The organism is Lactobacillus sp. UMNPBX12, from assembly GCF_002553955.1.
GTDB lineage: Bacteria > Bacillota > Bacilli > Lactobacillales > Lactobacillaceae > Lactobacillus > Lactobacillus crispatus.
Genome location: NZ_PCYY01000017.1, coordinates 1 through 43,200, shown reverse-complemented (window position 1 = coordinate 43,200; position 43,200 = coordinate 1). Strand labels below are relative to the sequence as shown.

Here is a 43,200-nt window from a genome sequence, read left to right as displayed (position 1 = left end):
GGACTTGAGCTTTTTAATTATTTATTCAACTTACCGCAAAAAATTATACACTTAGTTACAAACGCTTATGAAATATAATTTAACTAAATCTAAATGTAGAAAATTATTTTTATCACACTGCCTATTTCAATTGCATCCTATCATTAAAGTAATTTTTATAAGCCAAATAGCCACTAATCACGGCTCCAAGGCCAGTGGCAGAAAGCAACATAAATGTAATCATAATCTGATACTTAATTGCATAAATGGGATTTACACCAGCAAAAATTAAGCCGGACATCATTCCTGGCAAATTTACTAATCCTACAGTTTTAGCCGAATCTATCGTAGGCTGCATCGCAGTCTTAATGCTCCTTCTTAAAATTGGCATCGATGCAGTTTTAATATCACTACCCAAAGCCAACTTTTCTAAAACTTGTTGATGCAGATCATTAAAGCTATCATTCAACGCTTTATAGCATAAGCCAACTGCCACCATTTCATTTCCAGCAATCATCCCCGTAATGGGAATGACCTGCATAGGGACTGGTTTAATTACGCCAGAAAAAATCAGAATTCCTAATGTCACGTAAGTCCCTACCGCTTCGGCTATTATCGAATTCCAAATATTCCGCCCCGGATTAGGATCACGCTGATTAGCATTCCAAGATGCATTAAAAATTATCACAATAGTTGAAACCAAAGTTAGCCACAAGGCATTAACATGAAAAATAAACTTCAAAACGTAGCCGATTACGACTAACTGAATTATCGCCCTAATCACGCTAATTAAAATATCCTTGGTTAGTCCTAATTTTTCTTTCGCAGAAATTCCAATGGAAACTAACACCAGTGCAAAAGCTAATACTAACGACCAGTTGCTAACTACAACATTTTTCATTCGATTATTCCGCCCTTTTTTACTCTTAAAATATTGCTTGCTTCATCAATTTCACTTTGATCATGTGTAACTTGAATAATTGTCACGCCTTTCTCAGAAACATCTTTAATCAAATTATGTACAATATCTTTACTTTGATTATCAAGCCCGGTAGTTACTTCATCTAATAGCAATATCTTTGGTAAAAATATTATGTTTCGAATTAACGCAACTCTTTGCTTTTCACCACCTGATAAAGCAGTAATCTTTTTATCTAAAAAATCAGCAGAGAGATCAACTTGATTAAGTAAATCAGCTATTTGCTTGTCATTTACATCTACTTTTCTAATTTCATACGGGAAAATCAAATTATCTCTTACTGTTTGCCCAAATAAAGACGGCTGCTGAAAACAATATGAAACTTCTCTACGATATTGAACTGGATTTAAGAAGTTAATGTTTTTTTCTTGATATAGAATATCGCCTGAATTAGCACTAATTAAATTTGCAATCAATCGTAAAATCGTACTTTTTCCTGCACCTGATGGGCCAATTAAGGTTAGAAAATCGCCTTTATTAACCTTAAATGATACATCTTGCAATATTTGTTTTTTATCTGCACTATATTGGATATGTTTTAATTCTAATATTTTCATTCTTTTGCCTAACTAAATAACTCATTTTTCTAATTATACAACTAAAAAAATAAAGGAAATCCAATATTTTCATTGAATTTCCTTTATTTAAATTAATATCGATAATGATTACTTAGTCAACTTTTGTTTACTTTCAAGTAATTCAGCACGTTGAGCTAAGTTCATGTATAACTTGTTGTTGTAGGTTGCGATACCTTCAATTTCACGACCAGTGTGGTATTGGTAAGTATCCTTAACTTCACCATCAGTTGCAATCTTAGCAATTACGTCATTGAATGCAAGGTAGAAGTTATTGTTCTTGGCATCATAAGTAAACCCTTGAGTGTATGTGTTTGCTACAATGCCACCCTTAGTTGCACCTACCATAGTTGGATACCAGTTATCGCCTTTGCGGTTGAATTCCCAGTATTCAGTTTGGTCTTTTTCTTTATTATAAAGAGTTGTGTAAAGCTTGTGATCATTTACAACAACACCATTATTGAAGTAACGACCGTCTGAATCACTACCGTTCCAGCATTTAATAGTCCAAATCTTGTTAATGCACATATCGCTCTTCCGAATTTGGATTAACTCTTCAGACATATTGCTCTTGTATGAAACCTTATTATTGTTATTTAGAACGTAAATGTATTTATCAGTTGAGCCCATTGCTTGACCGTGACCAATTGGAATATATGGACTAACTTTAATGTTCTTAACGTAAGAATTGAACTTCTTTTGGCTCATATCAAGTAAGTATTGTCCGTTAAATGCATTGGTTAAATGGTTAAGATTATATCCTACAATATGACCATTGCTAATCAGGGTACTACTTAATAAACTAGTGTACAACCAGCCATTTGACATGGTAATTCCTTCAGGAATATGACCTACACGGTTAATATAGTCATCATTTTTAATGTCACGGTAAACACTTAATAAAACTGGTTGGAAGAAGCGAGTAGTGAAATCTAATTTTCCGCTTTCACTATCATAAGCATGCTTATTCTTATCAGGAGTAAAATCAGTCTTAGTTACATAGTTAGCAGAACTGCCGTAGTAAGTCTTCCAGGATTTCAAATCGCCGTTAAATGGCTTAGCTTGGACGCTATCAGCATCAGCAATTCCTTCCTTAGTACTCTTTCTGACAGTTACCTTAACAGTTGCCTTTGCTTTACCATAGCTATATTTAACATTATAGGTACCTGGAGTTGAGCAATCGATTGCATCTTCTGAAATCTTAATATCTGCTGTATCAATTACAGTACCCATATAATTGGTTACATAACTTACTGCATCAGTTGGATCAAAATCGTAGTGACTATTTTGTACTAAACTGATAGTCTTTGGTACAGCGATAGCATCTCTTGTAAAGTAGTTTTGGTTAACATAACCAACTTTACGACCATTTACATAAATACGCCAATAAGTTGCATCCTTTGTCTTAATTCTCTGGTCAGATTGAATATGAGCATATTGATAATCGCTAGCATCAGCAATCTTACCACTAGGTTTACCATTACTAATCTTTTTATAAACAGGATAATTCTTATTGCTACCTACTTTAACCATTAAGTCATAAGAAGTACTTGTTTGAGATGGTCCCTTCTTCGCACTGGAATCAGTCTTAGCAGTATCTGTATTACTATCAGTAGTTTTAGAATTATCTGCAAATACTGCATTTGTAGAACCAATTAACAAACCAACACCCAGTGCTACAGCTGAAGTAGCAGTTAAAATTTTATTTGAATACTTCAAACCTATCCTCCGTATCTTATATTTTGCATTTTACTTTTATATTATAATATATAAACACTGTTAGCTAAAATACATTTTTATTACCATTGTTACCATTGAGCTTCTTTATTTGACACTTTCATTACGAAGTGATTTAATTAGCACTGTACTTGAAAGAGTGCTAATTAATACGAAATCAATTAGGAGGCAAATTTATGCTAGTACCTACAGTTATTGAACAAACTGCTCGTGGTGAACGTGCTTATGACATTTACTCACGCTTATTAAAAGACAGAATTATCATGCTTAGCGGTGAAATTAATGACCAAATGGCTAACTCAATCATCGCTCAATTACTCTTCCTTGATGCTCAAGACAATACCAAGGATATTTCACTTTATATCAACTCACCAGGTGGTGTAATCACCTCCGGCTTAGCTATCATGGATACCATGAACTTTATTAAGTCAGACGTATCAACTATTGCAATTGGTATGGCAGCTTCAATGGCTTCTATCCTCTTGACTAGTGGTACTAAGGGTAAGCGTTTTGCACTTCCTAACTCAACTGTTTTAATTCACCAACCATTAGGTGGTGCTCAAGGTCAACAAACTGATATCCAAATTGCAGCTAACGAAATTTTGAAGAGCCGTAAGAAGATCAACGAAATTTTGCACGAAACTACCGGTCAACCTTTGGAAAAGATCCAAAAGGATACTGAACGTGACAACTACTTAACTGCTGAAGAAGCCAAGGAATATGGTTTGATTGACGAAATCATGGTTAATAAGAAGAAGTAATTAATTATTAAAAATTATTCACACTCTAAAAGTGTCTGGGAAAAAACTAACTTTCAGATACCAAAAGACGATCAATCCAACTCTTAATTTGAGTTGCTTGACCGTCTTTTTCTTGTTATTTTTATTTTTGTGTAAAGAAGATTGGTCCTTTGACCATCTTCTGTTCCAATATTTGCTTAAATTCATCATCATGAAGGCTATTCCCACATCAGTTTCAACCTTCTTTTTGCCTCTTAAATGAGTTCGACGCATGCCAAAAACGTTCTTCAAATGTCCAAAAACTGGCTCCACATCATACTTTCTCTTGCTGTAGATGTACCTGCCTTCAGGACTTTGGAGAACTCCTTTAGCTTTTTCTTTTAAGTATTGCCAGTTAGGATTATAGCGAACCTGCCGCTGGCGTCCGCTCTTGGTTTTGGCTAAACGCTCTAATTCTGGCGTTAATTGAAATTTATCCGCTTCGTAAACCTTAAAATCGCGAACCTGACCAGTCGATTTATCTTTACGCCGACTATAACATTTGAAGCTAAACCTAACGTCGTTTTGATCAAGGTAGTAATCGTCTTCTTCATCATAGAACCAGTTGGCTAGCTTAGTTGGATCGTTTTTGTACTTTCTAGTTTGTTCCTTTTCGTACATGGTATAAGGGATATAGTACTGCTTGTCTGAATATTCTTCTTCAAGCATTGAGTAGTTGTACTCGCTGCCGTAGCCAGCATCGGCGACGATCTTATCGAACTTGTCCATTGTCGTCATCTGTTTTAAAAAAGGCTCTAGCGTCTTAAAGTCAGTCGGATTGGGATACAAAGCAAAATCGACTACGTATTGATCCGTTGTAGCGACTTGGATATTATAGCCTGGCTTGAGCTGGCCGTTCTTCATGTGGTCTTCTTTCATATGCATGAACGTCGCATCGTGGTCGGTTTTAGAGTAGCTATTTCGCCCAGCAAAGACTTCTTCTGCCTCTTCATACTTCTTCATTCTAGGCACGTAGTCTTTTCTTAGCTTATGAAGCAGCTTTTTTAGAGCTCGTCTTTTTGCTTTTCTAGCCGAGCCGCCAGGAATGGCTTTAGGCTCTTGGGCAATCTCTTCAGTCAGTTTTTCAATTTCAGCTTCCGTTTCTTGCGCTAGCTCCGTCAACCCCTGACTGGTTTGTACTTGCTCTTTTGCCATTGCTTTGACGACTTCTTTGGCAATCAGTTCATCATATAGTTCAACTGCTTGACCTTTGAGCTTTTCATGATACTTTTCAACTGCCTTGCGCCAGACAAAGCTATAGCGATTGGCATCGGCTTCGATTTTCGTGCCGTCGATGAAGATAGCCCCTTCGTTGATCAAGCCTTCTTGTTCCAGTAGGTTGGTAAAGTAAAGAAAGCATTTCTTGACCAATTCGTTGGCGTGGTCGCTCGATCTAAAATTATTGATGGTATGGTATGAAATCTGCTGGTGCTCAGCCAATACCATCATTGGTAGATTTTCTTCTAACATCAGCGCAATTTTTCTGCCTGAGAATACTCTGCGAGAATAAGCAAAAAGCAAGATCTTAAGCATCATAGCAGGGTGATAGGCAGGACGCCCGGTTTTGGCAGAATCGCCCAATAGGACGTCTTCTGGAATCGAATCGACGAACCAGCCGATCACTGTTGCCAAGTGATTGTTAGGTATAGTAAAGTCTAAATTAAGTGTTAAAGCAGTCTGGCCTGTGGTATAATTTTGATACATTGAGATTGTCTTCTTTCTTTTTATACTGTAGCGATTTAATAATATCAAGGAAGGCAGTTAAAGTATAGAAAAAGAACGATGAAATCGAAAAGGAAATCATCGTTCTTTTTTCATGTCTTAGGAATTAGTTTTTTCCCAGACACTTTTTCTTATTCTCTTAAACTCTCAGCTAACTCATGTAGTTTCTTAAATCGGTGATTAACTCCTGACTTCGAAATCGGACCATCCGGAATTTGATTAGCTACTTCCTTTAAAGTTAATTCTGGATGCGCCAATCTAAAACGCGCTAAAACTTGCAATTTCTCTGGTAGATCATCTAAGCCGTTTTCTTGTTCAATCAGCTGGATGTCTTCTACCTGCTTAGCTGAAGCTGAGGCTGTTTTTTTCATATTCGCGGTATCACAATTAACCAAGCGATTAACCGAATTTCGCATATCTCGCATAATACGCAAATCTTCAAAGTTAAGCATTGCATTAAGTGCACCCACTATATGCAAAAAGTCGCCAATTTTTGCGGCTTCTTTTAAATAAACAATATAGCCTCTTCTACGTTTAGTTGCTTTAGCATTTAAATAAAAATAATTATTCATCAACTTACATAAATCCTCATTATGGTCCTCATAAGTTGAATAAATCTCCAAGTGATAACGACTCGTTTCTGGATTATTGACACTACCTCCGGCTAGAAATGCACCGCGTAAATAGGACATTGCTCCTTCACGTGAAGTCATAATTCTCTGAGGAATTCGCGTTACCAAACCTTTTTCAGGATCCCAGATTTGTAAGTTTTCTAGGATTTCTTGTACCTTCTGATTCAATCGTACCAAATATTGATTATTTTTTTTCAATTTCATCTTGCGCGAGACAATCAGCAATGGCTCAATACCATAAGCAATCTTAATCAGCTTAAAAATTCGTCGAGCAATCGCAGGATTTTCTGTAGTGATATCTAGGCTAAATTGATGATCGTGCAAGTTTAATACACCATTCATTCGCAAAAAAGCAGCTAACTCTGCTTTGGCATGCTCTGGATGCACCTCAAGCGAAGTTAGCTCCTTTTTGACTTCACTAGCATAACTAGCCATCATTTTCCTTCATTCTTTTACGTGACATTGATTCAAATGCCAGATTAATAATTTCTTTTCCTACCTTTTCACCATCATGAAATACCAATCCATGACGTTGATCGATAAAGTCATCAGTAATGACACGGCAGTTTTGCTTTCTTAAGCCTTCAAAGTCATTCTTAACAGGCTCAAGATAAGCATCATAATCTTCTGGGTGAAATTTGCTCATATCAATTTTGGCACCATTAACCAGAGCGGTATTGATATAATTTCCACCTAAGTGATCGTTAATTACCTGTACGTGTTCCGCATCACTAAAGTGATCTGTCTCACCACGCTGAGTCATGATATTGCAAATATAAATAACCTCGGCGTCAGTCTCACGCACTGCTTCACCTAAATTAGAGATCATTAAGTTAGGTAAAATTGAAGTAAATAAACTACCTGGCCCAAGTACGACTGCATCAGCTTGCATAATCGAAGCCAGTACTGGTAAAACAGCTCTAGGCTCTTCATCCGAATCAGTATCGGTCACCCAGACACGCTTAATCCGCTTATCTTTAGATGTGATTTCAGTTTCACCAGACTCCGTAGTTCCATCCACGAATTCTGCGTTTAAAGTCAATGGTTCATTGGAAGCTGGAAAAACATGACCATCAATTTTCATCATTTTTGACAAAGATTGAACTGCATCAAAGATATTGCCATGCATTTCATTCAATGCCGCAATAATTAAATTACCGATTGCATGTCCTGAAAAAAAGGAATCGGATGAATCAAATCGATACTGAAAAATATTCTTTTCTTCCTGAGGTAAGTCACTAAGTGATACCAAAACATTACGGATATCACCAGGTGGAACTACGTTAATAAAGTTACGGATTGAACCAGATGAACCGCCGTCATCTGAAACCGTTACGATTGCAGTAATTTCCGCGTTTTGATCTTTTAAGGCATTCAAAATAACTGGTAAACCCGTACCGCCACCAATTACGACTACACGGGGACGTCTGCCTTTAATCACGCGAACAATCCTTGTTTCTCCATATGGCATAGGTGCGCACCTACTTTCTAATATAACGACTCACTTCACGGTGAGTAATATCGACTGGATATTTTTTAGCTAAATCTCGTGCCAACTGTTGGGCAATTGAAACACTCCGGTGTTGACCCCCAGTACAACCAATTGCAATGGTCAACTTTTCCTTCCCCTCTTTGATATATCCAGGGATAGCTGTTTCAAGCAAATCAAGCAATTTTTTATAAAAGACCTGTGTTTCTTCTTTGTTCATCACATAGTCAAATACACGCTTGTCCAGTCCCGTAAATGGTCTTAATTCTGAAATATAAAATGGGTTAGGCAAAAAACGCACATCCATTACAATATCTGCATCAATTGGCATCCCATACTTAAAGCCAAATGACATCACTTCAATTGAAAATGGTTGCCGCTTGCGATCACTAAATGTATTGATTAATTTTTGCTTTAATTCCTTAGTCGACAAGTTTGACGTATCGATAATATAATTTGATCTATTTTTAATTGGCATTAAAATACGACGTTCTTCTTGAATGCCATCAAGCAAGCGACCTTTGCCATTATTGGCTAAAGGCGGAAGACGCCTTGTTTCTTTATAACGAGCAACCAAGACATCATCGGAAGCATCCAAAAATAGGATAGTAGCTTGCACATTGCCATTATCTTCAAGTGAATTAACTTCATCCAATAAATCGCGATAAAATGTCTTAACTCGTAAATCAATTACTACGGCTACCTTATGAAAGTCATTGGAATTATTAATTAAATCCCAAAAACTACCTAATAAAGTTGGAGGAAGATTATCGACTACAAAGTAGCCCATATCTTCTAAGTCATGAGCGACCACAGTTTTACCTGCTCCGCTCATGCCTGTGACTATTAATAATTGTTTTTTCTCATCAGCCATGCTAAAATCCTCCTCTTTACAAATTATATCATACCGGGTGTGTCATAATTGTGCAAAAAAAAGAAGCCTTTCGGCTTAAATTTTTATCAAATATTAACGGTGCATAAATGCAACCACAATTTCATTAATGCCAAAGACTAATAACCAGAATGCAACTAACCATACTAAGCTTAAGGCTGCGATTACTGGATTAATAATTAAGAAGAAGGCAATAATCAAACTTAAAATATTCAAAATCAAGTTAAATACAAAGTATCCGGTTGAAAATGCACGTAAGTGCCATGACCAAGCAATACCTACAACTGAATCAACAAAGAACCAGATTGCAAATAAGTAAGCGATAGTCAAACCACCAATATCATATGAGCAAATGAACAAGATACCGATAATGATATCTAATACACCTGACACAATTGCTACCCAACTACGTGAGAAAAATTCACGAAAGCGTGAGTAAGCAGCCAACCATACAATACCTTGAACGATTGATACAATAGCAAAAATCAAGACAAATGCATGCAACCCTTTAGCTGGGTGACGTAATAACACGAACGCAACTACGACCATTAAGATACCGGCAATAAATGCGCCCCAGTCAAAGCCGCGATTATCTCTAGAACTAGAAAAAATATCCATTTTTATTCCTCCTTGCAGACTATTTTACACTTATTCAAGGTTAATAAAAACTATTGGCTATTGGCTTCTAGCCTATTTTTTTGCTTCTTTTGTTAGTTTAGTATCGCGTTCTAAGACTGGTTTCAAATACTGACCAGTATAGCTTTCTTTAACTTTCGCTACTTCTTCAGGCGTACCGGTAGCCACAATTTGACCGCCACGTTCCCCTCCTTCAGGACCTAAGTCGATCAGCCAATCTGCATTTTTAATTACATCAAGATTATGCTCAATAATTAAAACCGTATTGCCTTCATCTACCAACCGCTGCAAAACTTCTAATAAACGCTTGATATCATCGGTATGCAAACCGGTAGTTGGTTCATCAAGAATATAGAAATTTTTACCAGTAGAAAGCTTTTGCAATTCAGCAGCTAATTTCATTCTTTGAGCTTCACCACCAGATAAAGTTGTAGCGGATTGACCTAATTTCACATAACCCAAACCTACATCAACGATAGTCTGGAGTTTACGCTGAATCTTAGGAATATTTTCGAAAAACTTAGTTGCTTCATTAATCGTCATATCAAGCACTTGAGCAATATTCTTTCCCCGATAAGTTACTTCCAATGTTTCAGAATTATAACGAGTGCCGTGACAAACCTCACATGGCACATATACATCAGGCAAAAAGTTCATTTCAATCTTGATAATTCCATCACCATGACAGGCTTCACAACGTCCACCTTTGACGTTGAACGAAAATCTTGCTTTAGTATAACCACGCAATTTTGCTTCATTAGTTTGAGCAAATAAGGTTCTGATATCATCAAAAACACTAGTATAAGTTGCAGGATTACTACGTGGTGTTCTACCAATAGGGCTTTGATCGATATCGATGATTTTTTCAATATTCTTGTAACCCTTGATTGACTTATACTTACCTGGCTTAGTTGAATTATTGTTTAATTTTTGGGCTAAAGCGCGTTTCAAGATCATATTAACTAAAGTAGATTTACCAGAACCTGAGACACCACTGACCACAATAAATTTGCCCAACGGAAAATCAACATTAATATTCTTTAAATTATTTTCTTGAGCTCCAGTAATTGTAATCTTTTTACCATTGCCTTTACGACGCTTCAATGGAACCGGCACAAATTTTTTACCAGACAAATATTGCCCCGTTAAAGAATCAGGATTCTGCTCTATTTCTTTAGGAGTTCCTTGTGCCATAACTTTACCACCGTAAACACCGGCACCAGGTCCCATATCAACCAAATAGTCAGCTTGCCGCATTGTTTCGTCATCGTGCTCTACCACAATTAAAGAATTGCCTAAATCACGCATTCTCTTTAAAGAAGCAATCAGCCGATCATTATCGCGTTGATGCAAACCGATAGATGGTTCATCCAAAACATACATAACTCCCGATAAGTTTGAGCCAATTTGAGTTGCCAACCGAATACGCTGAGCTTCACCACCAGACAAGGTATTAGCTGATCGAGAAAGAGTTAAATAATCTAATCCTACACTATCCAAGAATGAAAGACGATCGCGTACTTCCTTTAAAATCGGCTTAGCAATCATAGTCTCTTGCTCGCTTAATTTGACTTCCTTAAAGAAATCAAGTGCTTTATCAATAGAAAGCTCCGAAGCTTCCGCGATATCCTTGCCCATGACTTTCACTGCTAATGCTTTTTCATTCAAACGCTTGCCGTGACAAGTTGAACAAGTAAGTTCAGTCATATATTTGCCCATCACATCACGCATAAACTTGGACATTGGTCGTTTATAACGCCGCTCAACATTGGCCATTACTCCTTCAAATGGTTGAACGGTATCATTAACGCCAAAGTCACCAGTTACATGGAATTTCACCGGCTTAGTTGAGCCATGCAGAATAATGTCGCGTTGACGTTTAGTTAGTTTATTAAAAGGCTTATCCATCGGAATTTTTAATGCCGTGCAAGCTTGTTCCAACATTTCAGTATAGTAATTGGAAGTCTTCCATGGAGCCAGTGCACCTTCAGCTAAAGATTTTGTTTTGTCCGGAACAACCAAATCTTCGTCTACTGCTAACTTCATCCCTAACCCATCACAATCAGGGCAGGCACCAAATGGTGCATTAAAGGAGAACAGTCTTGGTTCCATTTCACCCACAGTAAAGCCACACTTTGGACAAGCATAATACTCAGAAAAGTTAAGCATTTCACCGCCAATTACATCAACATTCATGTAGCCATCTGACAAACGAAGTGCAGCTTCAACAGAATCAAATAAGCGAGACTTAATGCTATCCTTAACAATCAAACGGTCAACGACAATATCGATTGAGTGGCGCTTGTTCTTAGCTAATTCAAAATCCTCACCAATTTCGTGCATCTCACCATCAACAATTACACGAACATATCCTGCACGTTGTACTCGCTTAAATACTTCCTTGTGTTCTCCACGCTTAGCACGAATAACTGGCGCTAAAATTTGAATTTTCGTTCTTTCTGGTAAAGCCATCACTCGGTCAACCATCTGATCAACTGATTGTCGTTGAATCAGCGTCCCATCATTAGGACAAATTGGATGGCCTACTCTGGCCCAAAGCAAACGTAAATAATCATTAATCTCAGTGACGGTCCCAACTGTTGACCGTGGATTATGTGACGTTGTTTTTTGATCAATTGAAATTGCTGGATTTAAACCATCAATTGAATCCACATCTGGTTTATCCATTTGCCCCAAAAACTGTCTAGCATAACTAGAAAGTGATTGCACATAACGTCTACGCCCTTCTGCATAAAGCGTATCAAAGGCTAAAGAACTTTTACCTGAACCAGATAAGCCAGTAATAACTACTAACTTATCCTTAGGAATAGTTAAATTAATGTCTTTTAAATTATGTTCACGTGCTCCGCGAATAACGATCTTATCATTTGCCATTAAAATTCTTTCCTTTTCTTGTCTTCGGTTTTCTTGATGATTTTTGCAATTCCATAATTGCATCCCGCAAGTTAGCAGCTTCTTCAAAGTCAAGCTTCTTAGCTGCTTCTTGCATTTGCTCTTGCAAGTTGCTAATCATTGTCTTCTTTTGCTTAGCTGTCAATTCATCAAAATTAAGATCTGCAAAACTATCAGATTTTTCTTCTTTTTCACTCGACGGTTTAGTAATCGAAATTACGTCTTGAATCGGCTTAATGATTGTCTTAGGCGTTATGCCATGCTCTTTGTTAAATTCCATCTGAATTTTACGCCGACGCTTGGTAGCTTTAATCGCTGCTCTCATGGAATCAGTAATCGTATCAGCATACATGATTACTTCACCATTGGCATTACGGGCGGCCCGTCCCATAGTCTGAACCAGCGGCCGATATGCTCTCAAGAAGCCTTCCTTATCTGCATCCAGAATTGCTACCAGTGAAACTTCCGGTACATCGATTCCTTCCCGCAACAGGTTAATTCCAATTAAGACATCGAACTTACCTAACCGTAAGTCACGCAAAATTTGCATTCTTTCCAGCGTCTTAATATCAGAGTGCAAATAACGTACTTTAATTCCTAAGTCCTTCAAATAATCGGTTAAGTCTTCCGCCATTTTTTTGGTCAAAGTAGTAACAAAGACTCGTTCATGACGGTCAATCCGTTTATTAATTTCGCCAACTAAATCATCAATTTGCCCCTCAATTGGCCTTACTTCAATCTTGGGATCAAGTAATCCGGTTGGTCGAATAATTTGTTCAACCTTATGATCTGTTCGTTCAAGTTCATAATCACCTGGGGTAGCTGAGACATACAAAATTTGATTAACATGCTTTTCAAATTCGGATAGCTTTAATGGACGGTTATCAAGTGCAGATGGCAAACGGAAACCATAGTCAATCAAGGTTTGCTTACGATTACGGTCACCATTGTACATTGCTCTAATTTCAGGCATAGTAGCATGTGATTCGTCAATTAAAATTAAGAAATCATCTGGGAAGAAGTCCAACAAAGTATACGGTGGCTCTCCTGCTTTTCGTCCTTCCATATGCCTTGAATAGTTTTCAATTCCGTTGGTATAGCCAACTTCACCCATCATTTCCATATCATAGGTAGTACGTTGCTTGATTCTTTCAGCTTCAAGCAATTTGCCTTCGCCTTCGAACTTTTTAACCTGCAATTTCATCTCTTTAGAAATTGCTCCCAAAGCTCGCCGCAATTGCTCGTCATTGGTCATAAAGTGCGTAGCTGGGAAAAGCGAAATACTCTCACGCTCACCGATCACCTCACCGGTTAACGAATCAACTTCAACAATGCGATCAATTTCATCACCAAAGAATTCAATTCGATAAGCATGATTAGAATTGCCGGCTGGAAAGACCTCAACTACATCCCCGCGGACCCGAAAACGACCGCGTTGAAAGTCAATATCATTACGATCATATTGAATATTTACCAAATCACGCAACAAGGTATTACGGTCATATTCTTCGCCTTCATGGATCATCAAGACACTGCGCGCATACTCTTTAGGATCACCCAAACCATAGATACAAGAAACCGAAGCAACAACTACTACGTCATTACGCTCCATTAAAGCTGAGGTAGTAGCATGCCGCAACTGATCAATTTCATCATTGATTGCCGAATCCTTTTCAATATAAGTGTCTGATTGTGGAACGTAAGCTTCTGGCTGATAATAATCATAGTATGAAACAAAATATTCAACTGCATTATTAGGAAAGAAACTTTTAAACTCACCATATAGCTGCCCTACTAAGGTCTTATTATGCGTAATAACTAATGTAGGCTTATTCAGCTTAGCAATAATATTGGCCATGGTGAAAGTTTTCCCAGTACCAGTTGCACCTTCCAGAATCTGTTCTTTATATCCTTTTTTAAATCCAGCAGTCAGTTTATCAATAGCTTGCTCTTGATCACCGGCTGGTTTAAACTTTGATACTAATTCAAATTTGCGATTTTTTTGTCGTTTAATCATAAAAAACTCCTCAAGAAAAAAGTTGGACAAGCATAGTCCAACTTTTTAATTAGTATCTATATTTTACTACCGCGAACGTGTTTTCGCACGAAAAATGCTTAATTATTTAAGTAAATCTGCTAAAGCCTTTTGATAATCTTCAGCTGCCTTTTCTGCAGTAGCAATGTCTTTTTTGTTTACACCAACATAGGCCTTAATTACTGGTTCAGTACCTGATGGGCGAAGTGCTACCCAGGTTTCATCATCTAAAAAGTACTTCAACACATTAGATTCTGGGAACCCTTCTAATGGTGTCTTCTTGCCATTTTCAATAGTTTCTTTTTGCAAGAAATCTTGAATCTTAAGCACTTTACTACCGCCGATTTCGGTTAAGTGCTCATTACGCAACTTGCTCATTAATTCGGCCATCTTCTTTTGACCACCAATACCTGGCATTTCAATTGCACGGGTAATTTCATAAGCAACGCCATACTTTTGCCAAATTTCTTGCAAACCATCAAAGACAGTCATCCCACGTGAAGCATAGTATGAAGCAACTTCGGCAAACATCAATGCACCCTGCATGGCATCCTTATCACGAGCAAATGGTTTAAACAAATAGCCATAGCTTTCTTCAAAGCCCATCAAGAACTTAGCATCACCAGCTTTATTCATCCGGTCAACTTCTTCACCAATGTACTTAAAGCCCGTCAAAACATGCTTAGTCTTAATACCAAAGTCCTCTGCAATCTTAAATGGCAAAGCACTAGAAACAACTGAAGTAACGATCTCATAATCAGGGGTTAATTGACCATTTTCCTTCATATGAGCCAATAGGTAGTAAGCCATCAAAGTAGCAATTTGGTTACCAGTCAAAACTTGGAAATCACCATCAGTTTTTCTAACTGCTGCACCCATTCTATCAGCATCCGGGTCAGTAGCAATAATGACATTAGCATTTACCTTATTTGCCAACTTAAAACCAGGTTCAAAAACATCACGGTATTCTGGATTAGGCTTAATTGTGGTTGGAAATTCTGGATCAATGATTGATTGACTTGGCACAGGAATCACATTATCAAAGCCGCCTTGTCTGAAAGCACGATCATAAAGCATCTTGCCTGTACCATGAAGTGGAGTATAAATGATCTTTAACTTGTCAGCGTTGGCCTTAACCATCTCTGGATCAACAGTTACTTGCTTCAATTCATTCAAGTAATCTTCATCAACATCTTCACCTATTAACTGCAAGGTGCCATTAGCACGCAATTCTTTTACTGGTGCAGCCTTGACAGCAAAAATATCAGTTACTTTTTGAGCATAAGCAAAAAGTCGATCTGCATTATCTGGTGCCATTTGTGCACCATCTTCACCGTAAACTTTATAGCCATTGTATTGCTTAGCATTGTGTGAAGCAGTGATATTAATTCCAGCGAAAGTATGCAAATGACGTACTGCATATGAAAGTTCTGGTGTCGGTCTTAAATCATCAAATAAGTAAACATAAATTCCGTGTGCACCTAAAACTCTGGCAGCATGTTCTGCAAACTCTCTTGAGTGATATCTTGAATCAAAGGAAATAGCTACCCCACGCTTTTTAGCATCAGCACCATTTTCTTCAATTAAACGAGCTAAGCCTTCAGTTACTCGACCTACAGTAAACAAGTTAATCCGGTTGGTACCGGGTTCAAGACGACCACGCATCCCCGCAGTACCAAAATTAATATCCTGTCCAAAGGCATCTTCGATCCATTTTTCATCCTTACCCAAAGTATTTAATTGATCTTTTAAATAATCTGGTAAATTAGTAGCTTTTTGCCATTCTGTATAAATTTCTTTAGCGTCCATCAATGTCCTCTATTCATTAAAAATTGGATTTCTAAAGCGCTTTCAAACTGTTAACAATTTTCTATTATCTGCTATTAATTATAAAACTTATTAGTCATTAATTTAAGCTTTAGACAAAAAAAGACATGTCCAATACGAACATGTCTTAATGAAAAAACGAATAAATTTAATTTTTCTTGTCTTGTAAGTCTTGGTAGTAATTATATGCAGCTTGACCAGCTACACTACCTTCACCAACTGCATTAGCAATTTGGCGTAAATCTTTTTGACGAACATCACCTAAAGCAAAGATACCAGGCACCTTAGTTTCCATATGATCATCAGTTACAATCCAACCATGGTCATCCAAGATACCAAGATCCTTAAAAGGTTCAGTTTGTGGTAAAACACCCACGTAAATAAAGACACCAGCAACTGGAATTTCTTTTTCGGCACCAGTTTCCTTATCGCGGTACTTAACCCCTGTGACTTTCATGTCATCGCCTAAGATTTCTTCAGTTTGTGCATTCCAAATAAAATGCATCTTCTTGTTGGCAAATGCACGCTTTTGCAAAGTTGGTTGTGCTCGCAATTGATCACGGCGGTGAATAACTGTAACGCTCTTAGCTAATTGTGAAAGATAAATTCCTTCTTCAATTGCTGAATCACCACCACCGATGACAGCTACATCTTCATCTTTAAAGAAAGCGGCATCGCAGACGGCACAATATGAAACACCTTTGCCTGAATATTCTTCTTCTCCAGGCACATTCAAATGCTTATGATCTGAACCTGTAGCAATAATTACGATCGGTGCACGATACTCATTGCCATCATCAGTTTTAACTAACTTATCCTCGCCATCGAGTTCAACACTTTGTACGTTGCCATACTTATAATCTGGTTCAAACTTCATCATTGTGTCGTACATCTTTTGACTAAGTTCTGGACCTTTGATTTCAGAAAAACCAGGATAATTGTCGATAGCATCAGTATTGTTCATTTGACCGCCATAGGGACCGCGATCAAGAACAAGAATCTTTAAGTTAGCACGCGCAGCATATAAGCCAGCAGTCATTCCACCAGGACCTGCACCAATAATAATTACGTCGTATTTATCAGCCATAATCTATCCTTCTTTCCACTTACTTTTGATAAGTAAATAATACAATAGATTTAACTTCTTGCCAACTATTTTGCTTATCTTTTATAAACGAATTTCAGGCTTTGGTTCTCTACCCATCATTTTCTTAATTTCTGTATCAACATCAGCATCTTCATAAAGAACACGGTAGATTGCCTCTGAAATTGGCATATCAATGCCCTTTTCTTCACATAATTCGTGAACAGCTTTAACAGTAGTAGCGCCTTCGACAACTTGTCCCATATTTTTCAAAACGTAATCTAAAGTCTTGCCTTCGCCGATTTGTTTACCAGCACGCCAATTACGTGAGTTTACTGAAGTACAAGTTACAATTAAGTCACCAATACCTGACAAGCCTGAGAAGGTCATTGGCTTAGCACCAAAGTATTGCACACCCAAACGAGTGATTTCTGCTAAACCTCTAGTCATCAAGGCAGCTTTGGCGTCATCACCATATCCTTGGCCTACTAAAATACCTGCAGCAATCGCAATTACGTTCTTAACGGCACCACCAACTTCTACACCTACTAAATCATCGTTAGTGTAGAAACGAACGTAGTCATTGGAGAACAATTCTTGTACCCGCTTAGCATTTTCTTCATTTGTTGAAGCACAAGCAATAGCAGTTAAATCTTTTTGAGCAACGTTTTCAGCATGACTAGGTCCTGAAATTGCCACAATCTTATCTTCATCATTTGGATAAATTTCTTCAGTTAAAATTTCAGAAATAAGCTTCTTGCTGCCTGGTTCAATTCCTTTAGTTGCAGTAACTAACAAAGGCTTAGCACCTGTTTTATCTAAAACTTTGCGAACATTTTTAGCAACAATTCTAACGGCCTTAGTTGGTAAAACAAACAAAACTAATTCTGCACCATCAAGAGCCTCTTCTAAGTCACCAGTAGCTTTGGCATTTTCATTCAACTTCCAGTCCTTCATATAATGACTGTTAGTATGGTGAGCATTAATTTCTTCATTAACGCTATCAATGTTACCGTAAAGAGTTACATCGTTACCATTATCGGCTAACATCGAACCCAATACTGAACCCCATGAACCATTACCTAAAACTGCAATCTTCGTCATTTTTTCTCTCAAACTTTCTAAATAAAATCTTTTTATTAATTCTAATCTCTAGAATACGGGTATTTTAATCCACTACCATCCAAATACCATTTTGGCTTAACGACCTTGCGCCGATAAATCCATAAGGCAATTGTACCAATAAAAAGGATTAAACTTAATGCCTGTGATACTCGTATTATACCAAAAATATACAGGCTGTCTGTTCTCATTCCTTCAACAAAGAACCTCACTACACTATACCAAAGAAGATAGGTCATGAAAACTTCCCCTTGCTTAAAGAGATGTTTCTTATGACGCAAGGACAAAATTAAAATTAAACCAATCAAATTAAAAAATGATTCATACAAAAAAGTTGGTTGATAATATGTCCCACCTATTTTCATTTGGGCAATGATAAATTGCGGTAAATGCAAACTTTGTAAAAAATGAAGCGTAGTTGGTGCACCGTGAGCTTCCTGATTAACAAAATTGCCCCAGCGCCCTAAAATTTGAGCGGCCATTACCCCCGGCGCAATAATGTCTAACATCAAAAATGGCGGTAACATACGCTTATAGCAGAAAACTAACAGTACAATTAAACCGGCGATTAATCCACCATAAATGGCAATCCCACCATTCCAAATGGCAATGATTTGTTCTGGGTACTGTGAGTAGTAGCTCCATTCAAAAATCACATAATAAATTCGAGCACCAACATAACCTAGAGGTACCGCCCATAACAATAAATCAACAAAGTCATCAGGAATAATTTGCCGCTTTTTTCCTTCATTAACTGCCATCAAGCAGGCCAAAACAATGGCAACTGCCATAATAATGCCATACCATTTAACGCTTAAACTTCCTAGATGAAAAGCTACTGGATTAATTATTAAACTAGTCATTATGTAGTTCCTCCTTATTCGTGTCTTCCTTTGAGTGTTCTGAGATTAAACTAGTTAAATTGTTATCAAAAGTTTGCGTAGCATCATAGCCCATCTTTTTAGCTCTAAAGTTCATTGCTGCTACTTCAATAATAATTTCAATATTACGTCCAACCTTAACCGGAATATTTACTTGTGGAATTGGCACATTACAGATTTCACGTGTATTTTCTTGAAAACCTAAGCGATCATAGTTAGCCTTAGGATCCCAATTAACCAAATTAATTACCAGTTGAATCTCGGTTCTATTTTTAACAGCACCAGCACCAAATAAGTTCATCACATCGATAATACCGATTCCTCTGATTTCCATTAGATGCTTCAAAATCTTAGGCGCTTCACCTACAACTGTATTATGGTCTTTTTGGAAGGCATCTACTCGATCATCTGCAATCAAGCGATGGCCTCTTTGAACCAAACCCAAAGCAGTTTCAGACTTACCAACACCAGATGCACCGGTTAGCAAGACACCCATCCCTTTAATTTCAACTAAAACCCCATGAATGCTAGTTCTTTTAGCTAAACGTGCACGTAAGTATTCAGTTAAAATACTGGAAATATACGTGGTAGATTCTCTTGTACGCAAAATTGGGATTTTGTGTTCCTCTGCTGCCGTAGTTAATTCTTCCGGTACAGGCAAAGATCGAGAAATCAAAAAACACGGTGTAGCCTTAGTACACATTTTGTTAAAGACATGCATTCTAATATCATGGTCCAAGCGTGCCGCATATGAAATTTCTGTCCGACCCAATAACTGAATTCGTTGCGCAGGATAAAAATCAAAATAACCAGTTAATTCTAATCCAGGGCGATAAATATCAGAAACATAAATTTCTTCATCTTTGATATATTCCTGTCCTTGGTAAACTTCAAGGATACTCTGATTGTCCTGGATCAATTTGCTTAATCTAACTTCATCAGCCATATTAGGCCTCCTAACTATTTATCAATATCTTTAGTGGTGACATTTCTAGCTTTTTTTCTTGGTCTAGGACCAGAAGTACTAGTAGCCTTAAACCACTCACGATAACTTCCACTACTTGGCATATTATCTTGATTTTTCCTTCCAGTAAACCGATAAATAAGCCAAATGATTAAAATCGCAATTACAGCTACTGGTAAAAGTAAAATAAATGCCTTAAATAGAACAAACAATAAACTTAAAATAATTAGCGCTACTAAAACAAGCGTTACAATTCCCATTAAACTCATTTTTTAACCTAATCTGGATTCTCTTGACTAAGCAACCACTGTAAATAGGAATAAATAAACGGTTGCAATTTTCCGTCCATTACTCCTTGAGCGTCAGCTGTTTCATGACCTGTCCGCAAATCTTTCACTAGGTTGTAAGGATGGAAAACATATGATCTAATTTGTGATCCCCAGCCAATCTCCTTTTGATCGCCTTTCAGAGCCTGCTTTTGCTTACGCTTTTTTTCTTCTTCTAAGTGAAAAAGCTTTGCTCTTAATTCATTCATCGCAGTTTCACGGTTTTGCAATTGTGAACGCTGTGCCTGAGACGTAGTCACAATTCCTGTTGGTAAGTGCGTAATTCTAACGGCACTAGAAGTTTTATTAATATGCTGCCCACCAGCACCACTAGAGCGGTAAACATCAACCCGTAAATCCTTAGGATCAATATCAATTTGAATACTGTCATCAACTTCTGGAATCACTTCTACAGAAGCAAATGATGTATGCCGTCTTTTAGCCGCATCAAATGGCGAGATTCGAACTAGCCGATGAACCCCATTTTCAGATTTCAGCATCCCATAAGCATTTTTGCCGACAATTCTTGCACTAACACTTTTAATTCCAGCTTCTTCGCCAGGCTCGTAATCATTGATTTCAAATTTAAAATCAGCTGTATCACAGTAACGTTGATACATTCTTAAAAGCATTTGGCCCCAGTCCATTGCTTCCGTCCCACCAGCACCAGGGTGAATTTCCATCAAGGCGTTATGACTGTCATATTTACCTGACAAAAGCAAATCTAGTTCATAATTACGAAAGTCTTCTTGTAGAACTGCCAAATCAACTTCAACTTCTTTTTGTAAATCAGGATCAGGCTCTTCACGCAATAGCTCAACTGCAGTAATTTCATCCTCGTAACTAGCTTGCAGCTTGTTAAAAGAATCTCTTTTTTCTTTTAACAAGTTAGTCTCACTGATTAATTTTTGCGCTTTTTCCTGGTTATTCCAAAAATCAGGCTGCGCCATCTTGTTTTCATTAATTTCGATGCTTTCATCAATCGCATCTAAGTCAAAGAGACCCCCTAAAGTGATTTAGACGTTTTTTTAGTTCATCTAACACACTTTGAATTTCACTAATTTCCATTTTTACCTACCATCTTTTATTTTATTGCAAAAAAAGGGAAGCTCTTAACTCCCCTTTTTCTTTATTAACGACTAAGATTTTGTCTAATTTCAGCCTTCATGAACAAACGAGTTACATCAAATTCAATATTTGAAATCATTTCTTCAAACATTCTGTAACCAGAATCTTGATATTCAACTAATGGGTTCAATTGACCGTATCCACGAAGACCAATTGATTGACGCAACTGATCCATTGCATCAATATGATCAGTCCAACGATCATCAACCACACGCAAGATAACTACCTTTTCAAATTCAAGCATTTGGCTAGGATCGCCTAAGGCCTTTTCCTTATCTTCGAAGTTTTGCTCAACAATGTCATAAAGCTTCTTCTTCAAATCTTCAACACTAATAGTCTTGAAGTCAATTGAGTCAGTTACCTTGTCTGAAGTCAAACTTGAGGAAATGAAATCGCGTAATGAGTCAAGACGCCATTCCTTGCGTTCACCTTGAGTAAACATTGCTACTTGGTGATCAATTGTTCTGTGAATCATTGGAATTAAAACATTCTTCAATGACTTATCAGCTTCAATGACCTGCATTCTTTCGCCGTAGATAATTTCACGTTGAATACGCATAACATCATCGTATTGCAAAGTTTGCTTACGAGTATCATAGTTATTACCTTCAACACGTTTTTGAGCAGATTCAACTTGGCGAGTAATCAAGCGACTTTCGATAACCTTATCATCATCATTATCTGATAAACGATCCAAGAAGTCCTTAACTCGATCACCACCAAAACGCTTCATCAAATCATCTTCAAGCGACAAGTAGAATCTGGTGTAACCTGGGTCACCCTGACGACCAGAACGACCACGAAGCTGGTTATCAATACGACGTGATTCGTGACGTTCAGTACCAATAACTGCCAGTCCACCAAGTTCCTTAACACCAGGCCCCAATTTAATATCAGTACCACGACCAGCCATGTTAGTAGCGATAGTTACCGCACCACGTTGACCCGCATTCATAATAATTTGAGCTTCTTTAGCGTGGTTTTTCGCGTTCAAAACTGCGTGCGGAATACCAGCTTCATCAAGCAAATGACTAAGTCTTTCTGAACTTTCAATGGCAACAGTACCAACCAAAACAGGTTGACCATTAGCGTGACGCTTCTTAATTTCTTCAACTACAGCGTGGAACTTAGAGTCCAAAGTTGGATACAAAATGTCTGGCATGTCTTTTCTGGCAATTGGACGGTTAGTAGGAATCGTGATTACCTGCATGTTGTAAATTTCACGGAATTCTTCCTCTTCAGTCTTAGCAGTACCAGTCATACCTGACAACTTCTTGTACATTCTGAAGAAGTTCTGGTAGGTAATAGTAGCTTGCGTTCTTGATTCTTCTTGAATCTTAACGCCTTCCTTAGCTTCAATAGCTTGGTGCAAGCCATCTGAGTAACGACGACCTTCCATTACACGACCAGTGAATGAGTCAACGATCAAAACTTCGCCATCTTGAACAACGTAGTCGATATCCTTAAGCATGATGTAGTTGGCACGAAGAGCTTGGTCAATGTGGTGAACCAACTTTTGGTTTTCAACATCGTACAAGTTCTTTAGGCCAAAGTGTTGACAAGCCTTTTCAATACCAGTTCTGGTAAGTGAAATAGTCTTAGTTGGCCAGTCAATCTTGTAATCGCCGTGATCTTCATCATCGTCGGCATCATCATCGCTCTTGTCTTCAGTCAAAGTCTTAACAAAGCGGTCAGCACGGATGTAATCACTGTTTGCTTGTTCAGCTTCACCAGAAATAATCAAAGGAGTTCTAGCTTCATCGATTAAGATAGAGTCAACTTCGTCGATGATAGCGTAGTTCAATGGACGTTGTACCATTTGTTCCTTGTAAACAACCATGTTGTCACGCAAATAGTCAAAGCCAAGTTCTGAGTTAGTTGAGTAAGTAACATCACAGTTGTAAGCTGCACGCTTTTCGTCTGGTGACATTGAGTTCAAGTTCAAACCAACAGTTAAGCCAAGCCACTTGTAAAGTTGACCCATTTCTTCTTCGTCACGACTTGAAAGGTATTCGTTAACAGTAACAACGTGTACACCCTTGCCTTCAAGTGCGTTCAAGTATACTGGCATGGTTGCTGTCAAAGTCTTACCTTCACCAGTCATCATTTCGGCGATGTTACCGTAGTGAAGTGCAATACCACCCAAAATTTGTACGTGGAATGGGTAAAGTCCTAATACACGCTTAGCACCTTCACGGGCAACCGCAAAAGCTTCTGGTAAAATATCGTCTAAACTTTCACCTTTCTTTAAACGATCACGAAATTCTGGTGTCTTAGCTTGCAATTGCTCATCAGATAATTTGCTCATCTCATCTGCATGAGATTCCACCTTATCTGCTATTTTTTCAAACTTTTTAAGTTCTCGTTTATCATCGTTATATAGTTTCTTTAAAATATTTGCCATTAAATCGGTCCTTATATGTCGTAAAGTCTAAAAATACAGATTAATTTTAACATGATTGCTATCAAAAGAAAAATATCTCACACAAAAAACCCCACGCAAAACTCACGCGAGGTTCCAATGTGTAAAAGTATTTTAACTCAATTATTCGTTAGTTTCAATCAAACCGTAACGACCATCGTTTCTACGGTAAACAACGCTAGTGCCGTTAGTTTCTGCATCTTCAAAAACGAAGAAGTCATGTTCCAACATGTCCATTTGTAAAATAGCTTCTTCTGGATCCATTGGCTTTAAGCTTACACGCTTGTTACGAACAATATCAAATTCGCTAGGCTTCTTTTCTTCTTCTTCAGGTTGTTCTACAAAGAAATCTTGTAATCCCTTTTCACGACTCTTTCTATTTACACGAGTCTTGTACTTTCTAATTTGACGTTCGAGTTTTTCAGAAACGAAGTCAATGCTACGATACATGTCATCCGTGGTTTCTTCGGCTCTCAAAACTAAGTATGGTAAAGGAATAGTAACTTCAACTTTAGCAGAGCGGTCACGGTATACTCTCAAGTTTACGTGTGCAATCACATCTTGATTCAATTCGAAGTACTTCTCTAACTTGTTTAACCGCTTTTCTACATAACTTCTCAAAGCATCAGTTACTTCAATATTTTCTCCACGAACATTGTACTTTAACATATAAGATTCTCCTTTCACCGCTATGCGGTTTTTCTTTACAAATTTATTATACCAAAAAATGTAAGCGTTTCATAACAAATCTAATGACAAATTGAAAAGCTTTCAATTTTCATTTCGGGAAAACCCTGCTGTAAACAGTCTCGCGCGTAATATAGCGTGCGCCCGGTCGTGTAAATATCATCCAAAATTAATACTTTTCCTGAAACTATATTTTCCTTGATTTTAATATTTTTATCAATCAAAAAGCTTTGAGGCGTTTTAAGCCGCTCCTCTTTGTTTTTCTCACCTTGGGCATGACTACCCGATTGTTTAATCAGAAGCGGTGTCAGCGGCAAAATATCAGCATAAATAGCAAAAATTGTATCAAACTGTCGTCTTGATTGATGTTCAGGTGAAGTGGGCACGGGCACATAAAAGTCATAGTTAGTTTTACACAAATAGTCATAACACAAATCTTGCAATACTTCCCGCAAAACATAATCTCCGCGCCGCTTATAAGCAACCATCAAGTCATGAAAAGCAGAATTATAACGATATAAAGCATGATTATGCAGAATATTTTTGCCATAAATGGCTTGCCAGTTTCGACAATCGCTACACATAAAGCCTTGACTTAGTTCCTTATCACAGCCAGAGCAGCGATTGTCTGCTAGCTTTTCAAATTGTTTTAAACACTGTAAACAAATCTTATTTTTTCGCGCTGGTTTAAAAGAAAAAAGCTGTGCAAATTGTACTGGCGGAGTAAACTCCTGCTCACATAATAAACAAGTTCTCATCTATTCATCCCCTTGATCTGCTTAATACTCTGTCGAATATTCTTGGTATAACGATGATAACAATACAAAACTAAGCCCGTTTGGTCATCGTGAGCCCGACCAACTCGACCTGCAATTTGCACCAAACTAGCAGCAGTATAAATTGCATCATCTGCTGCAATAATAATTACCCAAACATTTTTAAAAGTTACACCACGCTCTAAAATTGTGGTTGTCAACAATAAGTCATATTTACGATCACGAAAAGCCTGTACTTTTTCTAATCGTTGCGGATCTTGTGCATGAACACCGGCCAATTTAATTTTGTTTTGCAACTTTTTTCGCAAAGCTTCTTGATAAAGCGGAATTTCTTCAATCCGTGGTACAAACAAAAGCAAAGGATGACCACTTTGAATGACTTTTTTAATCTCCTGCATTAATTTAGGATGAATTTGTCCCTTCCGCAAAAACGGCCTGATAAAAAGCCTTTCTCTTGGTACAGGCAATAATCCACCATGAAAACGCCGATTTAAGCGCAAAATTTCTAACTTCCCTGTTTTAGCTTCCAAAAGCAAATCGTTCGTTGGCGTTGCGGTTAAATACATTCGAGTCCCAGTTGTTTTAACCGCATTTTTGGCCGCAAAATGTAGTTGCGGATTACTTACATAAGGAAAAGAGTCTACCTCATCAATTACCAATAAATCAAAGGCACGATAAAACTTCATCAATTGGTGTGTAGTACAAATTGTCAACTGCTCTAGCCCTATTTCCTTAAATTCACGGCCATGATACTTACCGATCTCAACTTGGGCAAACGCTGCCGAAAATCTTGGAAACAGCTCATTTACCACATCAATTCTTGGTGTAGCAATACAAGCGCGCTGTCCTTTTTTCATACATCGAGCAATCAACTGAAACAACATCTCAGTTTTACCCGCCCCAGTTACAGCATGAACCAATGTATTTTTTCTTTGTTCAAAATTTTGTACTAATTTATCCGAAATATTCTGCTGCAATGGGGTTAGTTTACCTTGCCAGCTTAATCCCCCGTTTTTAACATGAGAAAAAGTATTATTACTGTCTTTTCTAATAAGCCAATCGCCCTCATTTGCACGTCCCAAGCCAATACAACCACGACAATAATATTTACCATTAGGCAGTCGACTATTAACTTGGCTGCCACAGCGATTGCATTTACCTTTTTCAATTACTGGAATTTTGCGGCATCCCTCAAATGTGCTAGAATCCTCTTGACTAACAATCCATTGACGACCTGATAATAGAGTCAAATCTTCCATATTTTTACCTCCCTATTATCTATTACGCAAAAAGAGGCGATTATTTTGTCAGAAAAGGAAAATTTTTTAACTATTAAAGAAAACGGCACCGGTGAATTAATTATCAAAAAGAGCAGATTCATTGCCAATATTGCTCGCACCACTACTACTGATGCGGCAAATGATTTTATTCAAAAAATCTCTAAAAAATATCGCGATGCTTCGCACAATACCTTTGCCTACACGATCGGCTTAAATGACGACCAGGTCAAAGAAAGCGATAATGGTGAGCCATCAGGTACGGCTGGTGTTCCTGAGTTAAAAGCATTGCAATTAATGAATTTAAAAAACGTTACAGTCGTAGTAACCCGTTATTTTGGTGGAATCAAATTAGGAGCAGGCGGTTTAATTCGTGCCTATTCCAATAGTGTCACCAATGTTGTTGAAAAAATCGGCGTCATTAAACGCGTTTTACAACAAGAATTAATTTTTAGCGTACCCTATAACCGCTTCGATGAAGTTGATCATTACCTAAAACAGCAAAAAATTTTTATTGCCAATACCGAATACGGTGTAGATGTTAAAATTCATATTTTTGTTAACGATGACCAACAAGCTAAACCTAAGGAAGACCTAACTAATTTATTGGCCGGACAGGTTACCTTTACTAATGGTGAAAAACGCTATAATGAAATTCCTGTTGAAGCTAATAATTATCATGAACAATAAAAAGAGCATTTGGATATTTCCAAATGCTTTTTTGCTACTTATTATTTTTTTTACTCTTCAATTGATCTGGTTTTTCGTCTCCTAAGTGCCAAACTTCAATTGTTGGATCAGTCTTACTCTTTTGATTAATAATTTTCTGAATTACATGCATCAAAGGATGGTATTTTTCACCCAATAAACCAATTGATTCCACAAAATACTCTAAGGCAATCAGCAAGCCTAAGATCAGAAGCCAAGTGCCCCAAGTTGGCGAAAGCAGGAATAATAAAGAAATAAATGAGAAAACCAATGATAATGCATAAATAGTCAATACCGTCTGTCGGTGCGTTAACCCCATTCGCATCAGCTGGTGATGTAAATGATGCTTGTCTGCTTCTGAAATTGGCTTTTTGTTTAGCTTTCTCCGAATCATTGCATAAACGGTGTCAGTAATAGGCACTCCCAAAATGATAATTGGGACCAACAATGAAATAAAAGTTACATTCTTTAACCCCTTCAGAGATAAAACGGCGATCATAAAACCAATATAAAGTGCACCCGTATCACCCAAGAAAATTTTTGCTGGATGGAAATTATATGGTAAAAAGCCCAATAAACAGGCAGCTAACATAAAACAAGCAATTGGGACATATAGCTGATGAGTGTGCAAGAAGAAATAACCTACGATCCCCATGGTAGTCAGAGAGATCATTGAAACCCCATCAGCTAGCCCATCAAGTCCATCAATCAAGTTAACTGCATTAGTTAAAGCTAAGATCCAAAAAATAGTAATCGGGAAACTCCACCAACCTAGATTTACTTCATGTGCGATGAATGGCACCTTTAACACATTCATTCTGATTCCAGCTAAAAAGTAGATAATCAATGAAGCGATAAAAATCCCAAACATTTTTTGTCTAGGTTTTAACTCCAAAATATCGTCGATCAATCCCGTCAAAACAATTACGCTTGAAGCGAGTAAAATCGAAAAAATTTCATGAGTCGGAAATTGCTCACGCAACAGAACAAAAGTACCGATATTAAAAGTAACAAAAATCCCCAGTCCACCAATCGTTGGCATTGGTTTCTTATTAACTCGCCGGGCATTAGGATTATCAACAGCTCCTAAGACAAAGGCAAGCCGTCGAATAAACGGTGTAATTGCCGCTGAAATAATTACTAATAAGAATAATTCAACAATAATTTTAAACATATTTGGCTACTTTCCTTATTTACTTGTTCTAATTATACAAGTAGTCAGTATTTTGCACAAATAGCAAAAAAAGTTTGGAAAAATTATCTTCCAAACTTTTTAATTTATTTAGCGATCGCCACAACTCTTTTTTCACGGATAACGGTAATCTTAATATTACCTGGATAATCAAGTTCTTTTTCAACCTGATTACGAATATCACGTGCCAAAATAACTGTCCGATCATCTGAAATTTCGTCAGGTTCAACCATCACACGAACTTCACGTCCCGCTTGAATTGCATAAGCCTGCTTAACGCCTTGGTAGCTCTTAGCAATCTTTTCCAATTCGGTCAAACGTCTAATATAATTTTCCAAACTCTCGCTTCTTGCACCAGGACGAGCACTAGAAATCGTATCTGCTGCAACAACAAGTTCAGCAATAAACGACAACTTAGGCACATCGCCGTGGTGTGCAGCAATCGCATTTACTACAACATCTGGTTCATGATATTTACGAGTTAATTCAACCCCAATTTCTACATGGGAACCTTCAATATCATGATCGATGGCTTTACCAATATCGTGTAATAACCCCGCGCGAACTGCTAATTTTTCATCCAAGCCTAATTCTGCAGCCATCGTGCCTGCTAGCTTACCAACTTCAATTGAATGTGACAAAACATTTTGTCCATAAGAAGTACGATATTTAAGACGACCTAGCGTCTTAACTAATTCAGGATTCATCCGGTGAATTCCCAGCTCCATCAAAGCACTTTCACCTGCTTCATAGATGTCATCGTTAACTTCTTTTCTGGCCTTATCGACCATTTCTTCAATTCTAGCTGGGTGAATGCGGCCATCCTTGATTAAGCGTTCCATCGCTCTTTTGGCAATTTCACGTCTAATTGGATCAAAACCACTCAAGGTAACAACCTTTGGCGTATCATCAATAATTAGATCTATTCCAGTCAAAGCTTCAAATGAACGGATATTGCGTCCTTCACGACCAATAATCCGTCCCTTCATCTCTTCATTTGGCAGATCAACAACAGATACAGTTGTTTCGGCAACTGTATCTGCCGCGCTACTTTGAATAGCATCCACAATGACCTGATTAGCATAATGATCAGCTTTAGCTTTTACTTCTTCGTTACTATTTCTGATCATCTCGGCTCGTTCTTTGACTAGTTCATCAGATAATTGACTAAGCACAATCTTCTTGGCTTCTTCCTCATCCAACTTAGCTACGTCATAAAGCTTTTGCCGTCTAGTTTCTACTAATTCTTCAGCCTCAGTTAATTTTGCCTTTAAGCTAGCATACTGCTGCTTTAATTGGTCTTCCTTTTGCGTGAGTCCACTTTCACGTTCATCTAATAAAGAATTCTTATGATCTAAGGTATCTTCACGTTGTTGTAAACGATTTTTCTCCCGAGCTAAATTATCTTTCTTGGAATTTAACTCATCCTCGGTCTTTTGCCTAAAATCACGAATTTGTTCTTGAGCTTCAAGAATTTTTTCTTTTTTAGTATTTTCTGCACTTTGCTTAACAGCCGCTGCTGCTTGCTTTTGTGCATTAACTTCAGCTTGTGCTGCAGCAACCTGTGCCTTAGCATCAGCCAAAATGTGGTCAGCATCATTCTGGGCATTTTGAGCTTTTTGTTCCCAAGAATGCTTGCGAATTGCATAACCAACCACTGAACCCACCAAGAGTGAAACAATGGCAGTTGCGACGGGAATCATAATTGTTAACATATTATTCATGATTACTATCGCCTTTTTTAGAATTATTCACACAACTTTTATGATAAAGAACCTATCTGTTCATGTCAATTAAATCAAAAAACCTTGGAAAATAAATCCAGGGTTTTTGACATAATTATTTAGCTTGATCAGACTTTTTATCTGTAGCAGCTTCTTTTTCTGTCTTGGCTTCTTCGCGCTTCTCCTTGATCTTTTCTGGATCTTCACGATCAGCAATTGACTTTTCATCAATCCCGTAAGCTTGACGCACTTGCTTTTGGATATCTTGATAAATATCTGGATGCTCTTCTAGATACTTCTTAGCATTCTCACGTCCCTGACCAATTCGATCACTCTTGTAAGAGTACCAAGAACCTGCTTTATCGATAATGTCCTTATCAGCAGCCATGTCCAGTAATTCACCACTTTGTGAAATTCCCTTACCGTACATAATGTCTACTTCTGCCACCTTAAATGGTGGAGCAACCTTGTTCTTAACAACTTTAATTTTAACTCTGTTACCAAGAACATCTCCTGATTGCTTAATCTGTTCAGCTCTTCTTACTTCCAATCTAATAGTTGAGTAAAACTTAAGAGCACGACCACCTGGGGTAGTTTCAGGATTACCAAACATTACCCCAACTTTTTCACGAATCTGGTTAATAAAGATGGCAATAGTCTTAGTCTTAGAAATATTACCTGATAGCTTACGCAAAGCTTGACTCATTAATCTCGCTTGTAAACCAACATGGGCATCCCCCATCTCGCCTTCAATTTCTGCTCGTGGTACTAAGGCAGCAACAGAGTCGACTACTACAATGTCAATTGCCCCACTGGAAATCAAAGTATCAGCGATTTGCAAACCTTCTTCACCAGTATTAGGTTGTGACAAAATTAATGAATCAATATCTACACCTAAAGCTTCAGCATAAGCAGGGTCCATCGCATTCTCTGCATCAATATAAGCTGCAGTACCACCACGCTTTTGTACCTCAGCTACAGCATGAAGGGCTACAGTAGTCTTACCAGATGATTCTGGGCCATAAACTTCAATAATACGACCACGAGGATATCCACCTACACCGATAGCAGCATCTAAAGCTAATGAACCTGTTGGCACTGTTGAAATTTGCGTATCAGCTTTTTCGCCCATCCGCATTACAGCACCCTTACCGAAATTCTTTTCGATTTTTTTAAGCGCTGCATCTAAAGCAGCCTGTTTTTCGTCTTTGGCCATTAATGTCCTCCTATTTTTCGTACCTAATAATTATACTTTGACCGCCGTCCAATTTGCAAGAGAAATGCAAACGAACGTTCAAAGGATTTTTTACCCTCTATTATTTATTACGCAAAAAATCGCCATTATTTTTTTACAAAATAAAAAAGAAGCAAATGCTTCTTTTAATCATTCTTGACTTAATACTATTTTACATTGAGCCCTTGAATACGCCCCATGATTGGTGGAAGTAATCGTAACCTGAGTAAATAGTAAAGATCAACGCAAGGTAAAGTAAGATAGTACCAATGTGGAAGAAGTCACCAATCAATAAGAAAATGATTGATAACATTTGGCAAGTAGTCTTAATTTTACCAGGCATCTTTGCTGCTAAAACTTGTCCTTCATTTTCTGCTAAGATCAAACGCAAACCAGTAACAGCCAATTCACGACAAACGATGATAGCTACTACCCATGCTGGAGCAAGTTTCAATTCAACTAAGAAAATGAAAGCAGTCATAGTTAACATCTTATCAGCTAATGGATCAGCAAACTTACCAAAATTGGTTACCATATTACGTGAACGCGCAATGTGACCGTCAAACCAATCAGTAGCCGAAGCAACAGCAAAAACGATAGCAGCAATAACACGACTCCAAACAACAGTTGAGCCTGCTGCTTGAACACTAGCATTCCCACCAAAAATGATGATTAACATAAATACTGGAATCAAAAAGATTCTAAAAACAGTAAGTTTATTAGGTAAATTCATTCTAACACTCCTAGATTTTAATTTTTGTTATTATTTCCACCATCATTGCCATTGTTAGTGTCTGCTGATGATTGAGTAGTAGATGATTGTTGAGTTTGACTACTTTGTTGGGTTTGTTGGCTACTTTGAGTAGTAGTAGATGATTGTTGACGACTGCTTTGATGAGTAGCACTGCTTTGAGTAGTTGTACGGCTTTGGGTAGAACTACTATTGGTTGTATTGTTATTAGTAGAGCCCGTATTATTAGAACTACTATTATTTTGACTAGTAGTTCCCTTAGCCTTACCAATCAACAAAGTAATTGTCCTGTACGCATTGTTTGCTGTATATGGGATTTTCTTACCTGCAATAGTGATTGAAGTACCATTATCGTTGCCTAAAGTAATCACTACTCTCTCTGCATTGCTTGGCAAAGTCATAGTGTGCTTTTGATTAGCAAGTAAAGTTGATTGCCAGCTATTAGCATTACCATTGACTTGTACACCTGCTGAAATATTTTGGTTTTCACCAGCACGCACAACTAGGCGACGGTTTTTATTCAAGCCAGTAACTCGGTACTCATTGTCACTAACCTTAGTAACCTTAACTTTATTGACTACTACTTTTTTAGCTTTCTTAGAAGATGACGATGATGACTTTTGTGATGAAACAGTTACATCATTATTATCAGCTTGGTTCTTTTGACCACCTGAAGAAAGACGAGCATACAAAACGTACACTACAAGAATTACGATAATTACACCAAGTCCGATCGCAATTCGTGGCAAGTAATTCTTCCACAAATTTTTCTTATTGTCGGTGGTTTCTCGTACTTCTTCACTCTTATTATCAATCGAGTTTTCTACGTACTCATCTGGCTTAGCTTCTGGTACATCATCGTGGTAATCACTTAATAACTCCTTACCATCCAAGCCAACAACTTGTGCATATTGACGAATAAATGCTCTAACATAAAAATCGCCTGGAAGTTTATCAAATTCATTCTTCTCAATCGCTTCAAGATATCTGCTCTGAATTTTAGTAGCTTTTTCAATATCTGCAATTGAAAGTCCCTTAGCCTCTCTGGCGCTCTTTAATTTATCTCCGATATCTGCCATATTTACCTCTTCAAATTTTAATTTATCATGTTGAGTATACCATAAAATTCTTATTACAACGTCTTAGTTATAAAAGCCATCCACCTGTAACATAAATTGTCTGTCCTGTTAAATAACTACTACGTCGATCTAGCAGTGTTCTAACCCAGTATGAAATATCACTGCCATTGGCCCAACGACCAACTGGGATTTCATCTTTTACCTCTTGAATCGTATCCTCAGAAAAGAATGCATTCATTTTGGTTTTAACCGCACCAGGCGCAATTACATTAACCGTTAAGTTATTGGAAGCAACTTCACGCGCATAAGCCTGAGCGAACCTGGTTAAACCACCTTTAGTTGCACTATAGACGCTTTCTAATGCACTACCTGCACCACCATAGACTGAGCCTAAATAAACTATACGACTAAAATCTCGTTTCATCAGTTGTGGCTCTAACAATTTAGTTAACTTAATTGGCACAGTAAGATTAATATTAATCAGATCAGTGATATTTGCTAATTTTTCATCACCTAAAAAACCATACTTAGTAATTCCTTGAGCAAAAACTACTGCATTAACTGGCAACAAGTTTTTAACAAAATCTGTTAACTGTGCATCCCCTGTCGCAAAATCCAACTGTAGCGACATAAAATCCTGGTCAGGATGCTTAGCAAACAGCTCTTGAACTAAATTTTCAGCTTTTTGAGAATTAGAATGATAATGCAAGTATAATGACCAACCGGCATCTGCCAAATCTCGACAAATATCTTGACCAATACCGCCAGTTGCACCAAAGACAATTGCTCGCTTCAACTTTATCAACCCCTTACTTGTTTTCTAAGTAAGCAGAACAAAGTTCACTGTCTTTCATAATCTTTTGGCAGTAGTCATAAAACTGATCAAAATTCATCGCCTGCAATTTAGCTATATTTTGTGTTAAATTTTCATGATCTAAATTTTCTTCAATTAATTCAATTGCCAAATAAGACAGATCATTACTTGTCCTAGCAGTGCGTGCTAACCATTCTTTCTTTTGCAAAATGAAGTTTTGTCTAATAAAACGGTATTCCGCTGAATTTTTCTTAATTGGTTCCGTCAATACCCTCTTTATTTCTGCAATTACTTCTTGAGCTTGAGGACTTACACCAAAAATAGTAGCAAAATCGCCCTGCCTGGTGTAATTAACAGAAATCTGCAGCGAATCCATTAACAACTGCTTTTTTCTCATTTCTTCAAACCATGGTCCCATTGCACTTAGTTTTGATTCTAACATTATTTCTAACAGAATTTGAGTCAAATCAAAGCTTAATAATACTTTCTTAAAGTTTTTAAAGCGAATTCCTAAACCAAAGGAATTAGAATTACCTCTGGCTGGCAAGACTTGATCATGTAACATGCGAAAACTAACTTGTTTTTCAGCTGTGCTTTTACCTTTCCCGTGCAAATATTTTTGCTGCAGCTTTCCTACTTGCCGCAAAATCGTTTGCACTTGATTATCAGAAAAATCACCGCAAGCAACAAATTGCATCTTTTCTGGCACATAATTAGCCTCATAAACTTGGGTCAAGTTTTTCACTGTAACTTGATTAATTGATTCTTTCGTACCTACAACTTCGATCCCTAGATTAGAATCACCAAACATATCATGCATAATCGCATTATTTACGCTCCAAGTTGGGTCATCCTGATACATGGCCAATTCTTGTTCAATAATCGGAGCCTCTTGCGCGATATTTTCCTTAGTAAAATACAGCTGCCCTACCAATTCAAACAAGAGATCGATCATTTTAGGCGTATGCTCAATTCCACTACAATAAAACATTGTTTCATTAAAAGACGTGAATGCATTAACGTCAGCACCAATATCTTCAAATTGCGTTGACAGATCACCATCTTTTTTGGCAAATAGCTTATGCTCTAAGAAATGAGCCGAACCGGCAACCTTTTGTGGATCACTACTACCAAAGTCAACAATTATACCGAAAAATCGTTGATAAAAATGTGGCTTTAAAATAATTTCGGCTTTAAAGCCTGACTGATATTCTTTTTTGATAATTTTTGGTGTCATCATTTTAAAACATAACTTTCATTAAAGAATAAATTTTGTACGAAAGCTACTAACTGCTTAGGTGTAGCTCTCCTAATTGCATTTTCACGATCAAAGTCTAAATATCCCGAGAACAATTCATCACGCAACATTTGACCCATCTGCCAGTTTTGACCGTCTAGACCAATCTTCATATTACGCAAAATTGCCTTTTTAGCCTTTTTAAATAAATCATCTTCTACTTCGCCCTGAACTAGTTTACCCATTTCGGATAAAATAATTTTTCGAGCCGCTGCAATCTTACTAGGATCAAGTCCTGCACTGACTAAAAACAAAGAATTATTGGCAAAGCAGCTTGCTTCAACATTATAAGCTGCTCCCAATTGCTCCCGAATTTGCGTAAATAATTTAGATGATTGATCACCTGCCAAATATTGCGATAATAATATTCCCATTACTTGACCGCGATAATCAATACTTTGTTCTAAACCAAAGCCCATTAACAATTGAGCTTGCACATTTCCTTGATCATCCTCTTTTTCAATCAACTTTCTTTTAGCTGGAATAGTTAGACTAACTGTTTGAAATGATTTAGTTAAACCAGTTTGTTGAAACATAGCCTGAGCTAATTTAGAAACCAGATTATTATCCCTGGTCATTCCTAAAATTTGCATTGGTACATTAGCTAAATTACGCCAATAATGCATCATAGTCGTGCTAGTCGCAGCTTTGATTTCATCTAGTGAGCCAATAAATGTCTCCGCATAATCAGGTTGATCCTGATACCACAATTTAAAAAACTGCTCCAACGCATAATTAGATGGTTGTTCAATCAGTTCTTGATATTCTTCTGCTAATTGACGTTTAGCATATTCCACCAAAGGTTCCGCAAAATTAGGTTGATTAACTATTTGTGCAATCACATTAAGAATTTCTTCATACGTATAATGTGGATCCAAAATCTCAATCGGCTCAACAAAATTGGCATAATAAGTCAAAAGTATTTCTTTACCAAAAACTTGTGGCATAATCTCCAGCTGTAAATCATATAATTCTGCCAATCTTTTTTGTTGTAAAGCAAGTGACGGATAACTTAAGCTGCTATTCATCTGTATTCGCGCTAGCAAACTAGCATAAGCTAAATTATGTTTAGTCAGCGGCAAACGCAAAAAACAGCCAATAGCGGCTGTTGTAAACTTTTTATTTTTTCTAATTGCAATATTAGTTGTGAGCATTGTTTGAATTACCTTCATTCTTTATTGGTGGCACTAAAACTTGTCGTGGCTTAGAGCCTTCAGATGGACCAACAATCCCTTTAGCTTCCATTTCATCAACAATTCTAGCAGCACGATTATAACCAATTCTAAACCTACGCTGCAACATTGACACGCTGGCCGTCTGTTGACGTCGTACTAAATCAACAGCTTGCTCATAGAATTCATCTGCTGGCTCATCATCTTTACTATCAGCATTTGATGAATTTTCACCTTTTTTAGGAATCATTGTCTCATCATAACTAACCTCTTGTTGCTTCTTAACCCATTCAATTACGCGTTCAACTTCATCACTAGCAATATAAGCACCTTGAACACGTTCAGGTTTAGATGCCCCAATTGGCATATAAAGCATATCACCACGACCAAGTAATTTTTCTGCACCTGTTTGATCCAAAATAGTCCTTGAATCCACTCCACTTGATACAGCAAAGGAAATTCTCGATGGTACATTTGCTTTAATCAAACCGGTAATAACATCAACACTTGGACGCTGAGTTGCCAAAATCATATGAATTCCGGCAGCACGTGCCATTTGTCCTAAACGAACAATCGCGCCTTCAACATCGTGACCACCAACCATCATCAAATCACTAAGTTCATCAACTACAACTAGAATATAAGGTAACGGCTTCATCACTGGTTTAGTTTTATCACGATTGTTTTCAGCAACTTTTTGATTATATTCACTCATGTTTCGCACGCCACCAGCCGCAAATAGCTTATATCTGCGCTCCATTTCTTTAACAACTTTGCGCAGTGCATTTGCGGCTAGCTTAGCATCGGTCACCACAGGGATCAATAAATGCGGCACACCATTATAAACTGAAAGTTCGACCATCTTTGGGTCAATTAAAACTAATTTAACTTCTTCAGGCCGCGCCTTCATTAAAATACTGGCTAAAATTGTATTAATCGCTACGGACTTACCAGAACCAGTTGAACCAGCAATCAATAGGTGTGGCATCTTAGCTAAGTTGGCAGAAATAATGCTTCCAGTTACATCTTTACCCAATGGTACATCCATCGGATCGCTTTTGGCTTTATTATCTTGATGTTCCATCACGTCTTTGAATGAAACAACAGACGTTGCTCGGTTAGGTACCTCAATTCCGATAAAGGGCTTACCAGGAATTGGTGCTTCAATTCGAATATCTTTAGCCGCAAGCGCCAAAGCCAAATCATCCGCTAAGTTTACAATTCGACTTACCTTAACGCCAACAGCTGGCTGGACTTCATAACGCGTAATAGTTGGTCCTAAAATAGCTTTTTTAATAATCACCTTAACGCCAAAACTCTTAAACGTTGATTGCAAAACTTGGGTATTTTTCTTAATTAAATCACGGTCAGTACTCTGATCAGTCGATTTAATTGGATCAAGTAAGCTTAAAGGTGGCATCTTATAAGCTTTATTGACTGGCGCATCAGTTTTTAGTTCACCATGATCGACATCGGCTAATTCCTGCTTTAACTTTTGATCATCTTCCGCAAAAGAATGTGACTTAGGTAGTTCCTTTACCCCGTCATCATGTTGTGGTGCAATTTGAATTTGCGGTTCTGGATCAGGTGTGGTCTCTGGCTCAACTTCTACGTCTTCAGCCGTCGGCGTTACATCGTCATCAGTTGGATCGGCAGGGTCAAAGTCTGCTACATTAGGAAAAATCGGTTTATCGTCATCAACTAAATCTTCGTCTTGTTCCTCTTTTTTCTGACGCCGCTTTTCCAAAACGTCATTATATTTATCTTTGACCTTTACCCCAGCTTCTTTATTCTTTTTGATGAATAATTGACTAACTGTCTGGAATTTTTCGATAATTGTTCTAAATTTAACATCAAAAAACATCAAAATTCCAATTGGCAGCAATAAAATAGCAAAAACACGGACACCGATTTGCCCTAGTAGTGGATAAAAAAGTTGATAAGCTAATGAACCAATTAATCCACCACCAATGCTCTCAGTGACTCCAGCACGACCAAACTCCGCAGCCATTGCATGCCAAAAAGAATTCAGGAAATTACTGTTAACTAATTCATGTTCAAAATACAAGTTACATTGAATTAACAGAATTCCCAAAAAAGCGATTGCTAACCCCAAGCTACGCTTAATTGTTAAGTGAATCGGTTGATTATAGATTAAATTTACTAGGCCAAAAAGTCCCAGTAAACCTGCCGCAAACAAATAGGAATCCCCGAAGAACATTCGAATCAAATTTGCAATTTGCTTACCCAAAATACCGAAACGGACAAAAGCTAGCCCCGCTATTAAAATCAAGACTAAACCACAAATACTCCAATTAAGATTTTGCTTTTTGTTTGCTTTTCGCTTATTGTAGCTCTTTTTGGCCTTTCTTTGTTTCTTTTTTGCAGGCATGTACTCACCTGATTAATTATCGAATTCAGCCTTGAAGTTCAAGTTAACCGGCTGACCCAAAGTTAATTGGGTTGTTTCATAGATCAAGGTCTCAAGTTGCTCAACTAATGGTCGAGTTAGTAACTGCCAATCTGAATTACTAATGTCAGAGCCATCACCATGGTAATCTTTTAATTGCACGATTTGATGAATCAAGCCGCTTGCTTCAAACATAGCTGGTGCAGGAATTACATCATATTGAATAGCAACATCATAGTAACTACCATTTTCTTCTGAATGCTCATCGTCACCGCTAACATCTAATTTTCTAATTCCTGGTCTAACGTCACTAATTGGTTTGGTATCTTCATCAACTAAATCATAATGAAATGCCTGTACGATAATATCTGTCTGTTTTTCAAAATCCATTATTTATTCTCCCCTAGATTACGTTCATATCTTTCAGGACGATCATAGTCATCTTTTAACTTGTCATTTTCATAATGATGGGTTGTTTCCATATTAGGAAAACCTTGCTGGCGTAAAGCTTCTAGCAAAACCATTGCTACAGAATTAGACAAGTTATAGCACCGAATGTTATCAGACATTGGGATACGTAAATTACGGTCATAGTATTCACGCATAAAAGTTTCTGGCAAACCAGTTGTTTCTTTACCAAAAACAAAGTAATAATTCTTGTTAGGATCAGTATAATCGACTTGTGCATAATTTTTTGATGAGAATTTAGAAATTAAATACATCTCATCATTAGGCCCTAAGGTCTTCAAAAAGGCATTCAAGTCATCATGTCTGCGTACATCGACCTTGTCCCAATAATCAAGACCTGCTCGCTTCATTTTTTTATTATCGATTTGAAAACCAAGTGGTTCAATCAAATCAAGGACAGTGTTAGTCCCCGCACAAGTACGAGCAATATTACCAGTATTAGCTGGCATCAATGGTTCATACAAAACTACATGATTAGTCATTCAAAAAACTCCTTATCAAAAAAAGCGTAGCTTTTAAGCCACGCTTTAAAACTATCTAGTATTTATTCGCTTTCGTCATGATCTGCATCCCCCGTGGTCGAAGAAACAGCATTCTCTTCAAAGAGTTTAGACTCTCTTCGATAATAATTGTACACGCGAGACACAATAATCTTCAAGATCGCATAAATTGGAATACCGAAAACTACACCCCATAATCCCCAGACGGCACTAGCACCAATCAAGAGTAAAATTGTTGTAATTGGGTGCATTTCCATTTTATTCCCCATTACCCATGGGCTAAGAATTCTTGATTCAATTGTTTGTTCAATAGCAAAAACAATTAAGACCTTAATTAACATTGAACCTGAAGTCATAATTGAAATTACAATTACAGGAATCATTGCTAATGGTGTACCAAAGTATGGGATTAAGTTCATAAACCCAGCTAAAATTGCCAAAGCCACGCCATATGGTAAACCAATTAGAATGTAACCCAATGAGAACATCACACCTACCCAAAAGGCAACAGTAATTTGACCACGGACATATGAAGCAACAGCATAGTTAATATCATATAATAATTTGCTAAAACTAGGTTGCCACTTTTCAGGTGCAAACTTGGTAATATATGGCCGCAGTTGATGACCATCTTTTAACATGAAGAATAAAATAAACGGTGCAGTTAACAAAGTCATAGCCACCATTGTAATAATGCTGACGGCAGATGAAATATTGCCGATAGTTGCATTGATGGTACTTTGTCCAGATTTAAATAAGGTCTTCTGCGTATTATCAATCATGCCTTTGATACTGCCTTTAAATGAATGTAAACGCGGATCTTGCAACGCATTTTGTGTTGCATTAACCGCATCATTCCAAATATGAGGCCAGTTCTTTATCAATGAATTAATCTGATTCTGTGCAATTGGAACCAAGATATTAATAATCCAAATTAATGCGACAACTACTAGTAAGAATAAAACTATAATTGTCACCACTCGCGGAATCTTAAATTTTCTTTCACACCAATCAACAACCGGATTCATGATATAGTACTGAATTACCGCTAATAATAATGGCGGTAAAATTGCACTAAAGAAGATCCAGGCAGGATTCAATACAAAAGATACTTTATTAAAGACCCAAATAATTAAAAAGAATAGCAGGACGTTTAATAAAACAATACTAAAACGATTATCTAAGAACCATTTTTTAAAAACAGTTCCACCCCTATGTTGGTTATTTTCCATCTATTCATCCTAATTTTTAAATGTGTTCATAAACAATATCATCATCAACCTTAAAATTAGGTAATGGTTGATCAATATCCGGATCAAAGTAGATCGCATTAGCAAGTGGCGTCTTAGAAACGGGACGGTTAAAGAACAAGGTTGCGTGTCCCAATGCCTTCATGTTGCTCTCTACCATCGGACCAACATAGTTTGCAACATAGGTTTGACCATCAACAGTGATTGTATCGCCTTTTTTAAAAACAAAACCACTAACTGGCGTCTCAGTACTGAATTTTTGAATGACAGAAACGTCTTCCAAATCCTTATTAGCACCCTCGCCAAATAAAATTACCATGCCATCTTTATTATCGACGGCCTTTTTACCAATTTTTTTAATATTTGCAATCCATTTCATAATATAATCTCTCCTTAAAAATAATTTTAGCATAAGAAAAGCTGCTTAAAAACTTAAGCAGCCCAAAATCGGCGATTATTTTTTGCTCAACAGGAAATCGTGTTTTTAAGCGTCTAATCCGCTTTCATGCTATACTTTATTTTAGACTTATTTTTATTTAGAGATGGAGGCCCACATATATGAAGGTTTTAATCGGAGGTTACACCAAAAAAACTTCCAAAGGGATTTATGAATTACCTATTACCGGTGCAGCAAATGATGCCCGTTTAGGCAAAGCTGAGAATATTATTAGCGTTGGTGGTCCAACTTATTTCCGAAAAGATGGTAATTTAATTTTTACTGTTAATAACGCTGGCGATAAAGGTGGAATCAGCGTCTTTCAATTAAGTGATCAAGGCGCAAACGAAGTTGACCACTATTTAACTCTAGGCTCTTCGCCAGCTTATGTAGGAATTAACCGCACCAAAAAGTTGATTTACACTGCTAACTATCATACTGCTGTCTTGTCCGTTTTCCGCTACAACGACAGTGGCAAGCTCGATCTAGTTGATACTATAACTCACAAAGCTGAAACGTTGGGTCCGCGTCCTGAACAAGTTGACGGTCCTCACCCTCACTTCTTTGATGAAACCCCAGCTGGTAACTTGGTTAGTTGTGATCTAGGCAATGATACCGTTGATTTTTATAGATTAGAAAATGATCAATTAAAACACATTGCTCAATATAAGTGCGAAACTGGCTTTGGTACACGTCATATCGTCTTCAGTAAAGATGGCAATTACTTCTACGTTGTCGGTGAACTTTCTAGTCAAATCAATGTCGTTAAATTTAACGAAGACACTTGGGACTTTGAAAATATTGCTACTTATAAGACAATTCCTGCTGATTTTACTGACCATAACGGAGCTGCTGCCTTATATATTAGTCAAGATGGCAAATATGTTTACACTTCCAACAGGGGACATAATTCAATTGCTGTCTTCAAAGTTAACGACGATCATACTTTGAGCCTGGTTCAACGTGTATCCACTTTTGGTGACTTCCCTCGTGATTTTAATTGGGATAAAGATCAGCGCTACGTCGTTGTCGCTAATCAAAATACAGATAATGCTACTCTTTACACAAGAAACGCTGGTACTGGTAGCCTAACTCCTATTCAAAAAGAAATTTCCGTACCAGAAGGCACTCGCGTTCTTTTCACCAAATAGTAATTAACATTAGTACCAAAGTCATGGCGCAATAGAACGTCATGGCTTTTTTATTCCTACAACTTAAAGTAAAATAGAAATAAATGAAACAAAATATAAGTCATGTGGTGATAAGTCAATGTAAATTGTAAATTTTATTTTTAATTAGTTTG

General features: G+C 37.4%; 37 protein-coding genes. 3 read left to right on the top strand and 34 right to left on the bottom strand.

The genetic code is table 11. The annotated features are described in order from the left end of the window. Positions 1 to 121 precede the first annotated feature (121 nt). The 3 genes from fetB to CP363_RS07635 all read right to left on the bottom strand — a co-directional run bounded on the left by fetB (position 122) and on the right by CP363_RS07635 (position 3,252). The gene (gene fetB / locus CP363_RS07645) at positions 122 to 880 is read right to left on the bottom strand and encodes an iron export ABC transporter permease subunit FetB (RefSeq protein ID WP_005718668.1); all 759 of its coding nucleotides are present in this window, start codon (positions 878 to 880) and stop codon (positions 122 to 124) included. After that, positions 877 to 1,515: an ATP-binding cassette domain-containing protein gene (locus CP363_RS07640; protein ID WP_098036070.1), complete on the bottom strand. Its 639-nt coding sequence runs from the start codon at positions 1,513 to 1,515 to the stop codon at positions 877 to 879. The genes fetB and CP363_RS07640 overlap by 4 nt, the downstream gene beginning before the upstream one ends. Positions 1,516 to 1,623: 108 nt before the next feature. Then, positions 1,624 to 3,252, bottom strand: coding sequence for an SH3-like domain-containing protein (locus CP363_RS07635; protein WP_098036069.1), 1,629 nt, complete (start codon positions 3,250 to 3,252; stop codon positions 1,624 to 1,626). A 194-nt stretch (positions 3,253 to 3,446) separates the two neighbouring features. On the opposite strand from CP363_RS07635, the gene clpP reads away from it, so the two are divergent. Further along, positions 3,447 to 4,031 (top strand): ATP-dependent Clp endopeptidase proteolytic subunit ClpP, encoded by a 585-nt coding sequence (gene clpP, locus CP363_RS07630; protein ID WP_005718663.1) that lies wholly within the window; start codon positions 3,447 to 3,449, stop codon positions 4,029 to 4,031. Positions 4,032 to 4,049: 18 nt separating this feature from the next. Here clpP and CP363_RS07625 read toward each other — a convergent pair whose 3' ends face one another. The 18 genes from CP363_RS07625 to CP363_RS07540 all read right to left on the bottom strand — a co-directional run bounded on the left by CP363_RS07625 (position 4,050) and on the right by CP363_RS07540 (position 26,844). After that, entirely contained in the window at positions 4,050 to 5,753 is a 1,704-nt protein-coding gene (locus CP363_RS07625; RefSeq protein ID WP_098036068.1) for an IS1182 family transposase, read from the bottom strand. Between the two features lie 149 nt (positions 5,754 to 5,902). Further along, positions 5,903 to 6,838 carry a DNA-binding protein WhiA gene (whiA, locus tag CP363_RS07620; protein ID WP_005722729.1) on the bottom strand — a complete coding sequence of 312 codons (936 nt, stop codon included), beginning with the start codon at positions 6,836 to 6,838 and terminating at the stop codon, positions 5,903 to 5,905. After that, on the bottom strand, positions 6,831 to 7,874 hold the full coding sequence (gene yvcK, locus CP363_RS07615; RefSeq protein ID WP_005718658.1) for a gluconeogenesis factor YvcK family protein: 1,044 nt from the start codon (positions 7,872 to 7,874) through the stop codon (positions 6,831 to 6,833). Before yvcK ends, whiA begins: the two co-directional genes overlap by 8 nt. A gap of 10 nt (positions 7,875 to 7,884) precedes the next feature. After that, a complete protein-coding gene (gene rapZ, locus CP363_RS07610; protein ID WP_005718656.1) occupies positions 7,885 to 8,766 on the bottom strand; it encodes an RNase adapter RapZ in 882 nt (293 codons plus the stop codon). A gap of 93 nt (positions 8,767 to 8,859) precedes the next feature. Then, positions 8,860 to 9,402 (bottom strand): HdeD family acid-resistance protein, encoded by a 543-nt coding sequence (locus tag CP363_RS07605; protein ID WP_005722726.1) that lies wholly within the window; start codon positions 9,400 to 9,402, stop codon positions 8,860 to 8,862. Positions 9,403 to 9,474: 72 nt separating this feature from the next. Further along, on the bottom strand, positions 9,475 to 12,315 hold the full coding sequence (gene uvrA / locus CP363_RS07600) for an excinuclease ABC subunit UvrA (RefSeq protein ID WP_098036071.1): 2,841 nt from the start codon (positions 12,313 to 12,315) through the stop codon (positions 9,475 to 9,477). After that, a complete protein-coding gene (gene uvrB, locus CP363_RS07595) occupies positions 12,305 to 14,350 on the bottom strand; it encodes an excinuclease ABC subunit UvrB (protein ID WP_005722724.1) in 2,046 nt (681 codons plus the stop codon). Before uvrB ends, uvrA begins: the two co-directional genes overlap by 11 nt. A 102-nt stretch (positions 14,351 to 14,452) precedes the next feature. Continuing rightward, positions 14,453 to 16,177, bottom strand: a complete 1,725-nt coding sequence (locus tag CP363_RS07590; RefSeq protein ID WP_061204546.1) for a phospho-sugar mutase — start codon at positions 16,175 to 16,177, stop codon at positions 14,453 to 14,455. Between the two features lie 166 nt (positions 16,178 to 16,343). Continuing rightward, positions 16,344 to 17,282, bottom strand: coding sequence for a thioredoxin-disulfide reductase (gene trxB / locus CP363_RS07585; RefSeq protein ID WP_005718646.1), 939 nt, complete (start codon positions 17,280 to 17,282; stop codon positions 16,344 to 16,346). Between the two features lie 81 nt (positions 17,283 to 17,363). Beyond that, positions 17,364 to 18,383, bottom strand: coding sequence for an NAD(P)H-dependent glycerol-3-phosphate dehydrogenase (locus CP363_RS07580; protein ID WP_089146331.1), 1,020 nt, complete (start codon positions 18,381 to 18,383; stop codon positions 17,364 to 17,366). 41 nt (positions 18,384 to 18,424) lie between these two features. After that, positions 18,425 to 19,264, bottom strand: a complete 840-nt coding sequence (gene lgt, locus CP363_RS07575; RefSeq protein WP_065990290.1) for a prolipoprotein diacylglyceryl transferase — start codon at positions 19,262 to 19,264, stop codon at positions 18,425 to 18,427. After that, positions 19,257 to 20,228: an HPr(Ser) kinase/phosphatase gene (hprK, locus tag CP363_RS07570; protein WP_065990292.1), complete on the bottom strand. Its 972-nt coding sequence runs from the start codon at positions 20,226 to 20,228 to the stop codon at positions 19,257 to 19,259. Before hprK ends, lgt begins: the two co-directional genes overlap by 8 nt. A 14-nt stretch (positions 20,229 to 20,242) precedes the next feature. Further along, positions 20,243 to 20,515, bottom strand: a complete 273-nt coding sequence (locus CP363_RS07565) for a hypothetical protein (protein ID WP_013086056.1) — start codon at positions 20,513 to 20,515, stop codon at positions 20,243 to 20,245. Positions 20,516 to 20,523: 8 nt separating this feature from the next. After that, positions 20,524 to 21,640 (bottom strand): peptide chain release factor 2 gene (gene prfB, locus CP363_RS07560; RefSeq protein ID WP_143468716.1). Its coding sequence is split into 2 segments (ribosomal slippage): positions 20,524 to 21,567 and positions 21,569 to 21,640, totalling 1,116 coding nucleotides; the frame shifts between segments, so codons are not numbered across the junction. A 64-nt stretch (positions 21,641 to 21,704) separates the two neighbouring features. Beyond that, positions 21,705 to 24,104: a preprotein translocase subunit SecA gene (gene secA, locus CP363_RS07555; RefSeq protein ID WP_098036066.1), complete on the bottom strand. Its 2,400-nt coding sequence runs from the start codon at positions 24,102 to 24,104 to the stop codon at positions 21,705 to 21,707. A gap of 141 nt (positions 24,105 to 24,245) precedes the next feature. After that, complete coding sequence (hpf, locus tag CP363_RS07550; RefSeq protein WP_013086054.1) at positions 24,246 to 24,791, bottom strand: ribosome hibernation-promoting factor, HPF/YfiA family; 546 nt, start codon at positions 24,789 to 24,791, stop codon at positions 24,246 to 24,248. An 80-nt stretch (positions 24,792 to 24,871) separates the two neighbouring features. After that, positions 24,872 to 25,567, bottom strand: a complete 696-nt coding sequence (locus CP363_RS07545; RefSeq protein ID WP_098036065.1) for a ComF family protein — start codon at positions 25,565 to 25,567, stop codon at positions 24,872 to 24,874. Then, the gene (locus CP363_RS07540; protein WP_089143523.1) at positions 25,564 to 26,844 is read right to left on the bottom strand and encodes a DEAD/DEAH box helicase; all 1,281 of its coding nucleotides are present in this window, start codon (positions 26,842 to 26,844) and stop codon (positions 25,564 to 25,566) included. Before CP363_RS07540 ends, CP363_RS07545 begins: the two co-directional genes overlap by 4 nt. 45 nt (positions 26,845 to 26,889) lie before the next feature. Here CP363_RS07540 and CP363_RS07535 point away from each other — a divergent pair, with 45 nt between their 5' ends. Then, complete coding sequence (locus CP363_RS07535; RefSeq protein ID WP_098036064.1) at positions 26,890 to 27,552, top strand: YigZ family protein; 663 nt, start codon at positions 26,890 to 26,892, stop codon at positions 27,550 to 27,552. Between the two features lie 34 nt (positions 27,553 to 27,586). Here CP363_RS07535 and CP363_RS07530 read toward each other — a convergent pair whose 3' ends face one another. The 13 genes from CP363_RS07530 to CP363_RS07470 all read right to left on the bottom strand — a co-directional run bounded on the left by CP363_RS07530 (position 27,587) and on the right by CP363_RS07470 (position 41,840). Next, positions 27,587 to 28,744 (bottom strand): glycosyltransferase family 4 protein, encoded by a 1,158-nt coding sequence (locus CP363_RS07530; protein ID WP_005718634.1) that lies wholly within the window; start codon positions 28,742 to 28,744, stop codon positions 27,587 to 27,589. A gap of 104 nt (positions 28,745 to 28,848) precedes the next feature. Further along, the gene (gene rny / locus CP363_RS07525; protein ID WP_013086051.1) at positions 28,849 to 30,486 is read right to left on the bottom strand and encodes a ribonuclease Y; all 1,638 of its coding nucleotides are present in this window, start codon (positions 30,484 to 30,486) and stop codon (positions 28,849 to 28,851) included. A gap of 115 nt (positions 30,487 to 30,601) precedes the next feature. Continuing rightward, positions 30,602 to 31,702 carry a recombinase RecA gene (gene recA / locus CP363_RS07520; RefSeq protein WP_013086050.1) on the bottom strand — a complete coding sequence of 367 codons (1,101 nt, stop codon included), beginning with the start codon at positions 31,700 to 31,702 and terminating at the stop codon, positions 30,602 to 30,604. 190 nt (positions 31,703 to 31,892) lie between these two features. Continuing rightward, complete coding sequence (pgsA, locus tag CP363_RS07515) at positions 31,893 to 32,453, bottom strand: CDP-diacylglycerol--glycerol-3-phosphate 3-phosphatidyltransferase (protein WP_005718631.1); 561 nt, start codon at positions 32,451 to 32,453, stop codon at positions 31,893 to 31,895. 17 nt (positions 32,454 to 32,470) lie between these two features. Then, positions 32,471 to 33,550, bottom strand: a complete 1,080-nt coding sequence (locus CP363_RS07510) for a RodZ family helix-turn-helix domain-containing protein (RefSeq protein ID WP_098036063.1) — start codon at positions 33,548 to 33,550, stop codon at positions 32,471 to 32,473. A 67-nt stretch (positions 33,551 to 33,617) separates the two neighbouring features. Beyond that, positions 33,618 to 34,346: an elongation factor P 5-aminopentanone reductase gene (gene ymfI / locus CP363_RS07505; RefSeq protein ID WP_035443121.1), complete on the bottom strand. Its 729-nt coding sequence runs from the start codon at positions 34,344 to 34,346 to the stop codon at positions 33,618 to 33,620. A gap of 13 nt (positions 34,347 to 34,359) precedes the next feature. Beyond that, positions 34,360 to 35,604 (bottom strand): pitrilysin family protein, encoded by a 1,245-nt coding sequence (locus CP363_RS07500; RefSeq protein WP_089146336.1) that lies wholly within the window; start codon positions 35,602 to 35,604, stop codon positions 34,360 to 34,362. Then, positions 35,601 to 36,815 (bottom strand): pitrilysin family protein, encoded by a 1,215-nt coding sequence (locus CP363_RS07495; RefSeq protein ID WP_057726543.1) that lies wholly within the window; start codon positions 36,813 to 36,815, stop codon positions 35,601 to 35,603. Before CP363_RS07495 ends, CP363_RS07500 begins: the two co-directional genes overlap by 4 nt. Then, the gene (locus CP363_RS07490; protein WP_005718625.1) at positions 36,802 to 39,225 is read right to left on the bottom strand and encodes a DNA translocase FtsK; all 2,424 of its coding nucleotides are present in this window, start codon (positions 39,223 to 39,225) and stop codon (positions 36,802 to 36,804) included. The genes CP363_RS07495 and CP363_RS07490 overlap by 14 nt, the downstream gene beginning before the upstream one ends. Before the next feature lie 12 nt (positions 39,226 to 39,237). After that, complete coding sequence (locus tag CP363_RS07485) at positions 39,238 to 39,633, bottom strand: DUF1149 family protein (RefSeq protein ID WP_005718624.1); 396 nt, start codon at positions 39,631 to 39,633, stop codon at positions 39,238 to 39,240. Further along, positions 39,633 to 40,193 (bottom strand): tRNA (cytidine(34)-2'-O)-methyltransferase, encoded by a 561-nt coding sequence (locus CP363_RS07480; protein ID WP_005718623.1) that lies wholly within the window; start codon positions 40,191 to 40,193, stop codon positions 39,633 to 39,635. The genes CP363_RS07485 and CP363_RS07480 overlap by 1 nt, the downstream gene beginning before the upstream one ends. 62 nt (positions 40,194 to 40,255) lie before the next feature. Then, positions 40,256 to 41,443: an AI-2E family transporter gene (locus CP363_RS07475; RefSeq protein ID WP_005718622.1), complete on the bottom strand. Its 1,188-nt coding sequence runs from the start codon at positions 41,441 to 41,443 to the stop codon at positions 40,256 to 40,258. A 16-nt stretch (positions 41,444 to 41,459) separates the two neighbouring features. Next, positions 41,460 to 41,840: a PTS glucitol/sorbitol transporter subunit IIA gene (locus CP363_RS07470; protein WP_005721518.1), complete on the bottom strand. Its 381-nt coding sequence runs from the start codon at positions 41,838 to 41,840 to the stop codon at positions 41,460 to 41,462. Between the two features lie 179 nt (positions 41,841 to 42,019). Here CP363_RS07470 and CP363_RS07465 point away from each other — a divergent pair, with 179 nt between their 5' ends. Further along, positions 42,020 to 43,048, top strand: coding sequence for a lactonase family protein (locus CP363_RS07465; protein ID WP_089143527.1), 1,029 nt, complete (start codon positions 42,020 to 42,022; stop codon positions 43,046 to 43,048). The last annotated feature ends 152 nt before the right edge of the window (positions 43,049 to 43,200 follow it).

Coding starts and splice junctions, on each gene's coding strand:
- CP363_RS07625 (WP_098036068.1), bottom strand. CDS start 5,753: ATGTATCAAAATTATACCACAGGCCAGACTGCTTTAACACTTAATTTA.
- whiA (WP_005722729.1), bottom strand. CDS start 6,838: ATGGCTAGTTATGCTAGTGAAGTCAAAAAGGAGCTAACTTCGCTTGAG.
- hprK (WP_065990292.1), bottom strand. CDS start 20,228: ATGGCTGATGAAGTTAGATTAAGCAAATTGATCCAGGACAATCAGAGT.
- CP363_RS07495 (WP_057726543.1), bottom strand. CDS start 36,815: ATGCTCACAACTAATATTGCAATTAGAAAAAATAAAAAGTTTACAACA.
- recA (WP_013086050.1), bottom strand. CDS start 31,702: ATGGCCAAAGACGAAAAACAGGCTGCTTTAGATGCAGCGCTTAAAAAA.
- CP363_RS07510 (WP_098036063.1), bottom strand. CDS start 33,550: ATGGCAGATATCGGAGATAAATTAAAGAGCGCCAGAGAGGCTAAGGGA.
- CP363_RS07540 (WP_089143523.1), bottom strand. CDS start 26,844: ATGGAAGATTTGACTCTATTATCAGGTCGTCAATGGATTGTTAGTCAA.
- CP363_RS07485 (WP_005718624.1), bottom strand. CDS start 39,633: ATGGATTTTGAAAAACAGACAGATATTATCGTACAGGCATTTCATTAT.
- rny (WP_013086051.1), bottom strand. CDS start 30,486: ATGAATAATATGTTAACAATTATGATTCCCGTCGCAACTGCCATTGTT.
- uvrB (WP_005722724.1), bottom strand. CDS start 14,350: ATGATTAAACGACAAAAAAATCGCAAATTTGAATTAGTATCAAAGTTT.
- CP363_RS07480 (WP_005718623.1), bottom strand. CDS start 40,193: ATGACTAATCATGTAGTTTTGTATGAACCATTGATGCCAGCTAATACT.
- clpP (WP_005718663.1), top strand. CDS start 3,447: ATGCTAGTACCTACAGTTATTGAACAAACTGCTCGTGGTGAACGTGCT.
- CP363_RS07530 (WP_005718634.1), bottom strand. CDS start 28,744: ATGTTTAAAATTATTGTTGAATTATTCTTATTAGTAATTATTTCAGCG.
- trxB (WP_005718646.1), bottom strand. CDS start 17,282: ATGGCTGATAAATACGACGTAATTATTATTGGTGCAGGTCCTGGTGGA.
- CP363_RS07590 (WP_061204546.1), bottom strand. CDS start 16,177: ATGGACGCTAAAGAAATTTATACAGAATGGCAAAAAGCTACTAATTTA.
- CP363_RS07475 (WP_005718622.1), bottom strand. CDS start 41,443: ATGGAAAATAACCAACATAGGGGTGGAACTGTTTTTAAAAAATGGTTC.
- CP363_RS07580 (WP_089146331.1), bottom strand. CDS start 18,383: ATGACGAAGATTGCAGTTTTAGGTAATGGTTCATGGGGTTCAGTATTG.
- secA (WP_098036066.1), bottom strand. CDS start 24,104: ATGGCAAATATTTTAAAGAAACTATATAACGATGATAAACGAGAACTT.
- uvrA (WP_098036071.1), bottom strand. CDS start 12,315: ATGGCAAATGATAAGATCGTTATTCGCGGAGCACGTGAACATAATTTA.
- fetB (WP_005718668.1), bottom strand. CDS start 880: ATGAAAAATGTTGTAGTTAGCAACTGGTCGTTAGTATTAGCTTTTGCA.
- CP363_RS07465 (WP_089143527.1), top strand. CDS start 42,020: ATGAAGGTTTTAATCGGAGGTTACACCAAAAAAACTTCCAAAGGGATT.
- CP363_RS07470 (WP_005721518.1), bottom strand. CDS start 41,840: ATGAAATGGATTGCAAATATTAAAAAAATTGGTAAAAAGGCCGTCGAT.
- CP363_RS07565 (WP_013086056.1), bottom strand. CDS start 20,515: ATGAGTTTAATGGGAATTGTAACGCTTGTTTTAGTAGCGCTAATTATT.
- CP363_RS07545 (WP_098036065.1), bottom strand. CDS start 25,567: ATGAGAACTTGTTTATTATGTGAGCAGGAGTTTACTCCGCCAGTACAA.
- yvcK (WP_005718658.1), bottom strand. CDS start 7,874: ATGCCATATGGAGAAACAAGGATTGTTCGCGTGATTAAAGGCAGACGT.
- CP363_RS07490 (WP_005718625.1), bottom strand. CDS start 39,225: ATGCCTGCAAAAAAGAAACAAAGAAAGGCCAAAAAGAGCTACAATAAG.
- hpf (WP_013086054.1), bottom strand. CDS start 24,791: ATGTTAAAGTACAATGTTCGTGGAGAAAATATTGAAGTAACTGATGCT.
- pgsA (WP_005718631.1), bottom strand. CDS start 32,453: ATGAATTTACCTAATAAACTTACTGTTTTTAGAATCTTTTTGATTCCA.
- CP363_RS07605 (WP_005722726.1), bottom strand. CDS start 9,402: ATGGATATTTTTTCTAGTTCTAGAGATAATCGCGGCTTTGACTGGGGC.
- rapZ (WP_005718656.1), bottom strand. CDS start 8,766: ATGGCTGATGAGAAAAAACAATTATTAATAGTCACAGGCATGAGCGGA.
- CP363_RS07640 (WP_098036070.1), bottom strand. CDS start 1,515: ATGAAAATATTAGAATTAAAACATATCCAATATAGTGCAGATAAAAAA.
- lgt (WP_065990290.1), bottom strand. CDS start 19,264: ATGACTAGTTTAATAATTAATCCAGTAGCTTTTCATCTAGGAAGTTTA.
- CP363_RS07500 (WP_089146336.1), bottom strand. CDS start 35,604: ATGATGACACCAAAAATTATCAAAAAAGAATATCAGTCAGGCTTTAAA.